Source organism: Mesorhizobium sp. ES1-3, from assembly GCF_020164795.1.
GTDB lineage: Bacteria > Pseudomonadota > Alphaproteobacteria > Rhizobiales > Rhizobiaceae > Mesorhizobium.
Genome location: NZ_JAIUGW010000024.1, coordinates 1 through 55,318, shown reverse-complemented (window position 1 = coordinate 55,318; position 55,318 = coordinate 1). Strand labels below are relative to the sequence as shown.

57 protein-coding genes and 3 pseudogenes (1 of these 60 cut by a window edge) are annotated in these 55,318 nt (G+C 63.5%); 40 read left to right on the top strand and 20 right to left on the bottom strand.

Features of this window, described 5'->3' with window-relative positions; all coding sequences use genetic code 11:
- From LB536_RS25230 to gndA, 6 genes are all read left to right on the top strand, one after another.
- Positions 1-824, top strand: the 3' portion of a protein-coding gene (locus LB536_RS25230; RefSeq protein WP_224597355.1) for a GntR family transcriptional regulator. 94 nt of this gene lie to the left of the window's left edge; 824 of the gene's 918 nt are visible here — the last part of the coding sequence; the start codon falls outside the window, past its left edge; its stop codon occupies positions 822-824.
- Between the two features lie 95 nt (positions 825-919).
- On the top strand, positions 920-1,276 hold the full coding sequence (locus LB536_RS25225) for a DUF2946 family protein (RefSeq protein WP_224597439.1): 357 nt from the start codon (positions 920-922) through the stop codon (positions 1,274-1,276).
- Positions 1,277-1,371: 95 nt separating this feature from the next.
- Positions 1,372-1,908 (top strand): copper chaperone PCu(A)C, encoded by a 537-nt coding sequence (locus LB536_RS25220; RefSeq protein WP_224597353.1) that lies wholly within the window; start codon positions 1,372-1,374, stop codon positions 1,906-1,908.
- A 39-nt stretch (positions 1,909-1,947) separates the two neighbouring features.
- Positions 1,948-2,466, top strand: a complete 519-nt coding sequence (locus LB536_RS25215) for a YcnI family protein (protein WP_140811585.1) — start codon at positions 1,948-1,950, stop codon at positions 2,464-2,466.
- A 55-nt stretch (positions 2,467-2,521) separates the two neighbouring features.
- Positions 2,522-4,156 carry a copper resistance CopC/CopD family protein gene (locus LB536_RS25210; RefSeq protein WP_224597351.1) on the top strand — a complete coding sequence of 545 codons (1,635 nt, stop codon included), beginning with the start codon at positions 2,522-2,524 and terminating at the stop codon, positions 4,154-4,156.
- Positions 4,157-4,307: 151 nt separating this feature from the next.
- A complete protein-coding gene (gndA, locus tag LB536_RS25205; protein WP_224597349.1) occupies positions 4,308-5,735 on the top strand; it encodes an NADP-dependent phosphogluconate dehydrogenase in 1,428 nt (475 codons plus the stop codon).
- On the opposite strand, the gene LB536_RS25200 is transcribed toward gndA, so the two are convergent.
- On the bottom strand, positions 5,732-6,784 hold the full coding sequence (locus LB536_RS25200) for a LacI family transcriptional regulator (protein WP_140756350.1): 1,053 nt from the start codon (positions 6,782-6,784) through the stop codon (positions 5,732-5,734). The two genes, gndA and LB536_RS25200, sit on opposite strands and share 4 nt — an antisense overlap.
- Before the next feature lie 402 nt (positions 6,785-7,186).
- Here LB536_RS25200 and LB536_RS25195 point away from each other — a divergent pair, with 402 nt between their 5' ends.
- From LB536_RS25195 to LB536_RS25160, 8 genes are all read left to right on the top strand, one after another.
- Positions 7,187-8,425, top strand: coding sequence for an ABC transporter substrate-binding protein (locus LB536_RS25195; protein WP_224597347.1), 1,239 nt, complete (start codon positions 7,187-7,189; stop codon positions 8,423-8,425).
- A gap of 98 nt (positions 8,426-8,523) precedes the next feature.
- Positions 8,524-9,417, top strand: a complete 894-nt coding sequence (locus LB536_RS25190) for a carbohydrate ABC transporter permease (protein ID WP_140756348.1) — start codon at positions 8,524-8,526, stop codon at positions 9,415-9,417.
- On the top strand, positions 9,410-10,342 hold the full coding sequence (locus LB536_RS25185) for a carbohydrate ABC transporter permease (RefSeq protein ID WP_224597344.1): 933 nt from the start codon (positions 9,410-9,412) through the stop codon (positions 10,340-10,342). Before LB536_RS25190 ends, LB536_RS25185 begins: the two co-directional genes overlap by 8 nt.
- Entirely contained in the window at positions 10,342-11,442 is a 1,101-nt protein-coding gene (locus LB536_RS25180; protein WP_224597342.1) for an ABC transporter ATP-binding protein, read from the top strand. The genes LB536_RS25185 and LB536_RS25180 overlap by 1 nt, the downstream gene beginning before the upstream one ends.
- Positions 11,443-11,519: 77 nt before the next feature.
- A complete protein-coding gene (locus LB536_RS25175) occupies positions 11,520-12,266 on the top strand; it encodes a sugar phosphate isomerase/epimerase family protein (RefSeq protein WP_224597340.1) in 747 nt (248 codons plus the stop codon).
- An 11-nt stretch (positions 12,267-12,277) separates the two neighbouring features.
- Entirely contained in the window at positions 12,278-13,435 is a 1,158-nt protein-coding gene (locus tag LB536_RS25170; protein WP_224597338.1) for a Gfo/Idh/MocA family protein, read from the top strand.
- Between the two features lie 132 nt (positions 13,436-13,567).
- Complete coding sequence (gene mgrA, locus LB536_RS25165) at positions 13,568-14,614, top strand: L-glyceraldehyde 3-phosphate reductase (RefSeq protein WP_224597336.1); 1,047 nt, start codon at positions 13,568-13,570, stop codon at positions 14,612-14,614.
- Between the two features lie 238 nt (positions 14,615-14,852).
- A complete protein-coding gene (locus LB536_RS25160) occupies positions 14,853-15,257 on the top strand; it encodes a Fur family transcriptional regulator (RefSeq protein WP_140756338.1) in 405 nt (134 codons plus the stop codon).
- 15 nt (positions 15,258-15,272) lie between these two features.
- Here LB536_RS25160 and polA read toward each other — a convergent pair whose 3' ends face one another.
- Positions 15,273-18,230 carry a DNA polymerase I gene (gene polA, locus LB536_RS25155; protein ID WP_224597436.1) on the bottom strand — a complete coding sequence of 986 codons (2,958 nt, stop codon included), beginning with the start codon at positions 18,228-18,230 and terminating at the stop codon, positions 15,273-15,275.
- Between the two features lie 449 nt (positions 18,231-18,679).
- Between polA and LB536_RS25150 the strand changes: the two genes are divergently transcribed.
- The 7 genes and pseudogenes from LB536_RS25150 (at position 18,680) to LB536_RS25120 (ending at position 22,614) form a co-directional block, all read left to right on the top strand.
- Positions 18,680-20,065 carry a M20/M25/M40 family metallo-hydrolase gene (locus LB536_RS25150; protein WP_411966584.1) on the top strand — a complete coding sequence of 462 codons (1,386 nt, stop codon included), beginning with the start codon at positions 18,680-18,682 and terminating at the stop codon, positions 20,063-20,065.
- Positions 20,066-20,213: 148 nt separating this feature from the next.
- Positions 20,214-20,834: a ribonuclease D gene (locus tag LB536_RS25145; RefSeq protein ID WP_140756332.1), complete on the top strand. Its 621-nt coding sequence runs from the start codon at positions 20,214-20,216 to the stop codon at positions 20,832-20,834.
- A gap of 41 nt (positions 20,835-20,875) precedes the next feature.
- Positions 20,876-21,076: a hypothetical protein gene (locus tag LB536_RS25140; protein WP_140756330.1), complete on the top strand. Its 201-nt coding sequence runs from the start codon at positions 20,876-20,878 to the stop codon at positions 21,074-21,076.
- Between the two features lie 76 nt (positions 21,077-21,152).
- Positions 21,153-21,266 (top strand): annotated as a pseudogene (locus tag LB536_RS25135) (GlsB/YeaQ/YmgE family stress response membrane protein); the annotation flags it as partial.
- A gap of 25 nt (positions 21,267-21,291) precedes the next feature.
- The gene (locus LB536_RS25130; RefSeq protein ID WP_224597331.1) at positions 21,292-21,438 is read left to right on the top strand and encodes a hypothetical protein; all 147 of its coding nucleotides are present in this window, start codon (positions 21,292-21,294) and stop codon (positions 21,436-21,438) included.
- A 165-nt stretch (positions 21,439-21,603) separates the two neighbouring features.
- Entirely contained in the window at positions 21,604-22,329 is a 726-nt protein-coding gene (locus LB536_RS25125; RefSeq protein WP_224597330.1) for a hypothetical protein, read from the top strand.
- Between the two features lie 6 nt (positions 22,330-22,335).
- A complete protein-coding gene (locus LB536_RS25120) occupies positions 22,336-22,614 on the top strand; it encodes a hypothetical protein (RefSeq protein WP_224597327.1) in 279 nt (92 codons plus the stop codon).
- Positions 22,615-22,656: 42 nt separating this feature from the next.
- Here the strand turns inward: LB536_RS25120 and LB536_RS25115 are convergent, their stop codons facing one another.
- On the bottom strand, positions 22,657-23,196 hold the full coding sequence (locus tag LB536_RS25115) for an inorganic diphosphatase (protein WP_224597322.1): 540 nt from the start codon (positions 23,194-23,196) through the stop codon (positions 22,657-22,659).
- A 91-nt stretch (positions 23,197-23,287) separates the two neighbouring features.
- Here LB536_RS25115 and LB536_RS25110 point away from each other — a divergent pair, with 91 nt between their 5' ends.
- From LB536_RS25110 to LB536_RS25100, 3 genes are all read left to right on the top strand, one after another.
- Positions 23,288-23,539 carry a hypothetical protein gene (locus LB536_RS25110; RefSeq protein WP_140756318.1) on the top strand — a complete coding sequence of 84 codons (252 nt, stop codon included), beginning with the start codon at positions 23,288-23,290 and terminating at the stop codon, positions 23,537-23,539.
- A 116-nt stretch (positions 23,540-23,655) separates the two neighbouring features.
- A complete protein-coding gene (locus LB536_RS25105; RefSeq protein ID WP_224597320.1) occupies positions 23,656-25,929 on the top strand; it encodes a transglycosylase domain-containing protein in 2,274 nt (757 codons plus the stop codon).
- Positions 25,930-26,007: 78 nt separating this feature from the next.
- Entirely contained in the window at positions 26,008-26,760 is a 753-nt protein-coding gene (locus LB536_RS25100; protein WP_140756313.1) for an SDR family NAD(P)-dependent oxidoreductase, read from the top strand.
- Between the two features lie 154 nt (positions 26,761-26,914).
- On the opposite strand, the gene LB536_RS25095 is transcribed toward LB536_RS25100, so the two are convergent.
- Complete coding sequence (locus LB536_RS25095) at positions 26,915-27,835, bottom strand: zinc-binding dehydrogenase (protein ID WP_224597317.1); 921 nt, start codon at positions 27,833-27,835, stop codon at positions 26,915-26,917.
- Positions 27,836-27,931: 96 nt separating this feature from the next.
- Here LB536_RS25095 and LB536_RS25090 point away from each other — a divergent pair, with 96 nt between their 5' ends.
- A complete protein-coding gene (locus LB536_RS25090) occupies positions 27,932-28,741 on the top strand; it encodes an AraC family transcriptional regulator (protein ID WP_224597314.1) in 810 nt (269 codons plus the stop codon).
- 25 nt (positions 28,742-28,766) lie between these two features.
- On the opposite strand, the pseudogene LB536_RS25085 reads toward LB536_RS25090, so the two are convergent.
- From LB536_RS25085 to LB536_RS25075, 3 genes and pseudogenes are all read right to left on the bottom strand, one after another.
- Positions 28,767-28,991: pseudogene (locus LB536_RS25085) on the bottom strand (NAD-binding protein); the annotation flags it as partial.
- A 102-nt stretch (positions 28,992-29,093) separates the two neighbouring features.
- Positions 29,094-29,543 (bottom strand): host attachment protein, encoded by a 450-nt coding sequence (locus LB536_RS25080; RefSeq protein WP_140756306.1) that lies wholly within the window; start codon positions 29,541-29,543, stop codon positions 29,094-29,096.
- A 51-nt stretch (positions 29,544-29,594) separates the two neighbouring features.
- Entirely contained in the window at positions 29,595-29,840 is a 246-nt protein-coding gene (locus LB536_RS25075; RefSeq protein ID WP_224597311.1) for a hypothetical protein, read from the bottom strand.
- 81 nt (positions 29,841-29,921) lie between these two features.
- Here LB536_RS25075 and cysG point away from each other — a divergent pair, with 81 nt between their 5' ends.
- The 6 genes from cysG (at position 29,922) to LB536_RS25045 (ending at position 35,674) form a co-directional block, all read left to right on the top strand.
- Complete coding sequence (gene cysG / locus LB536_RS25070) at positions 29,922-31,370, top strand: siroheme synthase CysG (protein WP_224597308.1); 1,449 nt, start codon at positions 29,922-29,924, stop codon at positions 31,368-31,370.
- Positions 31,367-31,660, top strand: coding sequence for a DUF2849 domain-containing protein (locus LB536_RS25065; protein WP_224597305.1), 294 nt, complete (start codon positions 31,367-31,369; stop codon positions 31,658-31,660). Before cysG ends, LB536_RS25065 begins: the two co-directional genes overlap by 4 nt.
- Before the next feature lie 35 nt (positions 31,661-31,695).
- Positions 31,696-33,366, top strand: a complete 1,671-nt coding sequence (locus tag LB536_RS25060; protein ID WP_140756300.1) for a nitrite/sulfite reductase — start codon at positions 31,696-31,698, stop codon at positions 33,364-33,366.
- On the top strand, positions 33,341-34,105 hold the full coding sequence (locus tag LB536_RS25055; protein WP_140756298.1) for a phosphoadenylyl-sulfate reductase: 765 nt from the start codon (positions 33,341-33,343) through the stop codon (positions 34,103-34,105). Before LB536_RS25060 ends, LB536_RS25055 begins: the two co-directional genes overlap by 26 nt.
- A 169-nt stretch (positions 34,106-34,274) precedes the next feature.
- The gene (locus LB536_RS25050; RefSeq protein WP_224597302.1) at positions 34,275-34,808 is read left to right on the top strand and encodes a DUF934 domain-containing protein; all 534 of its coding nucleotides are present in this window, start codon (positions 34,275-34,277) and stop codon (positions 34,806-34,808) included.
- A gap of 245 nt (positions 34,809-35,053) precedes the next feature.
- Positions 35,054-35,674 (top strand): DJ-1/PfpI family protein, encoded by a 621-nt coding sequence (locus LB536_RS25045; RefSeq protein ID WP_224597299.1) that lies wholly within the window; start codon positions 35,054-35,056, stop codon positions 35,672-35,674.
- Between the two features lie 169 nt (positions 35,675-35,843).
- Here the strand turns inward: LB536_RS25045 and LB536_RS25040 are convergent, their stop codons facing one another.
- Both LB536_RS25040 and LB536_RS25035 read right to left on the bottom strand, forming a co-directional pair.
- Positions 35,844-36,866, bottom strand: a complete 1,023-nt coding sequence (locus tag LB536_RS25040) for a fatty acid desaturase (RefSeq protein WP_140811559.1) — start codon at positions 36,864-36,866, stop codon at positions 35,844-35,846.
- A 78-nt stretch (positions 36,867-36,944) separates the two neighbouring features.
- Complete coding sequence (locus LB536_RS25035) at positions 36,945-37,154, bottom strand: hypothetical protein (protein WP_140756289.1); 210 nt, start codon at positions 37,152-37,154, stop codon at positions 36,945-36,947.
- 239 nt (positions 37,155-37,393) lie between these two features.
- Between LB536_RS25035 and grpE the strand changes: the two genes are divergently transcribed.
- Both grpE and LB536_RS25025 read left to right on the top strand, forming a co-directional pair.
- Positions 37,394-38,026 carry a nucleotide exchange factor GrpE gene (gene grpE / locus LB536_RS25030; protein ID WP_140756286.1) on the top strand — a complete coding sequence of 211 codons (633 nt, stop codon included), beginning with the start codon at positions 37,394-37,396 and terminating at the stop codon, positions 38,024-38,026.
- Positions 38,027-38,139: 113 nt separating this feature from the next.
- The gene (locus LB536_RS25025; protein ID WP_140756284.1) at positions 38,140-38,772 is read left to right on the top strand and encodes a trimeric intracellular cation channel family protein; all 633 of its coding nucleotides are present in this window, start codon (positions 38,140-38,142) and stop codon (positions 38,770-38,772) included.
- Between the two features lie 114 nt (positions 38,773-38,886).
- Here LB536_RS25025 and LB536_RS25020 read toward each other — a convergent pair whose 3' ends face one another.
- From LB536_RS25020 to LB536_RS24990, 7 genes are all read right to left on the bottom strand, one after another.
- Complete coding sequence (locus LB536_RS25020) at positions 38,887-39,762, bottom strand: GNAT family N-acetyltransferase (protein ID WP_224597434.1); 876 nt, start codon at positions 39,760-39,762, stop codon at positions 38,887-38,889.
- Between the two features lie 240 nt (positions 39,763-40,002).
- Complete coding sequence (locus LB536_RS25015) at positions 40,003-42,297, bottom strand: PAS domain-containing hybrid sensor histidine kinase/response regulator (protein WP_224597296.1); 2,295 nt, start codon at positions 42,295-42,297, stop codon at positions 40,003-40,005.
- Between the two features lie 143 nt (positions 42,298-42,440).
- The gene (locus LB536_RS25010; RefSeq protein ID WP_224597294.1) at positions 42,441-43,430 is read right to left on the bottom strand and encodes an MDR family oxidoreductase; all 990 of its coding nucleotides are present in this window, start codon (positions 43,428-43,430) and stop codon (positions 42,441-42,443) included.
- Positions 43,431-43,485: 55 nt separating this feature from the next.
- On the bottom strand, positions 43,486-43,983 hold the full coding sequence (gene lspA / locus LB536_RS25005) for a signal peptidase II (protein ID WP_224597290.1): 498 nt from the start codon (positions 43,981-43,983) through the stop codon (positions 43,486-43,488).
- 13 nt (positions 43,984-43,996) lie between these two features.
- On the bottom strand, positions 43,997-44,854 hold the full coding sequence (locus tag LB536_RS25000) for a TrmH family RNA methyltransferase (protein ID WP_224597287.1): 858 nt from the start codon (positions 44,852-44,854) through the stop codon (positions 43,997-43,999).
- A 1-nt stretch (position 44,855) separates the two neighbouring features.
- Positions 44,856-45,938, bottom strand: coding sequence for a class I SAM-dependent rRNA methyltransferase (locus tag LB536_RS24995; protein ID WP_140811553.1), 1,083 nt, complete (start codon positions 45,936-45,938; stop codon positions 44,856-44,858).
- 90 nt (positions 45,939-46,028) lie between these two features.
- Positions 46,029-46,514 (bottom strand): DUF1772 domain-containing protein, encoded by a 486-nt coding sequence (locus tag LB536_RS24990; RefSeq protein WP_224597285.1) that lies wholly within the window; start codon positions 46,512-46,514, stop codon positions 46,029-46,031.
- Positions 46,515-46,596: 82 nt separating this feature from the next.
- Here LB536_RS24990 and LB536_RS24985 point away from each other — a divergent pair.
- A pseudogene (locus LB536_RS24985) lies at positions 46,597-46,704 on the top strand (transcriptional regulator); the annotation flags it as partial.
- A gap of 60 nt (positions 46,705-46,764) precedes the next feature.
- Here LB536_RS24985 and LB536_RS24980 read toward each other — a convergent pair.
- The 4 genes from LB536_RS24980 to sppA all read right to left on the bottom strand — a co-directional run bounded on the left by LB536_RS24980 (position 46,765) and on the right by sppA (position 49,495).
- A complete protein-coding gene (locus LB536_RS24980; protein ID WP_224597281.1) occupies positions 46,765-47,730 on the bottom strand; it encodes an ornithine cyclodeaminase family protein in 966 nt (321 codons plus the stop codon).
- A 37-nt stretch (positions 47,731-47,767) separates the two neighbouring features.
- The gene (locus LB536_RS24975; RefSeq protein ID WP_224597279.1) at positions 47,768-48,133 is read right to left on the bottom strand and encodes a DUF1049 domain-containing protein; all 366 of its coding nucleotides are present in this window, start codon (positions 48,131-48,133) and stop codon (positions 47,768-47,770) included.
- Between the two features lie 41 nt (positions 48,134-48,174).
- Positions 48,175-48,459, bottom strand: a complete 285-nt coding sequence (locus LB536_RS24970) for an integration host factor subunit beta (RefSeq protein ID WP_006200394.1) — start codon at positions 48,457-48,459, stop codon at positions 48,175-48,177.
- Between the two features lie 79 nt (positions 48,460-48,538).
- On the bottom strand, positions 48,539-49,495 hold the full coding sequence (sppA, locus tag LB536_RS24965; RefSeq protein WP_224597276.1) for a signal peptide peptidase SppA: 957 nt from the start codon (positions 49,493-49,495) through the stop codon (positions 48,539-48,541).
- Positions 49,496-49,850: 355 nt separating this feature from the next.
- Here sppA and lptC point away from each other — a divergent pair, with 355 nt between their 5' ends.
- From lptC to ptsN, 6 genes are all read left to right on the top strand, one after another.
- The gene (gene lptC, locus LB536_RS24960; protein ID WP_140756261.1) at positions 49,851-50,564 is read left to right on the top strand and encodes an LPS export ABC transporter periplasmic protein LptC; all 714 of its coding nucleotides are present in this window, start codon (positions 49,851-49,853) and stop codon (positions 50,562-50,564) included.
- A complete protein-coding gene (locus LB536_RS24955; protein ID WP_140756259.1) occupies positions 50,551-51,159 on the top strand; it encodes an LptA/OstA family protein in 609 nt (202 codons plus the stop codon). Before lptC ends, LB536_RS24955 begins: the two co-directional genes overlap by 14 nt.
- Positions 51,159-51,977: an LPS export ABC transporter ATP-binding protein gene (gene lptB / locus LB536_RS24950; protein ID WP_224597274.1), complete on the top strand. Its 819-nt coding sequence runs from the start codon at positions 51,159-51,161 to the stop codon at positions 51,975-51,977. Before LB536_RS24955 ends, lptB begins: the two co-directional genes overlap by 1 nt.
- 295 nt (positions 51,978-52,272) lie before the next feature.
- Positions 52,273-53,799 carry an RNA polymerase factor sigma-54 gene (rpoN, locus tag LB536_RS24945; RefSeq protein WP_140756254.1) on the top strand — a complete coding sequence of 509 codons (1,527 nt, stop codon included), beginning with the start codon at positions 52,273-52,275 and terminating at the stop codon, positions 53,797-53,799.
- A gap of 264 nt (positions 53,800-54,063) precedes the next feature.
- Positions 54,064-54,648: a ribosome hibernation-promoting factor, HPF/YfiA family gene (gene hpf, locus LB536_RS24940; RefSeq protein ID WP_027143036.1), complete on the top strand. Its 585-nt coding sequence runs from the start codon at positions 54,064-54,066 to the stop codon at positions 54,646-54,648.
- Positions 54,649-54,705: 57 nt separating this feature from the next.
- Positions 54,706-55,170 carry a PTS IIA-like nitrogen regulatory protein PtsN gene (gene ptsN, locus LB536_RS24935; RefSeq protein WP_019861194.1) on the top strand — a complete coding sequence of 155 codons (465 nt, stop codon included), beginning with the start codon at positions 54,706-54,708 and terminating at the stop codon, positions 55,168-55,170.
- Positions 55,171-55,318: the final 148 nt, after the last annotated feature.

The following is a 55,318-nucleotide window of genomic DNA, read 5'->3' as shown; positions in this document are numbered from 1 at the left end:
GTGTGCTGCTCGGCGTCAGCCGCACGACCGTGCGCAGCATCCTGGCGCGCATGGAGGAAACCGGGCTGATCGCCTGGAACAAGCGCGCCAAGACGGTGCTGCGCGACCCGCGTCCCGATGACTTCTTTCCCGAGGAAGAGACCGACACACTGGCTGAGATCATCGAGCGGTCGTTCATGCGCAGGCTGCTGGCCGGCGGCGCCGAAGCCGGCATGCAGATCAACGAGCTCGAACTGGCGCGCGAGATCGGCGTCGGCACCACCAGCGTGCGCGAGTTTCTGATCCGCTTCTCCCGTTTCGGCCTGATCGAAAAACGCCGCAACAGCCATTGGGTGCTGAAGGGTTTTACGCGGGCCTTCGCGCTGGAACTGACCGAGATCCGCGAAATGTTCGAATTGCGTTCGGCCGCCGCCTTCACCGCGCTGCCGCTGGACAGTCCGGTCTGGGGTGATCTCGACCGGCTGGAGGAGGAACACCGCGTTCTGGCACGCGAGATCGCGACGCGCTTCAATGAGTTCTCGGAACTGGACGAGCGCCTCCACCGGCTCATCCATCGCGCCTCGCGCAACCGCTTCATCGTCGATTTCTACGACGTCATCGCCATGATCTTCCACTACCACTACCAGTGGAACAAGGCGCAGGAGCGCGAGCGCAACGAAGTCGCGATCGGCGAGCATCTCGCCTATATCGAGGCACTCAAGTCGCGCGACCTCGGCAAAGTCGATGCAGCCTGCCGCAAGCACCTGAAGTCGGCACGCCAGACATTGCTGACCTCGATCCCGGAAAGCCGGCCGTCCTTGAGTGCCGCGTTGCCGCAGCATTGAATTGCCGATTTTCGACCTGCCGCTCCCGTGATAGGTATCCTTTCAGGATTGCTTTAGAGGCAGATGGTTTGAACAGCCCGGGGAGACCGTGGAGCATACCGGTCGCGCTTGTCGCGGCCTATCTGCTGTTGCTCCAGTCCACACTTGGTGCGTTCGCTTTCAGCACCGGGCCGAGTGCCGCGCAACTCGATGCCTTCGGCAACGTCATCTGTACCCACGACGGCGCCACCCAGCTTCCCGGCGGCGACCAGCATCCATCCCATCTGCCGGCCTGCTGCACACTCGGCTGCAGCATGTTTTCTCCAACCTATGCGCCGCCGCCCGATGCCGGGCTTGCGCTTGCGTCCCTGTCCTTCGAGATCGTCGCCTTCGTCTTCCCGGCGACCACGCATCTCGACTTCGCCCGCGAACGGTCCCCGTCGAACCCGCGCGCGCCGCCACTGGCGGCTTGAGCCTGCTTGCTTGCGGAACCTTTCGCGAGCGTACTCATCCAAGATCAAACCATTCGTGACCGGCGACGGCGCGATCATCACGTCATGGAGCAATCATGTCCCATTCTTTCCGTATGTCGGCGGGCACTGTGTTCGGCCACGCCCTGTCTCGCTTCAGAGCCGATCTCGGCATTGTGGCGTTAGCCCTTGTGTTCCTTGGCGCCCAGGCAGTCCTGGCGCATGAATTCAAGGTCGGCGATCTCGAAATCGAACATCCCTGGTCGCGCGCCACGCCGGCCGGCGCCAAGGTGGCCGGCGGCTATTTCACCATCCTCAACAAGGGCAGCGCCGCGGACCGGCTGCTGTCGATTTCCTCCGACGTTTCCGAAAAGGCCGAGCTGCATCAAATGGGCGTCAAGGACGGCGTCATGACCATGCGGCCAGTTGACGGTGGCCTGGAAATCCCGGCAGGCGGCAAAGTGGCGCTGGCGCCCGGTGGCTATCACCTGATGTTCATAGGCCTGAAGCGGCAACCCAAGCAGGGTGAAAAATTCGCCGCCACGCTGACCTTCGAGAAGGCCGGTACGGTCAGCGTCGAGTTCGCCGTCGAAGGCATGGGCGAAATGGGCGGCATGGACGACCACGCGAATTGATCGCGCCGATCCACGAATTTTGAAATCAGAGGGACCATCATGAACAAGTATCTTTTGGCGGCCGGCGCGTTTCTCGTGCTGGGGACAAATGCCGCCTTGGCGCATATCACGCTCGAAACCCAGGAGGCGGCCGTCGGCTCGACCTACAAGGCTGTTCTGCGCGTGCCACATGGCTGCGACGGCAAGGCGACGACCGCCGTGCGCGTGCAGATTCCGGAAGGGGTGATCGCGGTGAAGCCGATGCCGAAGCCCGGCTGGACGCTGCAGACCAAGAAGGGCAAATACGAAAAATCCTACCAGCTTTATGGTCAGGCGGTGGCCGATGGGGTGAAGGAAGTCGACTGGAGCGGCGGCAATCTCCCGGATGAATTCTACGACGAGTTCGTCTTCCGGGCGACGCTGACGGCGGATCTGCTCGTCGGCCAGAAGCTCTACTTCCCGGTGGTGCAGGAATGCGGCGATGCCGCCGCCCGCTGGATCGAGATTCCGGCCGCCGGACAGGATGAGGACGCGCTGGAGACACCGGCGCCGGGCATCAAGCTCACGCCGAAGAAATGATTTTCTGGCGGCGCGCCCTGTCCGCAAGGTGCGCCGCCAACTCCTTGGCGGCAGCATGAACGCGACATCCCCACTTCAAGGGCCTGCAAGGACCGGCAAGCGGTTCGGCTGGGCTAGTGGGCTTTTCGCGGTGCTCATGGCGCTCATCGTCATGGCCTCGACAAGCCAGGCTTTTGCCCATGCGGCGCTGATCAAGACCGACCCGGCCGACGGCGCCGTGCTGGCGCAGGCGCCGGCTCAGTTCTCGCTGACTTTCGGCGAGCCGGTCTCGCCGCTGGTGCTGACGCTGGTGACGCCTGACGGCACGCCGGTTCCGCTGACTTCCTTCCGCCTGAGCGACCAGACCGTCGAGATCGACAATCCGCGGGCGCTCAAATCCGGCACGCATGTGCTGAGCTGGCGTGTCATTTCCGCCGATGGCCATCCGGTCGGCGGCTCGTTCCTGTTTTCCATCGGCGCGCCAACCGAGCCGCCGCCCGTCTCCGAAGCGATCGACTGGCCGTTGCGGTCGGCGATATGGATCGGCAAGGTCCTTCTCTATGCGGGCATTTTGCTAGGCATTGGCGGCGCTTTCGCCCTTGCCTGGCTGGCCGGGGATGGCCGTGCCGGTCAGCGCTTTGTTGCCGGGGCGATCCTGTGCGGGCTGGTGGCGGCACCCTTGTCGCTCGGCTTGCAAGGTCTCGATGCGCTAGGGACGCCGCTCTCCCATCTGGCGCAGCCGGTAGCCTGGCGCACCGGGCTCGGCACCAGCTTCGGCTGGACGGTGCTGATCGCCCTGATCGCGTTGGGGCTTGGCCTGCTGTCGCTGGCCGGACCGCGCGCGACCGCCAGGCCACTTTCTCTTGCGGCCCTCGCCGGCGTCGGCGTCGCGCTTGCCGCCAGTGGCCATGCCAGTGCGGCCGAACCGCAATGGCTGACACGGCCGCTGGTCTTCGTCCATGGCGTCGGCATCGCCTTCTGGGCCGGCGCTTTGGTTCCGCTCGGCCTCGCACTGAAGCGTCAATCGGCCGGCGCCGTTGAATTCCTGCGCTGCTTCTCACGGGCAATCCTGCCTGTGGTCGTCCTGCTTGCCGCGGCTGGCATCGTGTTGGCCGTGATCCAGGTGCAGACACCCTCGGCGCTGGTCGACACGGCCTATGGCCGGCTGCTGCTGCTGAAACTCGCGCTGCTGGTCTTTTTGTTCACGCTTGCCGGCGTCAATCGCTGGAAGCTCACCGCCTCGGCCGAGGCGGGAGCGACCGAGGCGCAACGCAGGCTCACCCGCTCGGTCGGCGTCGAAGTGCTGATCGTCCTGGCGATTTTCGGGGTCGCCGCCGGCTGGCGCTTCACGCCGCCACCACGGGCGCTGGCGATCGCGGCGGCGCAGCCGGTTTCGGTCCACATCCACGCGTTGCAGGCGATGGCCGATCTCAGCATCACGCCTGGCCATGCCGGGCCGGTCGCCGCCTCGATGATCATCATGACCGGCGATTTCGGGCCACTGGACGCCAAGGAAGTGACGCTGGTGCTGTCGAAACCCGATTCCGGCATCGAGCCGCTGAAGCGCGCGGCAACCAAGCCCGGCGACGGCAGCTGGCGTGTCGACAACCTCATCATCCCGGTTCCCGGCCGCTGGATGGCGCGCATAGACATCCTGGTCTCGGACTTCGACATGGTGAAGATCGAGGCGCCGATCGACATCAGGCCGTAACTCACGGATCTGATACCGTTGCAGAACGGGAAACGTCAGCGTGCGACTATAACACAATTCGGCGAGGCGGTTGACGCGGCCCGAAACGCTCGTCAATCATCGCCCACAAAACACGGCCTCAACAAAGCGATCCGGAAACAGGGAAGAAACGATGGAAAAAGCCGAAATCGGCCTGATCGGCCTTGGCACGATGGGCTCCAACCTGGCGCTGAACATCGCCGAGCACGGGCACCGCATCGCCGTCTTCAACCGTACCAAGGCTCGCACGGACGCCTTCGTGGAGAATGCCGGTGCGCTCAGGGACATGGTCGTCCCCTGCTACAGCCTGGAGGAACTCGCGGCCGCGATCCGGCCGCCGCGCCCGATCATCATCATGGTGCTGGCCGGCAAGCCGGTCGACGAGCAGATCGAAGCGTTGCGCGGCGTGCTGTCGGCCAACGACATCGTCATCGATGCCGGCAATGCCAATTTCCGCGATACGATGCGGCGCTTCTCCGAACTTTCCGGCTCGGGCTTGACCTTCATCGGCATGGGTGTCTCCGGCGGCGAGGAGGGCGCTCGCCACGGACCGTCGATCATGGTCGGTGGCACGGAGGATTCGTGGAAGCGTGTCGAGAAGGTGCTGACCGCCATCTCCGCCAAGTTCAAGGACGAGCCCTGTGCCGCCTGGCTCGGCACCGACGGTGCCGGCCATTTCGTCAAGACCATCCACAACGGCATCGAATACGCCGACATGCAGATGATCGCCGAGATCTACGGCATCCTGCGTGATGGAATGGGCATGGGGCCGAAGGACATCGGCACGGTGTTTTCCAACTGGAACAAGGGTCGGCTCAATTCCTACCTGATCGAGATCACCGCCAAGGTGCTCGCCGCCGATGATCCGAAGACCGGCAAGCCGGTGGTCGATATCATCCTCGATCGCGCCGGCCAGAAGGGCACCGGCAAATGGTCCGTCATAGAGGCGCAGCAACTCGGCATTCCGGCGACCGCGATCGAGGCGGCGGTGGCGGCGCGCGTGCTGTCGTCGATCAAGGACGAACGGCAGGCAGCCGAAAAAGCCTATGGCAATATCGGCGTGACGAAAATTTCCGGCGACAAGGACGCGCTGCTGAAAGACCTCGAACTGGCGCTGTTCGCCGGCAAGATATCAGCTTATGCGCAGGGCTTTGCCGTGATGGCGGGCGCCTCGAAGGAGTTCAACTGGAACCTGCCGATGCCGACCATCGCCAAGATCTGGCGCGCCGGCTGCATCATCCGCTCGCAGATGCTCGACACGATGGCCGAGGCCTTCAGCAGTGGCGGCGCTTCGACCAACTTGCTGATGGCGCCGGCTTTCATCAGCTTGATGAAGGAGGCGCATCCGTCGCTGCGGCGCATCGTGGCGAGGGCTTCCGAAGCCGGCGCGCCGGTGCCGGCGCTGTCTTCGGCGCTTGCCTATTTTGACAGCTACCGCCAGGGCCGCGGTACCTCGAACCTGATCCAGGCGCAGCGCGACTTCTTCGGTGCGCATGGTTTCGAGCGCATCGGCGAGCAGGGTGCGTTCCACGGGCCGTGGGGCAGCGGCGCGGCTGGCTAATCGCCGGAGGGCCGATAGGCCACGACGCCCTTCGGCTCGCTCAGGCTCTGCAGCGTGCCGGGCGAGGCACCGCCGATCCAGCCGAGCACCGAGCGGGCGAGTTCGGAGCCGGCCAGCCGGAAGTCTTCGTTGACGACCAGCAATTCATGCCTGAACAGATGCAGCAGTTCCGACGACTGCTTCGACACCACGTCGACGTCGCGGCCGAGCTTCAGGCCGGCATCCTCGATGCCGGCGACGATGGCGAGCGTCGCCGCCGCGGCGCTGCTGATGATACCGTCCGGCCTGATGTCGCGCCGCATCAGCTGCGCGGTCCTCATCCTGATCTGTTCGATCGAATGGTCGATCGAAACGGTGTTGAACGGCACCTCGCTGGCGCCGACTTCGCTCAGAGCGTCGGCAAAGCCGTCAACCGTATGGCGGTAGTAGCTCAAACCGACCGGCGGCGTCACCAAGGCGAGCCGGCGGCGGCCCATGCCGGCGAGATGCCGCACCGCCTCGGCCGCGAAGGCGTAGTTGTCGAAATCATGATAGGGATGAACCAGCCCCATCTCGGTGCGGCCATGCGTGGCGAAGGGAATGCCGCGCTCCAGCATGTAGCGGGCCCTCGGATCGTTCGGCTGGGTGCGCGAGATGATGACGCCGTCGGCCGAGCCGGTCTCCACGAGATAGCGCACCGGATCCAGTGGATCCTGCGAGCGCGAATAGGGTGTGACGATCAGGTGGTAGGGCGTGTCGGCGATGACTTCCGTCACGCCGTAGATGATGTCGGAGACAAAGCTCATGAGTTCGTGCTCGGTGTTGAGCACGAGGCTGATGACATTGGTCTTGCCGGTCCGCAAACGCACGCCGGCACGGTTCGGCCGATAGCCGATCTGCTTGGCCACGAGCTGGACACGACGCCTGGTCTCGGCGCCGATCTCGGGCGCGTCCTTCAAGGCGCGCGAGACGGTGGTGACGCCAAGCCCGGTCATGAAGGCAAGCGTCTTCAGCGTCGGCCGTTCCTGTGCCGTCGCCTCGTCATCCTTGTCCGTGCGTTGTCTGTCCATCCGTCCCGCCCATCAGGCGCATAGCAGCCGCCGGGCAGCCCGGCAATGTTTGCGGCCGCTCCCCAGGGCGCGTCACCTGCATGGAAGCAGTATACTGAAACGTTACAGCTTGTCACGATCGGTGTAGAAACGGGTGCTGGCGACGCGGAAAACACGTCGTCAACCGCGTGGCGAAAAATCGTTGGGATTCAGTGGGAAGCGTGCTGCCAGCAAGTTTTTTGCTGTTTTTGCTCGTTGTGCGGCGCGCTTTTGCGCGTTGCGCCGCACAATGACACCGCAGCGAAAGGATTTTGTTCGCGGCTCGAAAAATGTCAAAGCGAGCTTGCCGGAAGGGGTTGCACATGGTCCTCAATTGCCGTATCGAAAATCTGTAACGTTTCAGATTTCTGGGAGGAAGCCGAAATGCGATACAAATTCCTGACCGCTGCGTTTGCAGCGACGGTTGCGCTCAACTTCGCCGGCCCGGCGGCCGCGACCGATCTGGAAGTCACCCATTGGTGGACTTCCGGCGGCGAGGCGGCAGCGGTCGCCGAACTCGCCAAGGCATTCGACGCCACCGGCAACCACTGGGTCGACGGCGCCATCGCCGGGTCCGGCGGCACGGCACGGCCGATCATGATCAGCCGCATCACCGGCGGCGATCCGATGGGGGCCACCCAATTCAATCATGGAAGGCAAGCGGAAGAGCTGGTGCAGGCCGGCCTGATGCGCGACCTCACCGACGTCGCCACCAAGGGCAAGTGGACGGAGGTGGTACGGCCCAAGAGCCTGCTCGACTCATGCACGATCGACGGCAAGATCTACTGCGTGCCGGTCAACATCCATTCCTGGCAGTGGCTGTGGCTGTCGAACTCGGCCTTCGAGAAGGCCGGCGTTCCGGTGCCGAAGAACTGGAATGAGTATGTGGCCGCGGCCCCGGCACTGGAGAAGGCAGGCATCGTGCCGCTCGCGGTCGGTGGGCAGGCCTGGCAGGCATCGGGCGCCTTCGACGTGCTGCTTGCCGCGGTCGGAGGAACCGACACCTTCCTCAAGGTCTACAAGGACAAGGACGCCAAGTTCGCCGCCGGTCCCGAAGTCGCCAAGGTCTTCAAGGCGGCCGACGACGCCCGCAAGATGGCCAAGAACACCAATGTGCAGGACTGGAACCAGGCCACCAACATGGTCATCACCGGCAAGGCCGGGGGCCAGATCATGGGCGACTGGGCGCAAGGCGAGTTCCAGGTCGCCGGCAAGACCGCCGGCAAGGACTATACCTGCCTTCCCGGCCTTGGCCTGAACGAGGTCATCGCCACGGGCGGCGACGCCTTCTACTTCCCGCTGCTCAAGGATGCCGACAAGGCCAAGGCGCAGGAAGTGCTGGCCGAAACACTGCTCGATCCCAAGACCCAGGTTGCCTTCAACCTCAAGAAGGGTTCGCTGCCGGTGCGCGGCGACGTCGACCTCAACGCGGCCAACGACTGCATGAAGAAGGGCCTTGCCATCCTAGCCAAGGGCGCGGTCATCCCATGGACGGACCAGCTGCTCTCGCAGGACAGCCAGAAGCAGAAGGAGGATCTTTTCTCCGAATTCTTCGCCAAGCCCGACATGAGCCTCGAAGAGGCGCAGAAGCGCTTCGCCGACATCATCGCTTCGGCTGACTGACGACTGACGAGCCGCTTCGCTCCCGACCTTGCCAGGCAGGGCCGGGAGCCCAGGCGCGCTGACTTTCCGCCCTTATCCGATCCAGCACGGCTGTACCGATGAGCAAGAGCGAACGCCCGAGCCAACTCTTCCGCAATCTCAATGCGAAGGTCGCTTCGATCCCGATGGTCCTCACCGCAATGGTGGTCTTCGTCGGCGGCACCGCGTGGACGGTTCTCTATTCCTTCACCAATTCGAAGCTCCTGCCGCGGCTGAACTTCGTCGGGCTCGACCAGTACTACCGGCTGTGGGCGACCCCGCGCTGGCTGATCTCGATCGAGAATCTTTTGATCTACGGCGTGATCTCACTGGTATTCTCGCTGGTGATCGGTTTTCTGCTGGCGGCTCTGCTAGACCAGAAAATCCGTTTCGAGGATACGTTCCGCACCATCTTCCTCTATCCCTTCGCGCTGTCCTTCATCGTCACCGGCCTTGTCTGGCAATGGCTGCTCAATCCGGATTTCGGCGTCCAGGGCGTGGTGCGAAGCCTCGGCTGGACCAGCTTCGATTTCAATCCGCTCTACAACTCCAGCATCGTCATCTACGGCATATCGATCGCGGCGCTTTGGCAAGGCACGGGGCTGATCATGTGCCTGATGCTGGCGGGTCTGCGCGGCATCGACGAGGATATCTGGAAGGCTGCACGGGTGGACGGGATACCCATGTGGAAGACCTATCTCTTCATCATCATCCCGATGATGCGGCCGGTGTTCATCACCACGCTGGTGATCATCGCGTCCGGCATCGTCAAGGTCTACGACCTCGTCGTCGCGCAGACCAGCGGCGGGCCGGGCATCGCCTCCGAAGTGCCGGCCAAGTATGTCTACGACTACATGTTCTTCGCCCAGAACCTCGGCCAGGGCTTTGCCGCCTCGACCATGATGCTGCTGTCGGTGATGATCGTCATCGTGCCGTGGGCCTATCTCGAATTCGGAGGCCGCAAGCGTGTCTGACCATGCCGTCTCCTTGTCCGCCACGTCAAACCCGCGGGATGATGCCTCCGGACCGAGCGGGCCAAAGCCGCGGCACGTGTTTTCGCGCCGCAACATTTTCCTATACGGCACGCTTGTCGTGGTCGCGCTCTACTACCTCCTGCCGCTTTATGTGATGGTCGTCACCTCGCTCAAGGGCATGCCGGAGATCCGCCTCGGCAACATCTTCTCGCCGCCGCTCGAGATCACCTTCGAGCCCTGGGTCAAGGCATGGTCGCAGGCCTGCACCGGCCTCAATTGCGACGGACTTTCGCGTGGTTTCTGGAATTCGGTGCGCATCACCGTTCCCTCGGTAATCCTGTCGATCGCCATCGCCTCGGTGAACGGCTACGCGCTGGCCAACTGGCGCTTCAAGGGCGCCGACACGTTCTTCATCATCCTGATCGTCGGCGCCTTCATTCCCTACCAGGTGATGATCTATCCGATCGTCATCATCCTGCGCGAGATCGGCATCTATGGCAGCCTTACTGGTCTGGTGATCGTGCACTCCATTTTCGGCATGCCGATCCTGACGCTTCTGTTCCGCAATTATTTCACCTCCATGCCGGAAGAGCTGTTCCGGGCGGCACGCGTCGACGGCGCCGGCTTCTGGGGCATCTACCTGCGCATCATGTTGCCGATGTCGCTGCCGATCTTCGTCGTCGCCATCATCCTGCAGGTGACCGGCATCTGGAACGACTTCCTGTTCGGCGTCGTCTACACCCGGCCCGACACCTACCCGATGACGGTGCAGCTCAACAACATCGTCAACTCGGTGCAAGGCGTGAAGGAATACAACGTCAACATGGCCGCCACCATCCTGACCGGGCTGGTGCCGCTGGTCGTCTACTTCATTTCCGGCAAATTGTTCGTGCGCGGCATCGCCGCCGGCGCGGTGAAAGGGTGATGGCGATGGCGGCGAACGGCACCAGTGTTTCGATCCAGGACCTGTCGCTGAACTTCGGCGCGGTCTCGGTGCTGCAGACGCTCAACCTCGATGTCGCTGAAGGCGAGTTCATCGTGCTGCTCGGGCCCTCCGGCTGCGGCAAGTCGACCTTGCTCAACTGCATCGCCGGCCTGCTCGACATTTCGGAAGGCCGCATCTTCATCAAGGGCAAGAACGTCACCTGGGAAGAGCCCAAGGACCGCGGCATCGGCATGGTCTTCCAGTCCTATGCGCTCTACCCGCAGATGACCGTGGAGAAGAACCTGTCTTTCGGCCTGCGTGTCGCCGGCATCGCCAAGGACGAGATCGCCAAGCGCATCGCGCGGGCAGCCGAGATCCTGCAGATCGAGCCGCTGCTGCAGCGCAAGCCGGCCGCCCTATCCGGCGGCCAGCGCCAGCGCGTGGCGATCGGGCGGGCGCTGGTGCGCGATGTCGACGTCTTCCTGTTCGACGAACCGCTGTCCAACCTCGATGCCAAGCTGCGTTCGGAACTTCGCGTCGAGATCAAGCTTCTGCATCGTAAATTGCAGAACACCATGATCTACGTCACCCACGACCAGATCGAGGCGATGACGCTGGCCGATCGCATAGCGGTGATGAAGGGCGGTGTCATCCAGCAGCTCGACGCGCCGCAGACCATCTACAACCGTCCGGTCAACCGGTTCGTTGCCGGCTTCCTCGGCTCACCGGCGATGAATTTCATCGAGGGCCGGCTGGAGAAGGACGGCGGGGACTGGCACTTCGCCGTCGAGAATGCCCGCGTCCCGCTTTCGACCTATGCTTTCGACAAGGAGCCGGTGCCTGGGCCGGCCGTATTTGGCATCCGGCCGGAACATGTCGCCTTGAACAGTGGCACCGGCTGGCCGTTTACAGCGACGGCGAATGTCGAGGTCGTCGAGCCGATGGGCTCGGACACGCTGGTCTGGCTGAAGCTCGGCAAACAGAATTTCACCGTGCGGGTAACGGCCGAACGCACGCCGGGCAATGGCGATACCGTGAGCATCGGCTTCGATCCGATGCGGGCTTCGCTTTTCGAGTTGGCGAGCGGCAACCGCATGTAGCTTACCCAGAGCCTCCCCGAACCATTCTCCCCAAACCATCCTCCCAAGGACAATCCCAAGCAGAACGGACAGAGACGATGAACTGGTCATTCCAACTTTACAGCGCCCGCAATTTCTTGCCCTGGACCGATGTGCTCGAAATGCTCGGCAAGCTCGGCTACGCCGAGGTCGAAGGATTCGGCGGCGTCTATGACGATCCCAAGGCCTTCCGCGCCGAACTCGACAAGAACGGCCTTTCGATGCCGACCGGGCATTTTTCCATCGGCGCGCTGGAGAAGGATTTCGACGGTGTGCGCCGGATCGCAGAAACACTCGGCGTCAAGCTCTTGATCTGCCCCTATCTGATGGCCGAGGACAGGCCGTCCGACGCTGCCGGCTGGCGCGGCTTCGGAGAGCGTCTGGCCAAGGTCGGCGAGGTGGCCTCGAAGGCCGGCTATGGCTTCGCCTGGCACAACCATGATTTCGAATTCAAGACACTCGCCGACGGCTCGGTGCCGCAAGATCATATCCTGTCGTCCGCCCCCAATATTGGCTGGGAAATGGACGTTGCCTGGGTGGTGCGCGGCGGCGCCGACCCGCTGCCCTGGATCGAAAAGCATGGCCAGCGCATCGTCGCCGTCCATGTCAAGGACATGGCGAAGCCAGGCGAGGGGCTGGATGAGGATGGCTGGTCGGATGTCGGGCATGGCACGATCGACTGGGCCGGCCTGATCAAGGTGCTGCGGGCCAAGAGCGCGGCAAAATACTTTGTCATGGAACAGGACAATCCCAACGACATCGAGCGTTTCGCCCGCCGCTCGATCGCAACCGTCAAGAGCTACTAGGAACAACCACCATGGCAAAGAAGCTGAGTAATGGGAAACTGGGTATTGGCGTCATCGGCTGCGGCAACATCTCGAAGGCGTACTTCTCGCTGGCGCCGCTGTTTCGCGGCATCGAGATGCGCGCATGCGCCGACATCAACATGGATGTGGCCAAGGCGCGGGCGAAGGAATTCAAGCTCCGTGCCGAGACCGTCGAGGATCTGCTCAAGGCTGACGATATCGACATCATCGTCAACCTGACCATTCCGGCCGTGCACTACGAGGTGTCGAAGCAGGTGCTCGATGCCGGCAAGCATGTCTATTCGGAAAAGCCGTTCGTGCTGTCGCTCAAGGAGGGCCAGGACCTCAAGGCACGGGCCGAGAAGAAGGGGTTGCGCATCGGCTCGGCGCCGGACACGTTCCTGGGCGGCGCGCACCAGCTGGTGCGTGACCTGATCGACGAGGGGAAGCTCGGCAGGATCACCAGCGGCACTTGCCATGTCATGGGCCACGGCATGGAACACTGGCACCCCAATCCGGATTTCTTCTTCCAGCCGGGCGCGGGACCGGTGCTCGACATCGGACCGTACTACATCACCAATTTGATCCAGCTGATCGGGCCGGTAAAGCAGGTGGCGGCTTTCGCGACGACTCCGGCCAAGGAGCGGACGATCAGCTCAAAGCCTCGCGCGGGGGAAAAAATCCCGGTCAACACGCCGACCACCATTCACGGCCTGCTGGAATTCGAGAACGGCGCCGTGGTGACGCTGAACACCAGCTGGGACGTCTGGGCCCACGGCCACGCGCCGATGGAACTCTATGGCGAGGCCGGCACGGTGTTCGTGCCGGATCCGAACTTCTTCGGCGGCGACGTGCGCTTCACCGAAGAAGGCAAGCCGGTCAAGAAGCTGCCGAAATGGAAGCATCCGCTTGGCATCCCCAATGAGATGCACGGCCAAGGCATGATGGCCAACTACCGCACGGCGGGCCTCGCCGACATGGCGCTGGCGATCGCCGAAGGGCGGCCGCACCGCTGCTCGATGGAACTCGCGCTGCATGCCGTCGATGTGATGACCGGCCTCCTGAGCTCAGGCGAAACCGGCAAGTTCGTCGCCATGCAGACCACTTGCGAGCGCCCGGCCGCGCTTGGCGTCAAGCAAGCCAAGGATCTTCTGGCCAAGAAGAAATAGGTCGCGGGGATTATCGATAATTTTGCCCGCCCCTCTCCCCGTTCGTCCGGGGAGGGGGTAAAGGATGGGTACGGGCATGCTCATCGCCTCTGCGATGACGGTGCCCCATCCGTTCAGATTCGAGGATTTTCCATGCCCTATATCGCCGCTGAAAACCGCTACGAGAAAATGATCTACAGCCGCTGCGGTCGGTCCGGCCTCAAGCTGCCGGCGATCTCGCTCGGGCTGTGGCACAATTTCGGCGACGACACGCCGCATCGGACCAAGCAGTCGATTGTGCGCAAGGCCTTCGACCTCGGCATCACCCATTTCGACCTGGCCAACAATTATGGGCCGCCGCCCGGCTCGGCCGAGACGGCTTTCGGCGAGATCCTGCGCACCGATTTTTCCGCCTATCGCGACGAACTGATCATCTCGACCAAGGCCGGCTACGAGATGTGGGCAGGCCCCTACGGCGAATGGGGCGGGCGCAAATACGTGCTGGCCAGCCTCGACCAGAGCTTGAAGCGGATGGGTCTCGACTATGTCGACATCTTCTATTCGCACCGCTTCGATCCCGACACGCCGCTCGAAGAAACCATGGGCGCGCTCGACCATGCGGTGCGTTCGGGCAAGGCGCTCTATGCCGGCATCTCGTCCTACAATTCGCAGCGCACCCGCGAGGCCGCCGACATATTGAGGCAACTCGGCACGCCCTGCGTCATCCACCAGCCGAGCTATTCGATGCTGAACCGCTGGGTCGAGGAAGACGGGCTGCTCGACACGCTCGAAGGGCTCGGCGTCGGCTCCATCGTGTTCTCGCCATTGGCGCAAGGCATGCTGACCGATAAATATCTTGGCGGCATCCCCGACGGCAGCCGGGCGTCCCAGGGCAAGTCGCTGAAGACTGCTTTCATCAATGACCGCACCATCGCCAACATCAAGGCGCTCAACGAGATCGCCGGCAAACGCGGACAGACATTGGCGCAGATGGCGCTGGCCTGGGTGCTGCGCAGGGGCAAGGTGACGTCGGCGCTGATCGGCGCCAGCCGGCCGGAGCAGGTCGAGGACTGTGTCGGCGCGCTCAAGGCGCTCGACTTCAGCGATGCCGAGCTGGCCGAAATCGACACTTACGCGCGCGAGTCCGACATCAATCTGTGGGCTGCCTCAGCCGAGCGCAAAGGCCCGCCGAGGAAATAGTCCGCCTCGCAAGGCGGCAAAAGCAAAACGGCGGGACCTGTCCCGCCGTTTTGCATGGAAGCGGAACGTCGCTCCGCTATCAATCCTGTCGCCACCATTGTGCCGGCATGTCATCGACCGGCTCGGGATAGCAACAGAAGAGTAGCAAAGAAGGCGGTTCGTCGCTATCTGAATGGGATCAGGCCGTTTGCGTGAGCAAACAGCCCATGGATGGCGCAGGACAGGTTGGAACAGAGCCATGGCGGCAAGGGATGTGCTGACGAAAAACCAGCTGTGCGTGCTCGAGAAACTCGAGACCGCCAGCGGGCCGCTCAGCGCCTACACCTTGCTCGACCAGCTGCGCGAGCGCGGTTTTCGCGCGCCATTGCAGGTCTATCGCGCGCTCGACACGCTGGTGAAGTCAGGCTTCGTGCATCGGCTGGAAAGCATCAACTCCTTCGTCGCCTGCGCCGAGCCGCACGACCACAGTCACTCGATGACTGCCTTCGCCATTTGCGACAGCTGCGGGCAAGTAACCGAAATGTCCGATCACGACGTCGACCACCGGTTGAACGAATGGGTTAACTCGACCGGCTTCGCCGCCAGGAAGGCGGTGATCGAATTTCGCGGGACGTGCGCGAAGTGTTCGGCGCAAGCAGCCTGAAGGCCTTCGCTACCGTCAGTGCGCCTCGTCCCAGTTGTTGGCGGCCCGTGCGTCGACATGCAGCGGCACCGACATCGACACCGCCGGCATCGCCGCGTTTTCCATGACGTGGCGCACGACGGGGATCGTCGCCTCGACTTCCGCCTCGACCGTCTCGAAGATCAGTTCGTCATGCACCTGCAAGAGCATGCGGGCGGACAGCTTGGCCTTGTCCAAGGCTTCCTCCATGCGGATCATGGCGCGGCGGATGATGTCGGCGGCGGTGCCTTGCAGGCGGGCGTTGATCGAGGCGCGTTCGTTGAACGCGCGGATCGAGGGGTTGGAGGACCTTATATCGGGATAATGGATGCGGCGGCCGAAGATCGTCTCGACAAAGCCGTGCTCGCGAGCATAGGCCTTGGTCTCCTCGATATAGTCGCGGATGCCGGGGAAGCGCTCGAAATACTTCTTGATGTAGGCGCTCGCCTCCTCGCGCGGGATCGACAGCTGGTTGGCAAGGCCGAAAGCCGAAATGCCATAGATGATGCCGAAATTGATCGCCTTGGCGCGGCGGCGCACTTCCGACGGCATGCCCTGCACCGGCACGTTGAACATTTCGGACGCTGTGATGGCGTGGATGTCGGCGCCATCCGCAAAGGCCTGCCGCAATTGCGGGATTTCGGCGACATGGGCGAGCACGCGCAGTTCGATCTGGCTGTAGTCGGCCGACACCAGCCGGTGGCTCTTGTCGGTGATGAAGGCGGTCCTGATCTTGCGGCCTTCAGCCGTACGCACCGGGATGTTCTGGAGGTTCGGGTCGGAAGACGACAGACGGCCGGTCGTCGTCGCGGCCAACGCGTAGGAGGTGTGGACGCGCTTGGTGTCGGGATTGACGAAGCCGGGCAGTGCGTCGGTGTAGGTCGATTTCAACTTGGTCAGCTGGCGCCAGTCGACGATCTTGCGCGGCAGTTCGTGGCCTTCGGCGGCAAGGTCTTCGAGCAGTTGCGCCGAGGTCGACCACTGGCCGGTCTTGGTCTTGGAGCCGCCGGGCAGACCCATGCGGCCGAACAGGATATCACCGAGCTGCTTGGGTGAGCCGATATTGATGCGCTCGCCGATGAGCAGGTAGATTTCCTCTTCGAGCCGGGCCGCACCTTGCGCCAGCTCGCCCGAAAGCCGCGACAGGATTTGGCGGTCGACCGAAATGCCGCGCTGTTCCATGCGCGCCAGCACCGGCACTAGCGGCCGCTCGAGGCGTTCATAGACCGAGACCAGGCCCTTGGCGGCAAGTCGCGGCTTCAGCACCAGCCACAGCCGCAGCGTCACGTCGGCATCCTCGGCGGCGTGAGCGGTCGCCTTGTCGATGTCGACCTGGTCGAAACCGACGGAGCTCTTGCCGGAACCGGTCACGTCCTTGAGCTGAAGAGGCGTATGGCCAAGCCATTTGTCGGCCAGGGCATCCATGCCGTGGCCGTGCGGAGTGCCGGCGTCGAGCACGTAGGAGATCAGCATGGTGTCGTCGAAGGGCGCGACATCGATGCCGTAGCGGCTCATGATGACCAGATCATATTTCAGGTTCTGCGCGATCTTGAGGACCGACCTGTCCTCAAGCAGCGGTTTCAGCACCGCCAGCGCCTCGCGAAGCGGTATCTGGTTTTCGAGCGTGCCGCCGCCAAGCAGGTCACCGTTGCCGCTCCTGTGGGTGAAGGGAATGTAGCCGGCGCGGCCGGGTGCCGTGGCCATTGCCATGCCGATCAGTTCGGCCTGCATCGGATCGGTGGAGGTGGCTCGGACGTCGAAGGCAGCGATACCCGCCTCGCGCGCCTCGGCGACCCAGGCTTTCAGCGTCGCGATATCGCGGATGCACTGATAGGCCGAGATATCGATCTTGCGTGTCGCCGCGCTCTCCAGCCGCAATGCAGCGAGCAGCGAAGGGGTGTCACCCTGTTTTGGCTTTTCCGCCGTCTCGGCTTCAGCAGTCTGGCCAGGCTCGGAGCCCGCCCCGTTTCGGACAACGGGCGGCGTTCCGGCGCCGACATCGGGGCCATGCGCGTTATCGGCGCGTTCGACGGCCACGGCGACGGCCTGGACGTCGCCGGCCTCGGTGCCGGTCGCTTCCGCGACGCGGCGGGTCAGCGAGGTGAATTCCATGGTCTTGAGGAAACCGATCAGCTTCGGCCCGTCGGGCGCATGCAGCACGAAATCGTCCAGCCCCTCGGCCACAGGCACATCGTTCTTCAGCGTCACCAGCTGGCGCGAGATACGCGCCTTGTCGGCGTTGGCGATGATCGATTCCCGCCTTTTCTCCTGTTTGATCTCGCCGGCGCGGGCGAGCAATCCGTCGAGATCGCCGAACTGCTCGAGCAGTTGCGCCGCGGTCTTTGGCCCGATGCCGGGCACTCCAGGCACATTGTCGACGGAGTCGCCGGTCAGCGCCTGCAGGTCGATCATCTTTTCCGGCGGCACGCCCCATTTCTCGACGACTTCGGGGATGCCGATCTGGCGATCCTTCATCGGGTCGTACATGCCGACCGTGTCGCCAACCAGCTGCATCAGGTCCTTGTCGGAGGAGATGATGGTGGTGTCGCCACCGGCCTCGCAGGCCAGCCGGCAGTAAGTGGCGATGAGATCGTCGGCCTCGAAGCCTTCCATCTCGAGACAAGGCAGGTTGAAGGCCCTGGTTGCCTGGCGGATCAGGCCGAATTGCGGGATCAGGTCCTCGGGCGGCGCCGAACGGTTCGCCTTGTATTCGGGATAGAGGTCGTTGCGGAAGGTTTTCGAGGAATAATCGAAAATGACGGCGAAATGCGTCGGCACAATGCCCACATCGGTGTTGCGGGCATCCTGCATCAGCTTCCACAGCATGTTGCAGAAGCCGGAAACGGCGCCGACCGGCAGGCCGTCGGACTTGCGGGTCAGCGGCGGCAGTGCGTGATAGGCCCGGAAGATGTAGCCAGAGCCGTCAATGAGGAAGAGATGATCGCCTTTTTTCATGCCGGCAGGGATAGCGCGGCGCGATGGCTTGGTCCATGCCAAAGACATCGCCAGATACAGGTTCCGTCAACACCCTGACAGATCGGGACCCTGACAGATCGGGACCCTGACAGATCGGCCTATACAAGCCCGCTCACGGGCACGTTACAAAAGTGTAACGTTCGTGCCCTTGAATCGCCATGTTCAGAGGCCCAAATACGGCTCATCGGCAATTTTCGCCGAAGTCCGGAGCAAGGCCCGTCCCCCGCCTATACCGGACACCTGCGGCAGCCTATCCCCCCTCTCCGGGCTGCCGCATCGTTTCGAGTAAAAGGCCGCCGTGGTTCCCCCTCCACCACGGCGGCTTTTTTGTCTGCGGCGACCGTCCTGGGCCGTGGTCCAATCGTCCCGGCTTTTCGTTTCGCCGCTCTGCCTTTACGGTTCCGGCACTGAATCGAAAGGCTATGCAAATGTCCGCAGTTTCCCCCGTCCTCGACCGTCTCGACCAGAACCTCGACCAGAGCCTCGAACGGCTCTTCGGCCTGCTCGGGATCAAGTCGATCTCCACCGATCCAGCCTATGTCGCCGATTGCCGCAAAGCGGCGGAATGGCTGATGGCGGAACTCAAGCTGATCGGCTTCGACGCCAGCGTGCGCGACACGCCTGGACACCCGATGGTGGTTGCGCATCACGACGGGCCGGCCAGCGCGCCGCATGTGCTGTTCTACGGCCACTATGACGTTCAGCCGGTCGATCCGATCGAACTGTGGGAAAACGACCCCTTCGCCCCCGCGATCAAGGAGGTCGAAGCTGGTCGCAGGATCATCACCGGGCGCGGCTCGGCCGACGACAAGGGTCAGCTGATGACCTTCGTCGAGGCATGCCGTGCCTGGAAACAGGTGCATGGCGGTCTGCCATGCCGGGTCACCATCCTGTTCGAAGGCGAGGAGGAATCCGGCTCGCCCTCGCTGAAGCCGTTCCTCGAGGCCAATTCCGAGGAGCTCAAGGCCGACTTCGCGCTGGTCTGCGATACCAGCATGTGGGACCGCGACACGCCGTCGATCTGCGTCGGGCTGCGCGGCCTGGTCGGCGAGGAGATCACGGTGAAGGCGGCCGATCGCGACCTGCATTCGGGCCTCTATGGCGGCGCTGCCGCCAACCCGATCCGCATCCTGGCCAAGGTGCTTGCCGACATTCACGACAAGGACGGTCATATCACCATCCCGGGCTTCTATGACGGTGTCGAGGAAACGCCATCGCAGGTGCTGAAATCATGGGAGACGCTGGGCGAGACGGCCGAAACCTTCCTCGGACCTGTCGGCCTGTCGATCCCATCGGGCGAAAAAGGCCGCTCGGTGCTGGAATTGACCTGGGCGCGGCCGACCGCCGAATTCAACGGCATCATCGGCGGCTACACCGGCAAGGGTTTCAAGACGGTGATCGCGGCGGAAGCCTCGGCAAAGGTGTCTTTCCGCCTCGTCCACAAGCAGGATCCGAAGAAGATCCGCGCAGCTTTCCAGAAATTCGTCAAGGAGCGCATCCCGGCCGATTGCTCGGTCGAATTCCATGCTCATGGCGGTTCACCGGCAATCCAGCTTTCCTACGACTCGACGTTCCTGGCCAAGGCCAAGACCGCGCTTTCGGACGAATGGCCAAAGCCCGCGGTGACGACCGGCAGCGGCGGCTCCATTCCGGTGGTGGGCGACTTCCAGACCTATCTCGGCATGGAATCGCTGCTGGTCGGCTTCGGCCTCGACGACGACCGCATCCACTCGCCCAACGAGAAATACGAGCTCAGCTCCTTCCACAAGGGCCAGCGCTCCTGGGCGCGCATTCTGGACGCGCTGACACGGTAAGGCGGACAACCCTGGACGGCGGAAAACAACTTTCTGTTGATTTTTCCGCCGATCACGGCGAGGACGGGTCGACAGCGCAATGTGTCGGAGCGCGTGTGCGCTTCTTCGATGGATGCGCGACGCCGAAGGCCGCGACCCGGAGAAGACGATGAGCGATATCCGCTTCCATAAAAACGATCTGCCTGACCTCTCCCGCTACGATGTCGCGGCGGTGGCCATCGATACGGAAACGCTCGGCCTCAACCCACACCGTGACCGGCTCTGCGTGGTGCAGATTTCGCCTGGCGACGGCAGCGCCGATGTCATCCAGATCGCGCCGGGCCAGAAGAAGGCGCCGAACCTTGTCAGCCTGTTGAGGAACCGCACCATCACCAAGCTGTTCCACTACGGTCGCTTCGATCTCGCCGTGCTCTACAACGCGTTTGGCGTAATGTCCGAGCCGGTGTTCTGCACCAAGATCGCCTCACGGCTGACGCGCACCTACACCGACCGGCATGGGCTGAAGGACATCTGCTTCGAGCTTCTCGGCGTCGGCCTGTCCAAGGCGCAGCAATCGTCGGATTGGGCGGCCGAAACGCTGTCGCCCGAGCAGCTCGAATATGCGGCCTCGGACGTGCTCTATCTGCATCGGTTGCGCGACGTGCTGGCCGGGCGGCTGGCGCGCGAGGGGCGCACCAAGGAGGCGGACGCCTGTTTCCGCTTCCTGCCGACACGGGCCAAGCTTGACCTGATGGGCTGGGACGAAGAGGATATCTTCGCTCACAGCTGATGGCCCTCGTGGCGATCAACCGGCTGGAAAAAGGGGATGAGATGGCGGACAGAAAGCCGATATCGACCGCGCCGACCGACGGCTCCAAGGTCACCGTCACCTGGAAGGACAGTGATGGCGTCCTCAATGAATCCATAGCGCAATACCGCGACGGCGGCTGGTGGGTCTACACCGACAGCCACACGCAAAAGAAGGTCGAGCCGACCAGCTGGCGGCCCACCGCCGGCGACGACGACCAGTGAGCGCGCCCGCTGGCGAGGCCGGGGGCTTTCGCATAGGCTGAAGCCGTTGATATCGGGGCCGATTCGGACCCTTCCGCTCCGCACGCGGATCGGCTTCTCCATTGGCGGCGGCATCATCGCCTCCATCATCCACGCAACGATCGGCGCCATCATCCTTTTGGTGCTGGTCAAGGTCCTGAAACGAGCCTGAGGCTCGGCACGGCAAAAGGCGCGCCATGAAGCAGAACACGCTCTATCTCATCATTGGCGCGCTCATCGTCGTGGTCGTCGCGCTGGGCGCCTACGTCTACCGCGAGCAGACCAGGCCGAAAGGCGTCGAACTCAAGTTCGACGACAAGGGCATTTCGATCCAGCAGAACTGAGCCTACGCTCGACTGGCATGTCGTTTGATTCTCCGGATGGCGGGCAGCCTTTGATCGACAAGCGCGAGGGCAAGGTCGGCCCGAAATCCAGGGGCTGTGCGGGGGCTCGTCCGTGGTCGGGGTCTGCAAGACGGATCTTCCAATGCCCGAGCTCGGTGGGGTTGCATGACGATACCTCCCGTCGCATTCAGGGCCAGCCAAGCCGTTCGGGCAGCGCTTTCGGCCATAAGACGCACGGAGGATCTGCGCTTTTCGCCCGACAACCGGCTGCTGGCGATCGCGGCCTTCGCGCGCAAACGCTGCCTGCTCCTGCGTATCGATGTCGAGATGCGGCCTGATGGTCCTGACGTCACCATCCATGATTTCATGGAACTGAGGTCGGACGGCATAGGCGAGGTCCATGGCCTCGATTTCATCGATGACAAGACCCTGGTGGTTGCCAACCGTGATGGGCAGCTTGCGATATTTGCCCTGCCCATGGAAAGCATGGCGGGCCAGCACCGGGAGATCACCGCGCTTCGGCGGATCGACGGCAAGCCTTTCTGCAAACTCAGGACACCGGGCTCGGTCGTCGTCCGGCGCGAGTCCGGCGGCCGCGTCAGCCTGCTGGTCTGCAACAACTACACGCATCTGGTCACCCGGCACGTGGCCATCCGCTGGCTTGGCCATCGGACAGTCAGGAACCAGCCATTGCTCAGCAACGGCCTCGACATACCCGACGGGATCGCAATCAGCCATGACGGCAAATGGATTGCCGTCAGCAGCCATGGCACGAGGGACGTGAAGCTTTACCGGATGTCCTCATCTCTTGGGCCGAAGAGCGAGCCTGTCGGCATCCTGCAAGATGCCGGCTTTCCACATGGCCTGCGCTTCACCAGGGATGACCGGTAAATCCTCGTGGCCGATGCCGGCAGCCCGGCGGTGCATGTCTATGAACGCGGCGACGGCTGGACCGGGCGACGCGGCCCTGTGCGTTCGGTCGGCGTGCTCGACGAGGAGATATTTCTGCGGGGCAGGGCCAGTGTCGAGGAAGGCGATCCAAAGGGCCTCGACATCGACCGTTCGAACAGTGTCGTTGCGGTCACCTGCGAGGAGCAGGCGCTGGCCTTCTATCCGCTGGCGTCGATTGTCGGAAGGACAAGGTCGGGGATCGAACCAGGCTTGGCGCGCCTTTAAGCGCCTGATCGAGCGGAACAAGGCACCAGAAAGTGGCCATGCCTACTTCCGCGACCTGGCAGCAAAGGCCTTCATCCCCTTCTTGATTGCCCTGTGCGCCTCATCGGCATCCTGCCAGCCTTTGAACTTGATGGTTTTGCCGGTCCCAAGCACCGACGACAGAAAGAACTGTTCGATCTCGCGCCTGAGACGCTCGGGCACATGGTCCGCAGCCACCGGCTCGTCCGCAGCGTCTTCCCGGTGAGGACAGAAGACGTAACGGTCGTTGCGCAGGGCCTCGCCGCCCTGATCCTTCTGCTTGACCCGCAGCGCACCCAAAAGGTCGCATTTGATGACGGTGCCGGGACCCGTGGCGGCCTGATGGATGACAAGTCCATCCAGGGGATCGCCATCGTCCCCCAATGTGGAGGGAATAAACCCCCAATCGTAGGGGTACGTCATTCCGACCGGCAAAGGGCGGACATAGCCGAATACCTGGGTAGCCGGCTCATAGGCTACCTTGGCCGCTGCACCGCGCGGGGTTTCGATGACGACTCTGACAAGGCCCTTCGTCGTCGTCGGCAGCTTGAGATAGTCGGGCATGAGGTGCCTCTGTCGCGTTCCGGCTGGTCCGGGATTGGAACTCCAAGGCGCAATGAATGTTCCGAGGAACAGGCCGAGGAGGTTCCAGGAGATGACAAAGGCTTCTTTGCACTTGCTCAAGGGCGTGGGTTATTTGATTTCAACTCTGAGCGTTGTGCTGCTGGCCATCGTCAGTTGGTCAAGCGCTTCCAAAAGCCCGCTGCTGACCACCTGTCTGCTTGTCGGCGCGGCGACGTCGATTGCCGGCATGTTCTGCCGATGGCTGACCTATGAGATCGAAAAACGCAGGGAAGACAATAAGGGCGCTCGTTGGGATCACCAGGTGACGGGAGAAGAGGATTAACAAATTCCTAACGGATTTCAACGGTTTGGCCGGAGGCCTGCTTAACCCGCCCTTAAATCGCCGCATCTACTCTTCAACCCGAGCGCCATTGGCACCGGGGACATCAAGCGCAGCGCATGGCGAACCGCAGAGACAGTCGCATCGAGCCCAGCTTCGAAGGGCCGCCACGAGCGAGATCCCAGACGGGTCTTTCGGTGAGCGAGGAGGACCGCGTCGTGCCGAGCAATCGCAAAGCCTCCGCCAAACGCAAATCATCGAAGGGGAAATCGTCGCGGGGGAGGCGCGGCGGAAGCGGGCGCGGCCTGTTCGGCGTGCTCGGCCGGCTGGTCTACTGGTGCTTCGTGCTCGCCATATGGGGCGGCATCGCGGTGGCGGGCGTCGTCATCTACTACGGCGCCAAGATGCCCGCGGCCACGACCTGGTCGATCCCCGACCGTGCACCCAACATCAAGATCGTCTCGGCCGACGGGCAGTTGCTGGCCAATCGCGGCATGAGCGGCGGTGAAGCCGTCGGCCTGCACGAAATGTCGCCTTATATTCCCGAGGCGGTGATCGCCATCGAGGACCGCCGTTTCTATTCGCATTTCGGGGTCGATCCGATCGGCCTGTCGCGTGCCATGGTGACCAACCTCATCGGTGGGCACTTCTCGCAAGGTGGTTCGACGTTGACGCAGCAGCTGGCGAAAAACCTGTTCCTGAAGCCTGACCGCACGCTGGAGCGCAAGGTGCAGGAGGTGCTGCTGGCGCTGTGGCTGGAGCACAAGCACACCAAGGACCAGATCCTCGAAATGTACCTCAACCGGGTCTATTTCGGCTCCGGCGCCTATGGTGTCGAGGCGGCCTCGCGGCGATATTTCGGCAAGAGCGCGCGCGACGTCACTCTGTCGGAAGCCGCACTCCTGGCTGGCCTGCTGAAGGCGCCCTCGCGGCTGTCGCCGGCGCGCGATCCCAAGGCCGCCGAAGAGCGCTCGCAACTGGTGCTCGCCGCCATGCGCGAGGAGGGCAAGATCAGCGAGAAGGAACTGAAGACGGCGCTCAGCGCGCCGGCGACACGCTCGCCTTCCTACTGGACCGGCTCGGAAAACTATGTCGCCGACACCATCATGGAAGAACTGCCCGACCTGATCGGCGACGTGCGCGGCGATATCGTCATCGACTCCACCGTCGACCTGAACCTGCAGAAACTCGCCGAACAGTCGATCCGCCGGCTGATCGACGACAGCGGTAAGAAGCTCAACGTCACCCAGGGCGCGCTGGTGTCGATCGACGATTCCGGCGCGGTGCGCGCCATGGTCGGCGGCTACGACTATTCGACCAGTCAGTTCGACCGCGCCTCGGAGGCGCGCCGGCAGCCTGGCTCGGCGTTCAAGCCGTTCGTCTACATGGCGGCGCTCGAGGCCGGCCGTACGCCCGATAGTATCCGCAACGATGCGCCGATCAAGATCGGCAACTGGACGCCGGACAATTACGGCGGCAAGTACTTTGGCAAGGTCACCCTGGCGACGGCGCTGGCCAAATCGCTGAACTCGGTTGCGGCGCAATTGACCATGGAGGTCGGGCCGAACGCGGTGGTCGAAGCCGCGCACCGCATGGGCATCCAGTCCGATTTGCAGGCCAATACCTCGATCGCGCTCGGCACGTCGGAAGTGACGCCGCTGGAACTGACCTCGGCCTATGTGCCTTTCGCCAATGGCGGTTACAAGCCCGATATCCATTTCATCCGCCGCATCACGACCGCCGAGGGTAAGGTGCTTTACGACGCCGCCGGCGGCGCCGCGCCACGTGTCGTAAAACCCGAGATCGTCGGCATGATGAACTCGATGATGACCGGCACGGTCGAGATCGGCACCGCCAAGAAGGCGGCCTTCGCCTGGCCGTCGGCCGGCAAGACCGGCACCAGCCAGAATTCGCGCGACGCCTGGTTCGTCGGCTACACCGCCAATCTCACCACCGGTGTGTGGTTCGGCAATGACGACGGCACGGCGATGAAGAAGGTCACCGGCGGCGCGTTGCCGGCACAGGCCTGGCATGAATTCATGGTCGCCGCGCATGAGGGCGTGCCGGTGCGGCCGCTGCCCGGCACCTGGAAGTCGACGCCGGCGGACACCATCGTGCCCGACGACATTCCCTCGGCAGACAACAACCAACCGGCACCGGTTCCGTCGGCTTCGGTTGGACAGCAAGCACCGGCCGCGCAGGCGGCAGCACCGGCGACGCCAGCGCCGGTCCGTACGGCGCGGCCTGCCCAGACCGTCGATGCCGATGGCTTCAACATGCCGGCGGATGGCGGCACCACGGCTTCGGTCGGACATCCGGTGCCGCCAGGCAGCGTCGGCGGTCCGCTCAAGAAGCGGCAGACCTCGATCCTGGATATTCTTGGCGGCGGCTGAGCAACCGGCTAGCGGCGTCAATCCGCCTCTCGCCACCCCGGCTGCGTTCGGCTACATGTCCAGCCCGGAGACCGCGACATGACCGAAACCGACACCAGAAAGACCATCGTGCTGACGGGCGCCAGCCGCGGTATCGGCCATGCCACGGTCAAGCGCTTTTCGCGCGAGGGCTGGCGCGTCATCACCTGTTCGCGCCAGGCCTTCGCCGAGGATTGCCCGTGGCCTGCCGGTCCGGAGGACCACATCAAGGTCGATCTCGCCGACCAGGAAGATGTCGGTATTGCGGTCTCCGAGATCCGTCATCGGCTCGAAGCGCATGGCGGGCAGTTGCACGCGCTGGTCAACAATGCCGGCATTTCGCCCAAGCTCGGGGATGGCAACAGCCGCATGGACTCGATCGACACGCCGATGCATGTCTGGCGCGACGTGTTCCAGGTCAATTTCTTCGCGCCGATCATGCTGGCGCGCGGCCTGTTCAAGGAATTGGCGGCGGCCAAGGGCTCGATCGTCAACGTGACGTCGATCGCCGGCACCCGCGTGCATCCCTTCGCCGGCACTGCCTATGCGACGTCGAAGGCGGCGCTCGGCTCGCTGACACGCGAGATGGCGCATGACTTCGGCCCGCACGGCATCCGCGTCAACGCCATCGCGCCGGGCGAGATCGACACCGCGATCCTGTCGCCGGGCACGGAAAAGATCGTCGAGACCATCCCACTGCGGCGCCTGGGCACCACGGCGGAGGTCGCCGACATCATCTTTTTCCTCTGCTCAGGTCAGGCGTCCTACGTCACGGGCTCGGAAATCCACATCAATGGTGGCCAGCACGTATGAACTGGTCGACTTCAGGCTAGAGCGGTTCAGCGTTTGATAGAATCGCCGACCCGCTCTAACTCTTTGTTTTCACGCGATTCCCTAGGGAAAGCGCTACGCGCTTTTCCCGGGAAAACCGTTACACACTTTTCCTGAAAATTGCTCTAGGGCCGGCTCAACTGCCGATGGTGAGAACGGCCTTGCCGCTGATGCGGCGCTGGCGCAGCGAGTCCAGGGCTTGGCCGATGTCCGTCCATGGCACGGCCAAGGCAATGCGGCTGTCCAGCCGGCCAGCCGCGACCAGGGCCAGCAGCGCGGCGATATCGGCGCCGATGGCCGAACCGGACGCGTAGTAGGCGAACGTCTGAAGCCTCGCCCCTTCGTGACCCGGAACGAACTGACGGAACCCAACCGGCGTGAGTTCGCCACTGCTCGAACCAAACATGACGATCGTCCCGCCGGGGGCGACGCGTTCGATGGCGTGTGCGAGGCTCTTGCCGCCGACCGACTCGGTGATCAGCGAAAACGGTCCCTCGGCCTGCTCGATCGACTCGACGATCTGCTCGGCTCCGAGTTTACGCAGATCCTCGTGGTGCCGGGCGGCGGCGATGGCCGTCACCGACGCGCCTTGCTCGCGGGCGATCTGGATCTGGAAGCGACCGACGGCACCGCTTGCACCGGTGATCAGGATCTTTAGGCCGGCTAGGTCACCGCCATGGCGCAAAGTCCTGAGCGCCGTCGTGCCCGCCACCGGAAGCGTAGCTGCCGAGACGAAGCTGACCTCATCCGGCAGGATCGCGAGACGGTCTGTTGAAACGGCGACCCGTTCGGCCCAGCCTGCCTGGTCGACCAAAGCCGCAACCCGGGCGCCAGCGGCCGGCCCGGACCCATCGGCGGCCGCGCGTTCGACAATCCCAACGATATCCTGGCCGGGTATCCAGCCGTTCGAGCGGATGGTGAGCAGGCGCAGTTCCCCCCGGTTCAACGAGCTTGCGTGCACCGAGACGAGCGCCTCGTCCTCAAGGGGCCGAGGTTCTTCCACCTCGGCGAGCCTCAATCCCGTGGCGCTGTCGGAAGATATGACTAAGGCGAGCATGGTTACGGACCTTCTTGCTGGAGGCCGGAACTTTATCGGGCTCCCCGCTTGAAGAATTTAGATATCCTGGCATTTAATCGCTAAAAGCAGTCAATCATGAGACAGCCTCTTCGCTACCCATGGCTTAATTTCGATGTCGATGACGTGCTGGCGCCGGCCATCGCCGTGCGTGTCGACGTCACCGAGACCAGAGCGGAGGTACCCGCCCATTGGCACCGCAAGGGCCAGCTCGTCTTTGCGCTCGGAGGCGGCGTCACATGCCGCGTTCCGAGCGGCTTGTGGATGGTGCCGCCGCATTGCGGGGTATGGATCCCCGGCGCCATGGAGCACAGCAACATCGCGACGGCCAATGCCCGGATATTCTTCGTCTACATCGAGCCGGGAGCCGCCGAATTGCCGGACCGGTGCTGCACGCTTTCGATCTCGCCGCTGCTGCGCGAACTGATCGTCGAGCTGTCCGACAGCGTGCAGGACGACCAGGCAAGGGATGATCTCTTGACCAGGACTTTGCTTGCAGAACTGCCGCGCATGCCTGTCCAGCAGCTGCATCTGCCGATTTCATCCGAGCCGCGCTTGAGGCGGATCGCCGAGGCGCTGGCGCAAGACCCTGCCGATCGCAGTTCGTTGGCGCAATGGGCCAACCGCGTCGCGCTCAGCGAAAGCAGTCTGGCGCGTCTCGTCGTCAAGGAGACTGGCTTGAGCTTCGGGCGCTGGCGCCAGCAATTGCACCTGATCGTCGCCATTCGGGAGCTGGCGTCCGGTGCCAGCGTGCAGCAAGTCTCGGGCGATCTCGGCTATGGCTCGGTTACCGCCTTCATCACCATGTTCAAGAAGGCGCTTGGCAAGCCCCCGGCAAAATACCTCGGCGATGTCGCGCAAAATGGCGGTTCGGCATTCGTGGCATGATTGAACGGCCTGTGGGCACGTCGGCTCAGGCAGCGGACGGTTCTGCGACCCGCGGCTTGTGGCCAAGCACCTCTTCGACAATGCCGCGCGCGATCTCGCGTTCGCCCATGATCACGGTATCGGCGCCGAGCCCCTTCAGATGCTCGACCTCGGCGTCGGAATGGGCGCGGGCGATGACACTGATGTTGGGATTGGCAGTGCGTGGCCGCAGCACGATCTGGCCGGCCTCGAAGGCGTTGGGGATGGCAAGGCGATGGCGCGGCGACAAAATGCTGGACCGGCGACCGGGACGCCGCCGATCTGCTTGAGCCGGCTATGATATTCGCCTTGACGACCAATCCGTTGCTGGCGATCAGGCTGCCTGCAACAGCGCCTCGATCTCGGGGATGCCGTGGTTGGTCATGGTCTTCGGGATTTCGGCCGTCACCTTGTCAGCTACCTCCTTATGCAGCTTCTTGCGCATGGCGCCGAGCACCACTGGTGGGGCGACAAGCACAAGGCTGTCGAACTCGCCGTCATGGGCGAGTTTGTAGAGCCGGGCGGCAATCTCCTCGGCGAAGCGTTCCTTGCCTATGCGATGCCAGTCGGTATCCTCGACCGCGCTGCGGTGCATGGATGGGCCATCATTGTATCGGCCGGGGCTGTCGCTTCCCTGTTCGCGTGTGGGCGGGTTTTCCTGTTCAATCACCTGCACGACTTCAAGATTGGGAAACTTGGTGTCGCCGGCGTTCTTGAGCAGGAGCGCCTTTTCACCATCGGCCACCAGAACCCAAATGCCATGCTTCAGTTTGATCGTGTTCATGAGGACGCTCCTTGTTGCGTGGTGGCTATACCGGGAACGCGTTTCCGCCCGTCAACGTTCCAACCCCCGCCACGGACCGAATAGCGGTGCAGACCGGGCGCCGAACATGAAATCGTCATCAGACGACTTTAATCTACTAAATTGGTAGAAATTGGAAAAAACTGTTTTGCGGGACAGGTCGCAGGCAGCTAAAAGCGCCTTCAAGGTCGATTTCGGCGACCCGGCCTGGCCAAAGGCATGGGCGTGGAATATTTTTCTCTTGCCCTTCGCGGTTGCGAAAAAGCGATTGCCTGCCATCACCGGATGCGCGAGTGCTTTGCTTCTGCTTTTTTACGCCTGGGCGTAAAACTGCGAAACTGTTCCCGGATTGCTATTATCATGCCGCAAGCCACCACCAAGCTCAACGCCTTTCCCGTCTTCATGCGGGTCGAGGGCGAAGCCGTGGCCATTGTCGGCGGCGGCGAGGAGGCTCTGGCCAAGGCGCGGCTGATCGCCCAGTCGAGTGCCGTTCTGCACATCATCGCCAGCGATGCCGAGCCGGAGCTGTTGACCTTCATCGCCGAAACCGGCGCGAACCATGTGGCCCGCGCGTATGATGCCTCGCAACTCGAAGGCGCCGTGATGGTGTTCGCCGCCAGCGGCGACGAGGCGCTCGATCGGCGCGTAGCCGCCGACGCGCGCCGGCTGGGCATTCCGGTCAATGCCGTCGACCGGCCGGACCTCTGCGATTTCTTCACCCCGGCGCTGGTCAACCGCGCACCGGTCGCCATTGCCATCGGCACCGAAGGTGCGGGTCCGGTGCTGGCGCAGATGCTGCGCGGCCGCATCGACCGCATGCTGTCGCCGTCGCTTGGGGCGCTGGCCGCGCTTGCCGCGTCGTTCCGCAATGCCGCCGCGAGATTGCCCAGGGGCAATGTGCGCCGCCGTTTCTGGAGTGACTTCTTCGGCGGAGCGCCAGCGCGCGCCATCGAGGCCGGCGATTTTTCGCAGGCGCACGAAGCCGCCGCCGATCTCCTGTTGTCCGACGCGCCGGTTCGCGGCCACATCGCCCTGGTGGGCGCCGGTCCCGGCGCCGAGGACCTTCTCACGCTGCGGGCGCATCGTCTGCTGATGGAGGCCGACGTCATCGTCCATGACGCGCTGGTGCCGGAGGCGGTCGTCGCCATGGGGCGCCGCGATGCCGAGCGCTTGCCGGTGGGAAAGCGCAAGGGCTGCCATACCAAGAGCCAGGCCGAAATCAACGCGCTGCTGGTGGAGCTTGGCCGTGAGGGCAAGCGCGTCGTGCGGCTGAAGTCGGGCGATCCGCTGGTGTTCGGCCGCGCCGGCGAGGAGATGGCGGCGCTTCGCGATGCCGGCATCGCCTATGAGGTGGTTCCGGGCGTCACCGCAGCCTTCGCCGCTGCCGCAGATTTCGAACTGCCGCTGACGCTGCGCGGTGTGTCCTCCTCGATGGTGTTCACCACCGGCCACGATCTCAAGGGCAATTCGTTGCCAGACTGGGCCAAGCTCGCCATTTCCGGCGCTACCGTCGCCGTCTACATGGGCCGCTCGGTCGCGGCCGAAGTCGCCGGCCGGCTGATCGAGGCCGGCCTGTCGCCGGACACGGCGGTCGCCGTGGTCGAGAATGCCAGCCTGACCAATCGCCGACGCTTCCACGGAACGCTTGCCGACCTGCCGTCGCTGGAAGCGCGCGCCGATCTGTCGGGCCCGGTCATGACCATCATCGGCGACGCCGTCGCCGGTGCCAATTTCGAGCGGTCCGAGCCGCTCGCGGCACACAGGCATGAGAGTGCGCCCGTAGCGGCCGCCGAGGGAGTTCACCCATGAAGATACTGACCGCCAATCGCCTCGGCGACGGGATTGCCGTCTGGTACGCCGACGGCGGCTGGGCCGAGACGGTGGACCACGCGGACCTTGCCCACGACAAGGCGGCCGAGGATCGGCTGGAGGCCATCGGCGCCAAGGCCCACGCCGACAATGAAGTGGTCGACGTCAATCTGATCGATGCGGAAGTCGTCGACGGCGTCGTCGAGCCGGTGCGGCTGCGCGAGAAGATCCGCGCCGCCGGTCCCACCATCCGCAACGATCTCGGCAAGCAGGCTGCGCGGGCAGCCTAACCAGACACGGGCGGACGCGCCCTGAAAGACTAAGCATGTACCGTTACGATGAGTTCGACCACGATTTTGTCCAGGCCCGCGTCGCCGAGTTCAGCGACCAGGTCGAGCGCCGGCTGTCCGGCGAGATCACCGAGGACCAGTTCCGGCCGCTCAGGCTGATGAATGGCGTCTATCTGCAGCTGCACGCCTATATGCTGCGCATCGCCGTGCCCTATGGCACGCTGAACGGCAAGCAGCTGCGCATGCTTGGCCACATCGCCCGCAAATACGACAAGGGCTACGGCCATTTCACCACGCGCCAGAACATCCAGTTCAACTGGCCGGCGCTGTCGGATATTCCAGCGATCCTGGCGGACCTGGCCAGCGTGGAGATGCATGCCATCCAGACCAGCGGCAATTGCATCCGCAATGTCACCGCCGACCATTTTGCCGGGGCGGCCGCCGACGAGGTCGCCGATCCGCGTCCCTATGCGGAAATCCTGCGGCAATGGTCCTCGGTGCATCCGGAATTCTCTTTCCTGCCGCGCAAATTCAAGATCGCGGTGACGGGAGCCGAGCGCGACCGCGCCGCCATCCAGACGCATGACATCGGCCTGCACTTGAAGAAGAACGCCGCCGGCGAGCTCGGCTTCGCCGTCTATGTCGGTGGCGGCCAGGGCCGCACGCCGATGGTGGCGCGCAAGATCCGCGACTTCCTGCCGGAGGCCGACCTTCTGTCCTACTGCACGGCGATCCTGCGCGTTTACAATCTCTATGGCCGCCGCGACAACAAGTACAAGGCGCGCATCAAGATCCTGGTCCACGAGACCGGCGCCGAGGAAATCACCCGCCAGGTCGAGGCCGAGTGGCAGGAGTTGAAGGACGCGGAGCTGAAGTTGCCGGAGGCGGACATCCGCGCCATCGAGGCCTATTTCGCCCCGCCGGCGCTGGCCGGGCGGCCGGACGGCGATGCGGCCGTCAAGCTGGCGCGGCTGGATTCCAAGGGCTTCTCGGACTGGCTCGACCAGAACGTGGTGACGCACCGCCACCCCGACTACGCGGCGGTGACGATCTCACTCAAGGGTATCGGCGAGGTGCCGGGCGATGCGACCGACAGCCAGATGGAAGCGGTCGCCGACATTGCCGAGAAGTATGCCTTCGACGAGCTTCGCGTCAGCCACGAGCAGAACCTGATCCTGCCGCATGTGGCGCGCGCCGACCTCAAGGCGGTCTATGACGCGCTGGTCGACATCGGGCTGGCGACGGCCAATTCCAACCTGATCTCGGACATCATCTCGTGCCCGGGCCTCGATTATTGCGCGCTGGCGACCGCGCGCTCGATCCCGATCGCACAGGAAATCTCGCGCCGCTTCGCCTCGCTGGAGCGGCAGCGCGAGATCGGCGAGCTGAAGTTGAAAATCTCGGGCTGCATCAATGCCTGCGGCCACCACCATGTCGGCCATATCGGCATCCTCGGTGTCGAGAAGAAGGGCTCCGAACTCTATCAGGTGACACTGGGCGGTTCGGCCGACGAGAACACTTCGGTCGGCGAGATCATCGGCCGCGGCTTCTCTTCGGAAGAAATCACCGACGCCATCGAGCAGATCGTCGACACCTATCTCGGCCTTCGGCTCAATCCGCAGGAAAAATTCATCGACGCCTACCGCCGTGTCGGTCCCGCGCCGTTCAAGGAGGCGCTCTATGCTGGCGAAGCCAAGGCCGCTTGACCATATCGTCGACGTCGATGACGGCATCGCCGCCAAGGCGGCGGGGTTAGACGCACTCTACGGTCATCTCAGCCCGATCGAGATCATTGAACGATCGGCCAAGGAACTGTTTCACGACGAGATCGCCGCCGTGTCTTCGTTTGGCGCGGATTCGGCGGTGCTGCTGCACATGATCGCCAAGATCGACCGCACGCTGCCGGTCATCTTCCTCGATACCGGCAAGCATTTCGAGGAGACGCTCGGCTATCGCGACGCATTGGTCGCCGATTTCGGGCTGACCAACATCCGGGTGATCAAGCCCGACGAAGCGGCGCTCGAACGGATCGACCCGACCGGCAATCTGCACCAGAACAACACCGACGCCTGCTGCGACGTGCGCAAGGTCGAGCCGCTGGCACGTGGCATCGCACCCTTCCGCGCCTGGTTCACAGGCCGCAAGCGCTTCCAGGCCTCGACACGGGCCGCACTCCCTGTGTTCGAGGCCGTCGGCCCGCGCATCCGCATCAATCCGCTAGCGCACTGGACGACATCGGACCAGGCCGACTACATGCGCGCGCATGCGCTGCGCGAAAATCCACTGGTCGCCTACGGCTATCTGTCGATCGGCTGCTTTCCCTGCACGCAGCCGGTGCAGCCGGGCGAGGACGCGCGCAGCGGCCGCTGGGCCGGGCACGCCAAGACCGAGTGCGGCATTCACCTGTCGGGACTGGAAGTGTCGCTGACCGACGCATCACTATAGGGTATGTTGCAATTCAGGTGAGGCCGGCCTGCAAACGGCAGTTTCCTGCGCTTCCGCTGCTCGCGTACTTCAAGTACGCTCCGCTCCGGTTCTCGGAAGCAGCCGTTTTCGGCGCGGCCTGACCTGAATTTCAACATACCCTCGAGCTCTTCGAATTTTAGGAATTTTGATGACTGAACCGACGACACCGGAGACCCGGCTCTGGACCCCGGAGGGTTTTCGCGAGGACGAGTGGACCCATGCCGAGAGCGCCGATGCGCTTTCCGGCAATGGCCGCTTCATCCTGCCGCTGCAGGCGTTCCTCGATCTCGACCCGGAGGTGCGCCACTCGGCGAAGGAGCGGCTCGGCGTCCTGCTGCAGCCCGGCGATCAGCTGGAGAAGATCGCCGACCTGCTCGACCAGTTGTCGCTAGTGGCGCTGGCCTTTCCGGCCTTCGGCGACGGCCGCTCTTTCTCCAAGGGCGAATTGCTGCGCGGCCGCTATCATTTCACGGGCGCGCTGCGTGCCACCGGGCAGGTTCTGGTCGACCCGTTGCCGCATATGCTGCGGCTTGGCTTCGACGAGTTCGAGATCTCGAATCCAGTGCTCTTGAAGCGCCTGGAAGAGGGCCGTACCGGCGGGTTGGGGCTTTACTACCAGCCGGCCGCCATAGCGGAGCCCAACGGCCCGAAATATTCCTGGCGCCGGGTTCGCGGCAACTGACGCCAGTTCTGCACGCCTATACCGTAAGCGATATGATCAGGGCTGACGCCTGATTGCGCTGCTGGTCGAACCAGTGGGACTATTTTCGTTTTTCGATGAGCGGCCCCAAGGCCCTTTCAATCGGGGACGGCGTAAACTGGTCGTACCAATTGTGCGTTTTGCGCTTTTCCCCACGTGATCCCGCCCTTAGGATAACGCTGTTATTTCGCGGCCGGAAATAAATTGCCAAAAGGGAGGAACCGGAAATGGCTGGCAAGAAGATACTGATGCTCGTTGGCGAGTTCAGCGAGGAATATGAGATTTTCGTCTTCGAACAGGCCATGCATGCCGTCGGCCACACCGTGCATGTCGTCTGCCCCGACAAGAAGGCTGGCGATGTGCTGAAGACATCGCCGCACGATTTCGAAGGCCACCAGACCTACACCGAAAAGCCCGGCCACGATTACATCCTCAACAAGACGTTTTCCGAGGTGGATCCGGCCCAGTACGATGCCGTCTACGCGGCGGGCGGGCGCGGCCCCGAATACATCCGCATCGACAAGCGCGTGCAGGCGCTCGTGCGGCACTTCCATGAAGCAGGCAAGCCGATCTTCACCATCTGCCATGGCGTGCAGATCCTGATCGCGGTCGACGGCGTGGTGCGGGGCAGGGAGGTGGCGGCGCTTCACTATTGCGAGCCGGAAGTCACGCTGGCCGGCGGCATCTATATCGACGTCGCGCCGAACGGAGCCCATGTCGACGGCAATCTCGTTTCGGCCAAGGGCTGGCCGGGCCTGTCCATTTTCATCCGCGAATGCCTGAAGGTGCTGGGCACCGAGATCCGCCATGGCGAGATCCTGATGCGTGACGAGCGGCAAGCGGCCTGAGGCTCTGAGAACCGGCTGCTCGTCCACGCTTCTCAAATCAGGTTGGAAAGCTTGGTGCTGCTTCCACGCCGGCCCTTCGGGCGTTGTTCGAAAAGCCAAGCAATTGGCTTTTCGTCCGCTGTGCGGACCACGCCTCACCTCGTCCCCGCGAACCGGGAAAAGGCAGGCGCTACAGCGCCGCGTGCGCCTCGCGGAACGATATCAGCTTGCTGCGGCTTTCGTCCCACAAGGCCAGTTTGACGCAGCGCAGGCTCTCAAGCAGCGTGATGCGGCCGATGCCGCGCAGCTCGGGATAGTCCCGCAGCACTTCCTGCAGCCGGTAGCCGGGCACCCTGGCGGAGAGGTGGTGGACGTGGTGAACGCCGATATTGCCGGTGAGCCAGTTCAGCACCGGCGGCAGGTCGTAGTAGGAAGAGCCGTGCAGAGCGGCGTGCTGGAACTCCCATTCCTCATCCTTCGCCCACTCGGTCTCCTCGAACTGGTGCTGGACATAGAACAGCCAGATGCCGGCCGAGCCGGCGAGAATGACGATCGGCAGATGGACGATCAGGAACGCGCCGGGACCGATGACCCAGATGAGGATGGCGGCGGCAAGCGCGATGCCTAGATTGGTGGTCATCGACGACACCCAGGGCGTCAAGCCGCCGCGCATCATGCCGATGGGCAGCCTTTGCGAAAAGATGAACAGCCAGATCGGCCCCAGGCCGAACATCACCAGCGGATGGCGGTAGAGACGATAGGCCAGGCGACCCCGCCAGGACATCTGCCGGTACTCGGCGACGGTCAGCGTCCTGATGTCGCCCATGCCGCGCTCGTCGAGATTGCCGGCGCTGGCATGATGCGTGGCGTGGGCACGCCGCCAGCAGTCGTAGGGCGTCAGCGTCAGGATGCCCAGCGCGCGGCCGATCCAGTCGTCGGCATGGCGATTGGCAAAGAAGGAGCCATGGCCGCAATCGTGCTGGATCATGAAAATCCGCACCAGGAATCCGGCCGCGGGCAGGATGAGGATCAGTCCCCACCAATGACCATAGGCATAGGCCGCGGAAGACAGAGCCCACAGCGTGGCGAAAGGAATGAGGGTGATGGCGAGTTCGAGTGCGCTGCGCCGCCTGTCAGGCTTCTTGTAGCGCGCCAGGACCTTGAGCCAGGCGCGCTTGCTATTGGCCGCCGCTTCGGGGGAAATCATGTTCATCAGAAAGCATAGGCAGGGTGTGCCGCCACCGCAAGACGATGATCACGTAAAGTTACTGTGCGTAATTGTCGCGTAAGGCTAGTCGACCCTCACTGCCCGTCGCCAGCCGACGTCGCCATCCTCGACCCGGTCGAGGTGATCGAGCAATTGCCCGAAGCGGTCCGGGATGTCGGCTTCGGTGCGGAAGGCTGGCAAGGTGCGCAGAAAGCGCTTCATCGCCTCGGCGCCGATCTGGCGCCGAACCTCCGCAGCGAGCCTTTCGGTTTTTTCGAGCTTGTTGCGGGTCATGGGTTCAAATCCTGCGTCGGTTCCGAAACTCCTCCAGCGACGGAATGGTTCCCGCATCACGGCGTTGTGGCAAGCAAAGCCGGCAAGCACGGTAAAATTTGAATTAAAATCGAACTGCGGCGTTGGTGCCTTCCAGGTCCTGTCAAAAGGTCCTTGCGGTCGCTTTCCCCTTGATTTTTGGCCTGCGAACCTCGATATCGGGCACAAATCCACACCATTCGAGATGACGGGAAACGGCGATGAGCGACCAGGCAAAAGACGAACGCGCGCCCAGTGAAGCCGAGGCGGCCGAGGCCAATACCGAGCGTACGGAAGGCGGCATCGACGGCGACTATGAAGCGCTTGTGCGGCTGCTGAAGGAAAATGAAGAGCTGAAGGACCGCGCGCTGCGCGTCGCGGCCGAGATGGAAAACCTGCGCCGCCGCACCGCGCGCGACGTGCATGACGCGCGCACTTATGCGGTGGCGAATTTCGCCCGCGACATGCTGTCGGTGTCGGACAATCTGCGCCGCGCGCTGGATGCCATTCCCGCCGAGGCCAAGGCGTCGGGGGATGCTGGCTTCAAGGCTCTGATCGAAGGCGTCGATCTGACCGAGCGTGCCATGCTGTCGGCGCTGGAACGGCATGGGGTCAAGAAACTCGCTCCGGAAGGCGAGAAGTTCGATCCCAATTTCCACCAGGCGATGTTCGAAGTGCCCAATCCCGACGTCCCGGCCAACACTGTGGTCCAGGTCGTGCAGCCGGGCTATTCGATCGGCGAGCGGGTGCTGCGCCCGGCCATGGTCGGCGTCGCCAAGGGCGGCCCGAAAATTGCCGCCGACGCGCCGGTCGAGCCAGGGCCGGTCAATGAGCAGGCCGAGAAGGATGCGTGAGGATAGTGAGTAGTGAATAGGGAGTAGGGGCCTGACACTAAGCTGCGGCTTCGTGCTATTCCGCTACTCACTACTCACTACTCACTACTCACTACTCACTACTCACTCAGCCCATGAACCCCATCGCCCTTCTCGATTATGCCGGAGTTGCCGTCTTCGCGGCGACGGGGGCGTTGGCGGCTTCGCGCAAACAGCTCGACATTATCGGCTTCCTGTTCCTGGCCAGTGTCACCGGCATCGGCGGCGGCACGCTTCGCGACGTCATCCTCAATCTACCGGTTTTCTGGGTCGCCAACTCCAGCTACGTGCTGATCTGCGCGGCGGTCGCGGTGCTGGTGTTCTTTGCTGCGCACCGTGTCGAGTCCCGCTGGAAATGGCTGCTCTGGCTCGACGCCATCGGACTGGCCGCTTTTTCGGTGATGGGTGCTGCCAAGGGGCTGGCCATTACCGGTTCGCCGGTCGTGTCCGTCATTACCGGCGTGCTCACCGCCACGTCAGGCGGCATCCTGCGCGATCTGCTGGCCGGCGAACCCTCGGTGCTGCTGAGACCGGAAATCTATGTTACGGCCGCTCTCGCGGGCGCTGCAATCTTCACGGCTGGCGACGTCACAGGATTGCCGCCGATCGTTTCAGAGCTGGCCGGCTTCGCCGCGGCGTTCGCGGTGCGCGGCGGTGCGCTCCGTTTCGGCTGGACGTTTCCATCCTACAAGAGCCGGCCCGGCCGGCGGCCGGAAGACATTCCTTGAAGAGAGGGAATAGGGAGTAGGGAAATAGTCAGTAGTCGTCGATGCGTGAATCGTGGCGTCTTCACTACTGCCTACTGCCTACTGCCTACTGCCTACTGCCTACTGCCTACTCGCTCACGCGGCGAAGCGCTGCGCTTCCCCGCCATAATAGTTGACGTAACGGGCGCCGATCTCCTTGACCGGCATCACGACGAAAATGTCGACCGTGGAGAATTCGCGGTCGATGACGCAACCATCGCCGATGCGAGCGCCTACCCGCAGATATCCCTTGACCAGAGGCGGCATCGCCGCGATCGCCGCCTTGGTGTTGACCGCCTCGATCGGCATCAGGTCCATGGAGCAATAGCGCCCGGACACCGCGCGCACGTCCCAGGCCGAGTTGGTGCGGCAATGATGGGCGAGATAGGTGAGCGCCTCGGCATGCGCGGCCGGCACGGTGCCGTGGAATGAGGCACAGCCGGTCATCACGCCGATTTCGTAGTGATTGATATAGGCCCAGATGCCTTGCCATAGCGCCTCGATGGTGCGCTTCGAACGGTATTCGGGCAAAACACATGAACGGCCGAGTTCGAGGAAACGCTGTCCGGGATGGCGGGCGATGAGCTTGGTCAGCTCGAATTCGCCTTCGGAATAGAAGCCGCCGGCGGTTGCCGCGATTTCTTGCCGCAGCAAGCGATAGGTGCCGACGATGCGGCGGTGCTCAGGGCCGGAAAGCGTGGTATCGAGGACGAGCAGATGGTCGCAGAGCGGGTCGAAGCGGTCGGCGTCGCGACGGTCATGCGCCTGGAACAGATCCTTCCTGGCGCCAAGCTCGTCATAGAATACACGGTAACGCACTTCCTGCGCAGCCGCGATCTCGGCCTCGTTGCGGGCGAGCCGCACTTCGAGGTTGCCGATACGGCCGAGCGCTGCGCCTTTTATGACGGAATCGACATCACGTCCTGCGAGCAAGGCGCTGCTGGCGTTCGGCCGAGTGTCACATTCCGGCATAACTGTATGCACGAGTGATTCTCCTTCGAGCCATCCCTCTTGGCACGGGGATACGGTGTAGGTGCAACAGGATTGTGACAGTACCGTGATACGGCGTCGCGGGCAATACTTCGTCGGCTGGCGAAAACGGTCAACCGGCTACGTTGCGTCACAAGTCCCTGGGCGCGTCGCCTTCGCGGGCGCCGAAACCGGGCTGCTTTTTTGGTGGTCTTCGTCAGCCACGCACCGGGAAAAGGCGGCTCAGGCGGCGACCTGGCCTTCGACGGCGCTGACCAGCGCATCGGGGTCGAGCGGCTTGGTGACGAAGCCGCTGGCGCCGTGGGCAAGCACCGCATGGCGGGTCTTTTCCTGGCTGTCGGCCGACAGCACCATGATCGGCACGGGCGGGACGGATGTCTCCTCTTCATGGCGGCGGATCGCGGCAATGGCGTCCAGCCCGTCCATGACCGGCATATGCAGATCCATCAGCACCACGTCGAAGCGGCGGTTGTGGCCGGCGCCGGTGACCGCCTCGACGGCGGCCTTGCCGTTGCCCACCACCTTGACGCGATGTCCGGCCTTCAACAGCGTTGCGCGGGCCAGCATGGCATTGATGTCGTTGTCCTCGGCGATCAGCACGGACAGGCCCTGCTGGCGTTCGCCTGACGTACGAAGCGTCGGTGCGCGGCGTTTTTCCGGCTGTGGCGCGGCAAGGACCGGTGCGTGGCTGCTCAAAAGGACACGCAAAAGTGTTCCTCCGCGCACTGGCCGGGCAAGGAATGTCGCGTAGCCGCTGGCGCGAAACTCGCCAAGCATGCCGCGTTCGGTGGGGGCAATCAGCGTGACGGCTTCGCAATTGGAGAATCCATGCTGGCGAAGCCGCTTGAGCAGCCTTCCGTCACTCTCTTCCATGGCCGCGTCGACCAGAAGCACGTCGCAGCCGTCGGCAAAGGAAGCGGCCTGAGCCACGGTGGTGGCGATGCCGGCCGCGCCGCCATTGGCGCGGATGGTGCGGGCGATGGCGTCGGCCTCGACAGTGTTCTTGGACAGGATCACCGCTCGCCGGCCGGCAAGCGCGTTCTGCCGGCCCTGCGGCGGCTCGGTGGCCGACATGGCCGGGATTTCGAAGACGAATTCCGATCCCTGGCCAAGCCGGCTGGAAACCGAAATCGTGCCGCCCATGGCGGTCACCAGGCGCTTGGAGATGGCAAGTCCCAATCCGGCCCCGCCATGCGTGCGCGTCGAGGTGCCGTCGGCCTGCTCGAACTCCTCGAAGATGCGCTCCATGTCCTCGTCGCGCAGGCCAGGACCGGTATCGGCGATGGTGAAGCAGATGCGGTCGCTGATCTCGGTGCGGGCGCGCGCGACGCTGACCAGCACGCCGCCGCCGTCGGTGAACTTGATGGCGTTGCCGATGAGGTTGAGCAGCACCTGCCTGACCCGGCCCGGATCGGCGGTGATCAATTGCGGCACGTCCGGTTCGACATGGCAGCCGAGGCCAATATTCTTGGCGAAGGCGCGCGCGGCCATCAGTTCGATGATGTTGTCGGCGATCTCGCGCACGGACATGGGCTGCGGTTCGGGATCGAAGCGTCCGGCCTCGATCTTGGAATAGTCGAGCAGGTCCTCGATCAGGGCAAGCAAGGCGCTGGCCGAGGTCGAGATGGCGCCGACATAGGTCTGCTGCTCTGGCGACAGGCTGGTGTCGGCGAGCAGCCTGGCCATGCCCATGATGCCGTTCATCGGCGTGCGGATCTCATGGCTGACGGTGGCGAGGAAGCGCGACTTTGCCTGGCTTGCGAACTCTGCCCGCTCGCGCGCGGTGATCATGGACGATTCGGCGCGCTTGCGTGCGGTGATGTCGCGGGCGATGGCGCGATGCGAGACGGCATTGCTGTCCTTGTCGCGCACCGATAGCTCGATCCACGAGAACCAGCGCGGGCCGGTCGGCGTGCGGATGGCAACGTCGGTGGAACTCAGGCATTCATGGTCGGAGAAAGCAGCATCGGGAACGAGGCCGACCTCGATGCCGAGCTCGGCAAGCGTCTTGCCGGCAAGGTCGCGTTGGTCGGTTTCGACGAGGTCGGCGAACACCTTGTTGGCATAGACGATGTAACCGTCGCGGTCGCGATGGATGACGAGATCGCCGAGCGCGTCGATGAGACCGCGAAAGCGCTCCTCGCTTTCCTGCATCTCCCACATGCGGTCGGCCAGCGTCTCGATCTCGGCGCGGTTGCGGGCGGTGGTTTCGTCGAGCAGCACCGTACTGCGGCGTACGCTGCGTCTGGCGTGCAGGTGCATGGCCAGGCCGGCAAGGCCGGTTACCAGCAACGCCAGGCTGATGAAGGCCGGCGCCCCGGTCAGGTAGGAGAGGCCGGCCAGCACCAGAACGGCAACGAAGGTCAGTATCGGCAGGCCTTCGCGCTTGGCCGGTTGCTGATCGGGCACCAGCGGCGGCGCGGCGATAAACCGCCGCGCGGATGCCGGCGCTTGCGCCGGTGCCGCATCGGTGTCGTCGCCAGCGTCGGCCCGTTGGCTGTCGGATTCCGCGATCATGCGAAATCCTTTGCCAGACAGAGATTATGGAAAATTGCGGGGGATCGTTCGAATTTTAGCGGATCGGGCATTTTTGACCCGGCTGCGACGGATTTGCCAGCCGATGTGGCAATTCCGTCCGGCGCCTGCGATCCCTGTGTCGATCACATGTCGACGACGACGCGACCGCGGATCTTGCCATCGACGATGTCGTGTGCCGCACCGATGATGCCGTCGAAGCCGATGGTCGTGGACAGGCTGGCAAGCTTGTCGACATCGAGATCGGCGCCGATGCGCTGCCAGGCCTCGAGGCGTACGGCTTTCGGCGCCATCACCGAATCGATGCCGAGCAGCGAGACACCGCGCAGGATGAAGGGAGCGACGCTCGACGGCAGATCCATGCCGCCGGCCAGGCCGCAGGCGGCGACCGCCCCGCCATAGGAGGTCATCGACAGAACGTTGGCCAGCGTGTGACTGCCGACCGAATCGATGCCGCCGGCCCAGCGCTCCTTGGAGAGCGGCTTGGCAGGCTGGTTGAGCTCGTCGCGCGATATCACCTCGGCGGCGCCAAGGTTGATCAGATAAGGGCTTTCGGCATTGCGGCCGGTCGAGGCGATGACATGGTAGCCGAGGCTGGACAGGATCGAGACCGCGACCGAACCGACGCCGCCGGCGGCGCCCGTCACCACGACAGGGCCGCGATCGGGCAGGATGCCGTGCCGCTCCAGCGCCATGACACAGAGCATGGCCGTGTAGCCGGCGGTGCCGACCGCCATGGCATCATGCGCGCTCATGCCTTCCGGCAGAGGCACCAGCCAGTCGCCTTTGACGCGGGCGCGCCCGGCATAGGCGCCGAAATGGGTTTCGCCAACGCCCCAGCCGTTCAGGATGACCTTGTCGCCCTTGCGCCACTCGGGATTGGAAGAGGAGATGACGGTGCCGGCAAGGTCGATGCCCGGCACCAGCGGCCATCGGCGGATCACCGGCGCCTTGCCCGATATGGCCAGTCCATCCTTGTAGTTCACCGTCGTCGCCTCGACCGCGACGGTGACGTCGCCCTCCATCAGATCGGCGTCGGTGAGATCGGTCACGGCGACCGACTGTTTTTTTTCGGCATCGCGCGAAACGAGGATGGCTTTGAAGGTTTCGGTCATCTTTCTCTCCGCGAACTTGCTTGGCGTCTGACTGTGCGGCGATGGCCGCTTGGGGTCAATCTTTGGAAGGCTTGGCGTTCGAAGGTTTCGGTTCACGCCGCCAGCCGATGAGTTCGTCGAAGACGACCAGTGCCGCGCCCACGGAAATGAAGGCATCCGCAAGGTTGAAGACGGCGAAGGACCAGACCGGCGTGTGGAACAGCATGTAATCGATGACATGGCCGTAGACGGCACGGTCGATCAGATTGCCCACCGCGCCGCCGATGATCAGCGCAAAGCCGATGCGGGTGATGACGTGGCCCGATGGCGTCCGCGTGGCGAGGTAAAGCACGAAAGCCACGACCAGCACGGCGATGACCACGAGGCCGGTGTCGCCGAAGGAGGAGAACATCGAGAAGGCGATGCCCGTATTATAGGTGCGAAACAGTGCCAGGAAGGGCAGGAGGTCGAGCTTTTCCTGGAAGGGCAGGCCGGCCTCGACCAGTGCCTTTATCCATTGGTCGAGCGCGATGGCGACGATGACGAGCAGTGCGTAGGGAGACCATGATTTCACGATTGGGCAGCCCTCATTGCTGGTCCGGGATTGGTTCGAGCTTCAGCGCGCCGCGCCGGATCTCGAACAGCATGATGCCGGTGGCGACCGCGAGATTGAGCGAATCGGCACGGCCCGCCTGCGGAATCCTGAGCAGCCTGTCGCAGCTTGCCGTCAGGCTTTCGGGCAGGCCCTGTTGCTCATTGCCCATCATCAAAAGTACTGGCCCGCGGGAAAAATCGACCGAGCGGTAATCGACCGCGCCCTTCAGATGCGTGCCGGCGACGAGACCTGAAAAGCCGCCGCGCCAGGCAAGGAATGCTTCGGTCGTTGCCTTCGCCACTGGCACGGCGAAGATCGATCCCATGGTGGCGCGTACCGTCTCGACGGAAAACGGATCGGTGGTGTCGCCGACCAGAATGACGCCCTTGGCGCCGACGGCATCGACCGTGCGAATGACGGTGCCGAGATTGCCGGGATCGCGCACCCGGTCGAGCGCCACCCAGACGTCGCCATTGTCGGCACGGATGTCCTTCAGGGCCAGGAATTTTTGCGAGAAGACGCCGACCACCATTTGCGGATTGTCACGGCGGGTGATGGCGACAAGCACCTTTTCCGACACTTCGAGCACGGTACCCCCGGCTGCAACCGTGCGCGCCGCGACTTTTTCCACGGCCGCGTTGCCACGTCCGGCCTTGGCGAAAACAAGTGTCCTGATCTGCCAGCCCAAGTCGAGCGCGTCGATGACCAGCTTCAGCCCCTCGGCCATGAAGGCGTTCTGCTGGTCGCGGAATTTCTTCAAGGCGAGCGCCTTGATGTCCTTGACCAGCGGGTTGGCGAGGCTGGTGATTTCCTTCACCTGGCCAGGCGCGCCGGCGTGCCGTTCGTTCATGTCAAGCCACCCAGCGCGAAAACAGTGAAGTCGAAAGCGCCCGGCCGGCGGACTTTTCACGGATGATCAACTCACCCGATTCGACCTTGCCGCCGATACCGGCGAAGGTGTCGCGCATCAGAGCGTGGATGGCGAAGAAGGAAGCACGGATCGAATAGGCGGTCAGCACCACGGCAAGCGGCTTTGGGGTCAGGATCGAGCGACAGAGGTCCGTCAGATCAGGCAGGTCCTCGAACAACTGCCAGACCTCGCCCTTGGGGCCGCGGCCATAGGCCGGCGGATCGAACAGGATGATGTCGTAGCGGCTGCCGCGACGCTCCTCGCGCTCGGCGAACTTCACCGCGTCGTCGACGATCCAGCGGATCGGCTTGGCGCCAAGGCCGGCCATCTCCTGGTTCTCGCGCGCCCAGCCGATCGCCTTCTTCGAGGCGTCGACATGGGTGACCTCCGCGCCCGCGCGCGCGGCCACCAGAGAGGCAAGGCCGGTATAGCCGAACAGGTTGAGCACCTTGACCGGCCGCCCGGCCGCCACGATCAAGCCCGCCATATGGTCCCAGTGCGAAGCCTGCTCGGGAAAGACGCCGACATGGCGAAACGAGGTGAAACGGCCGAGATAGTCGATACCGTCATGCTTCATCGGCCAGGTTTCGCCGAGCGGTGTCTTGGGAAAACGCCAGCGGCCGATGCCTTCCTCGTCGGTGTCGCCGGTGAAGATCGCGTCGGCGCGCTCCCAGTCCCTTGCCGGCAGGGCCTTCTGCCAGATCGCCTGGCCCTCCGGGCGCACGATGCGGTAGGGGCCGTATTGTTCGAGCTTTTGGCCGGCGCCGCTGTCGAGCAGCGCGTAATCCGCGTTGGGAGCTACTTCGAGAATTACCGGAAGTTGCTCAGCGGGCAGCGCGCCTTCGCGGCGGGCGAGGATGCGCGGCGCGGATTTCGGCTGGTTTTCCGGTTTCACATTGTGCTGTTCGCGCGGCCTGGGATCTGGCTTGACCGCGGAACGATTCTCGGTGGGGCGCGGCTCTACGGTCCCGCTCTTCGCTGGGTGCGGTCGGCCGTCGCGGCGTTTGTCGCGAAAAGACTTCAAGAGGCAGCTTCTCCGGCGGTTCGGCCCGCTTCTGCCACAGCTATGCCCATCGGCGCAACAAACCCGCGCGACATTGCGATTGCGAACGGCTCAGCCACGCCCGATCGAAAGCAGGGCGACAAGCAGCGAAACGAAACCGGCAGCCTTGGCTGCCGTGACCGCCATGTGGCCGGTCTCCCAGCGCAGCCGTATGGCTTCGAAATTGTCGGGAATCGGGCCTGGCACCCAGGTGGCGAGAACGTTGTTGGCCGGTTTGACGAGAACGAACCAAAGCACGAGGGACAGCGCATAGAGCAAGGTGGCGGCGAGTGCGAACGAGAACGCCGGCCGATCCTCGCGCAGCAGCCATGCCAGCAGTCCCGGGCAGGCGACCGCCGCGACATCCAGCGGCGCGCCAACGATTGCGAAGAGCAGGAACTGGCCATTGAAAACGGTCGCCTCGCGCCAAAGCGCCGGGGACCACCGGGTGAGCCGGGGCGCCGATTCCAGGACATGGGCGAAGGACGGTCCGAGGCTGAGCGCAGCGATGGTGGCGGTCAAGACAGACCAGAACAGCAGGAAGCCATGTATTCGCATGACGCAACAACGGTTCCGGGCCGAAGCCGTTCCTAGCCGTCGCCACTTGCCGTTGCCTCAGCCCTGGCCCTTATCGTCGTCCATGTCCCGTTCCGAACGCCTGCTCGATCTGATCAAGTCGCTGCGCCGGCACCGCTGGCCGGTGAGCGGGCGGGTGCTGGCCGATGATCTCGGGATTTCGGTCCGCACCTTTGTGGCGCGGCCGATTTCGCACTGATCGCAGGGGCGATGGGCGCCAAACTCGCTTGAGCTAGCCTCTGAGCGCCTTGTAGACGGCAATGCCGGCGGCCAAGTCCTCGAGTGCTGCGCCAACCGACTTGAACAGCGTAATCTCGTCAGGGCTACCGCGGCCTTGCTTCTGGCCGCGCGTCAGTTCGTGCAGGTCGGCGACGATGGCTTCCGGTTTCAGCACGCCGGAGGCCAGTGGCTGGACGATGTCGCCGGCCTCCTTGGTGGCGCCGGCGCGGGTGTCGACATAGACGCGGGCACGCAAGATCGCCTCGTCATCGCTTTCGCGCATCGTCGGGGTAAAGCCGCCAACCAGATCGACATGGGTCCCTGGCCGCAGCAGTGCGCCCTTGATCAGCGGCGTGGTGGTGATTGTCGCCGAGGAGACGATGTCGGCCTGGCCAAGCTCGGCATCGAGATCGGTCGCGGCGCTGGCCGCGAAGCCCTCGGCGCACAGATAGGCCGCGACTTTCTCGGCGTTGGCCGGGGTACGGTTCCAGATGCGGATGGTCTTGATTGGCCGCACGGCGCTGTGCGCCTTGGCCAGGAAGGGTGACAGCGCGCCGGCGCCGACCACTAGCAGCCGCGAGGCATCGTCGCGGGCGAGATAGGATGCCGCGAGCGCCGAGGCGCAGGCCGTGCGCCACTGCGTCAGCCGCTGGCCGTCGATCAGCGCTTCCGGTTCGCCGGTGCCGCCATCGAGCAGGAGGTAGAGCCCCATCACCGCGGGCTTGCCGATCGCGTTGTTGTCGGGCGAGACGGTGACGATCTTGACGCCGATATGGCCGCCGGCGGAACCGCCCGCGGCGTGAAAATCGGTCCAGGCCGGCATCAGCAGCAGGGTCGACGCCGCACCGTCGGGCCTTTCGACCGCATGATGATGCCTGACTGGCTGCACCGCGCCCTCGCGAAAAGCCGCGCGCAGCGTCTCGACCAGTCCAGGAAAGGTCAGTGCACGATCGACCTCCGCCGCCGAAATGGTCAGCATGAAAAGCTCCGTGAAAAGAAATGGGCCGGCCGGCGCTTCAATTGGTGGGCTTCGGCAATGCTGACCCCTGGGCCGACCCCTGGGCTGATCCTTGGACCGGGGCTTGCGGCACTGAAGGCGCGCGGACCGCCTGGCGCAGGTTTTCGGCCTCGACGCCGCGCTGGCGCGCCAGCTTGCGGTAGCGGCCCTGCTTGACCCAGGTCGCCAGGCTGCCGACGATCATGCCGATGGCGAGCGCCAGGAACAGGAAGATGAACAGCGGCAAGGTCAGCGTCAGCTTGGGATTGCCGGGGTTGAACGGGTCCAGCGTGAAGGCGACGAGTTCGCGGTTGGCGACGGCCAAGGCGATCAGGATGATCGCCAGGGGCACGAAGACCACGATGAGCATGAAACGATTGAGCATGATAATTTCCGTCGCAAGCGGGCCAGGACAAGGTCGTCCGGCTACTTGCCGCCGTTCAGCCTTTCACGCAGTTCCTTGCCGGTCTTGAAGAACGGCACCCATTTCTCCTCGACCTCGACGGATTCGCCGGTGCGCGGGTTGCGGCCGGTGCGGGCGGGTCGGTTCTTCACCGAAAAAGCGCCGAAGCCGCGCAATTCGACCCGGTTGCCCTCGGCAAGCGCGTCGGTGATTTCATCGAAGATCGCGCCGACGATGTTTTCGACGTCGCGCAGGAAAAGATGCGGATTGCGCGTGGCAATAATCTGCACAAGCTCGGACTTGATCATCAGACGGGTCCCCGTGAAAGCAGTTCGGCCAAAATTATCAGGATGATTTTATTTGCTTTTTTAGCTGTCCCAACGCGTCTCAAGGGTGCCAGACGGAAACGAGACCGTCAAGAAACAAGCGGTCGGCGCCAAGTTCATGGATGACGTCGCCGCCGGAGTCCGGCAGGCCGAGCGCGCCGGCGATGGTGTGTACCATCGCCTTCGAGAACAGGAAACCGCCGCGCCGTTCCGTATCCTTCCACTCGACCACCTTGAGCTTGGCATCGACACCCTTGGTCGCCAGCCAGTCGATCGCCACGGATTCGCCGCCGACGGCGTCGATCAGCCCGTTGGCAACACCCTGGCGGCCGGTGAAGATCGAACCGTCGGCGAGCGCCAGCGCCTGTTCGTGGGTCATCTTGCGGCGTTCAGCCACGATGCCGACGAACCAGTCGTAGCTGTCGAGGATGAGCTTGCGGACCATGGCGCGCTCGTCGTCATTGGTCGGCTTGAAGGGCGAGGGTGAGGCTTTGAGCGGCGAGGATTTAACCTCCTCCAGCTTGACGCCGAGCTTGTCCATCAGGCCGCTGACGTCAGGATACTGGATCAGCACGCCGATCGAGCCGACGATCGAGGTCTTGCGGGCGACAATATGGTCGGCGGCGCTGGCGATCATGTAGCCCGCCGACGCGGCGAGCGTGCCGACCTCGGCCACGACAGGCTTGTCGGCGGCGAGCTTGCGCACCTCCTCGTAGATCGATTCCCCGCCGACGGTCGTGCCGCCAGGAGAATCGACCACCAGGATCACGCCCTTTACTTTCGGCGACTGGCGGATGGTCTCCAGCCGCTTGATCAGTTCGTCGTCCTCGGTGATGGTGCCTTCGATCCTGACCTTGGCGATGTGGTCGACGGCGGAGCCGCCGAAATCGTCGCCATAGAACCAGGCCGACAGCATAATCACCCCGAGCGCCACGATGCCAAAGGCCGCAACGCGCCAGAAAGTCAGCTTGCGCCGCAAGCGGCGGCGGTCGATCAGGTCGTCGGCTCTCAATGCCATCGTCAGCCTCACAGTCAGCGGGAAGAGACGCTTTTAGACCATGATGTCTTCATCGGGAAGCAGTTCCGTCCGCACATGGCGCGGCAATCCGCGCACGACGGTCCACATGTTGTCTGTTTTGTGACTGGCCTGTACGAGCGACGCAAGGTAAGTGGGAAGAACTTCGGTGATGAAAAAAGACGCAAGCACGTCTATTTCTGCTATGAAGCACTGGCTGTTGCGCCGACCCGGGTTTCGTTTGTGCAATGGCAGCTGTCACATTTTTGCGGTTTTCGTCGGCTTGTGCTTGCGTGAGGGCGCTGGCGTCCCACCTATAGGCGGTGCTCCCGGGGCAGGGTTTTAGAAGAAAGCAGTCATGTTAGCGCGACCGAATGAACCGACCAGCCCGGAGACGGAGTTGGCTCTCCCGGCGGATGGCTGGACGCGGGGCGAGGCTTTCAATCGCGCCCAGCGCCATTCGCGCCGCGTGCGCGTGCTCAAATTCGCCGTGCCCTTGGCCGCGGCGTTGATCGCCGTCGCCTTCCCGGTCTATTCCTATTTCGCCGCCCCTGTTTCCGTCGCGGTACAGGCCGAAGGTACCGCCTTCTCCAACGGCAAGCTGGTGATGGCCAATCCCAAACTCAATGGTTTCACCAAGCTGAAGCAGCCCTATTCGATGACGGCGTTGCGGGCGATACAGGATGTGAGCACGCAAGGCATCATCGAACTCGAAGGCATCGATGCCAAGGTGCCGATCGCTCCCGACAATGTCGCGGCGGTAAAAGCTTCGCGCGGTACCTACGATCGCGACGGCAATACGATGAAACTGAACAGCGACGTCACCATCACCACGACCGACGGCATGCAGGCCAAGTTCAAATCGGTCTTCCTCGACATGGGCAAAGGCACTATGAAGACGGATGATCCCGTCGATGTCAGCCGTGGCGGGTCGCAGATCACGGCGGATTCGATGTCGGTCCAGGACAATGGCAAGATCCTGGTGTTCGAGAACAAAGTTCGTGTCAATATCGATCCCGCCGTTCTGAAGGCGGCTGAGGCAAAGGGCGAAGAAGCGAATGTGGCTCACTAGTTCGACACGGCTTGCGGCCGCGACTTCGGCGCTGTTCCTGCTCAGCCTGGCGCCGTCGCTGGCGCAGTCGGGGGCGGCCAGCCAGGTGTCGGGTCTCAAACTGGCCGGCGACAAGCCGATCCAGATCGAAAGCGACAAGCTGGAAGTCCACCAGGCCGACAGTGTCGCCATCTTCACGGGCAATGTCACCGTCGTTCAGGGGCCGACGCTGATGAAGGCCGGCAAGATGATGGTCTACTACGTCAAGGATCCCAACGCGGGTACGAAGGGTACCGAAGCCGCCGGGGCGGCAGCCATGACCGGTTCGGCCAACATCGATCACCTGGAGATTTCCGACAAGGTCTACATCAAATCGGATCAGCAGGTTGCGACCGGCGATCAGGGCAGCTTCGACATGAAGAGCCAGGTGCTGGTGCTTTCGGGCAAAAAGGTCGTCCTGTCGCAAAACGACAATGTCCTGGTCGGCTGCAAGCTCACCGTGCAGATGAAAAGCGGGCTCGCCCAGGTCGATCCATGCGCTGGGCAGCGTGTCCAGATGTCGATCACACCTCCGCCGAAATCGGATGCGTCGAAATCGGGAGCGACGAACCCCTGATGGTCGCCCTGTCGTCGCTGACGGCGCGTCTCCCGGGACGGGCCGCAGGCAAGCTTTCGGCCCCGGCCACCGTCACTGTCGACAAGGCGAAGTTCAAGGGAACCTTGATCGCCAAGGGTCTGACCAAGAGTTACAAGGGCCGCAAGGTCGTCAGCGGCGTCACGCTGGGCGTGCGCGCCGGCGAGGCCGTCGGGCTGCTCGGCCCCAACGGCGCCGGCAAGACGACCTGTTTCTACATGGTCACCGGCCTGGTGCCGGTGGATGAGGGCACGATCGAGATCGACGGCTTCGACGTCACCTCGATGCCGATGTATCGACGCGCGCGCCTCGGCATCGGCTATCTGCCCCAGGAGGCATCGATCTTCCGCGGCCTCAATGTCGAGCAGAACATCCGCGCCGTGCTCGAAGTGGTCGAAAAGGATCGAAAGGTCCGCGAGCGCAACCTCGACGAACTGCTTGAGGAATTTCACATCAGCCATCTGCGCAAGGCGCCGTCCATGTCGCTCTCGGGCGGCGAAAGGCGGCGCCTGGAAATCGCGCGCGCTCTGGCGACGCGCCCGGCCTACATGCTGCTCGACGAACCCTTCGCGGGCATCGATCCGATCGCCGTCGCCGACATCCAGCAATTGGTGCGTCACCTGACGGCACGCGGCATCGGTGTCCTCATCACCGACCACAATGTGCGTGAGACGCTCGGCCTGATCGACCGTGCCTATATCATCCATGCCGGCCAGGTGCTGACCCATGGCCGCGCCGACGAAGTGGTGGCAAATGCCGACGTGCGGCGGCTTTATCTCGGCGAGGGTTTCACGCTCTGAGACGTTCACTGTCTGAGACGGCGAACCGCCCCCGTCTCTTTTTTCACGGAATTCCGATCGGAAAGCCATTCTTTCCCGGTTCCTGAAATCGCTCTCAGCGTGAAATTTGTTTCCTGATACGATTTTTTACGCGCCGACGACCTGTTTTCCGCGATTTTGATCCGGAATAACGCTCCGGTAAGCGAGTTTTGCTAGGCTTTGCCTTGACAAGCAAAAGCCGGGCCAGTTTCTATGGCCGGCTGGGGAATTCATTCCGGAAGTCCGGACGCGTAGAGGAGGCGTTTGAAACCGAATCATGGCATTAGCGGCGAAACTACAGCTCCGACAGTCGCAGTCGCTGGTGATGACGCCGCAGCTGATGCAGTCGATTCGGCTGCTGCAGTTCACCCATGCCGAGCTCGAGCATTTCATTGACGAGGAGATCGAGCGCAACCCGCTTCTGGAGCGCGCCGAGCCGCAGGACGATGCCGCGAGCGATCAGGCGCAGAAGCCCGAGGCAGAGCCGCAAGCGGCCCCCGATGGCGACTGGTTCGAGAACGAGACGGCATGGAGCGCAGAGGCGATCTCGGAAAAGCTCGATGCGTCCCTGGAAAACCTGTTTCCCGATGATCCCGGCACCAGCGAACGGCTCGGACCCGACCTGACGGCGCAATGGAAATCGGCTTCGGGCAGTGGCGGCGGCTCCTCGTCCGAGGGGCTCGATGCCGGCGACATGGCGGCGAGCGCGATCACGCTGCGCGACCATGTCGGCGAGCAGATCGCACTCGCCTTCACCGATCCCGTAGGGCGGCTGATCGCCGGAGAGCTGACCGACGGGCTCGACGAGACCGGCTATGTCCGGGCCGATCTGGCGGAGATCGCCGCGCGGCTTGGCATCGACGGCGTGGCGGTGGGCAAGGTGCTGGCCGTATGCCAGACCTTCGAACCGGCAGGCCTGTTTGCCCGCGATCTCGCGGAATGCCTTTCCCTGCAGCTTGCCGTGCGTGACCGGCTCGATCCGGCGATGAAGGCGCTGGTCGCCAATCTGGAACTGCTGGCGCGGCGCGATTTCCAGACGCTGAAACGGCTCTGCGGCGTCGACGAGGAGGATTTGCTCGACATGCTGGCCGAAATCCGGGCGCTCGACCCGCGGCCGGGCATGGCGTTTTCGGGCGGCGCCAGCGACTCGATCGTCGCCGATGTCGAGGTCCGGGCTGCCAATGACGGCAGCTGGACCGTCGAGCTCAATGCCGAAACGCTGCCGCGCGTGCTGGTCGACCATATCTATTTCGCCCATGTGTCGCCGCACGCGAAAAACCAGGCGGAGAAGGACTTCTTGGCCGAGTGCCTGCAGAACGCCAACTGGCTGACACGCAGCCTCGACCAGCGAGCAAAGACGATCCTCAAAGTGGCCTCGGAAATCGTGCGTCAACAGGACGCTTTCCTCGTCCATGGCGTACGCCATCTGAAGCCGCTCAACCTGCGCACGGTGGCAGACGCCATCGGCATGCACGAATCGACGGTCAGCCGAGTCACCGCGAACAAATACATGCTCACCCCGCGCGGCGTGTTCGAGCTGCGCTATTTCTTCACCGCCTCGATCGCGGCCTCGGGCGGCGGCGACGCGCATTCCTCCGAAGCGGTGCGTGATCGCATCAGGCAAATGATCGACGAGGAGAAGCCCGTCGATGTGCTGTCGGACGACGCTATCGTCGACATGCTGAGGGAAAGCGGCGTCGATATCGCCCGGCGCACGGTCGCCAAGTACCGGGAAGGCATGAATATTCCCTCGTCGGTGCAACGCCGGCGCGAGAAGCGGGCGCTCGCCAGCGCCGGCCGCTAGGCGTTCGCGATTTCCACAGTTTTCGAGTTTCATTGACAAGCCACGGTGAAGTGGCTAGAAGCCCGCCCGCAAGAGACGGGCTTGATGCCCGCTAGCGGATGGTCCGTCACGACAATGACCCGGGACGGTCAAGAAGGCGGCTTGTGATCAACCGGAAAGTTCGGATTTAAATCGGCGCGAGTGACGCCGCAAAGCTTGTGCGCACGGATCACGAGTATAAACTCGGGCCAGTTTGAAGCCTGAGCAAGGAAGGTCAGTTTTCAGATGAATCTGCGCATATCGGGAAAGCACATGGATATCGGCGATGCGTTCCGCACACGCATCAACGATCGTGTCGGCGAAGCGATCGGCAAATATTTCGATCGCGGCTTCGCGGGACACGTCACCGTCATCAAGTCGGGCTCGCGCTATTCGGCGGATTGCATGATTCGGCTGGATTCCGGCGCCTCGCTGCAGGCCACCGGCGATGCCCAGGATCCGACGCTCGCCTTCGAGGCCGCCGCCGATCGGCTGGAGACCCGGCTTCGGCGCTACAAGCGCCGTCTGAAATCGCACAATTCGGGCAATGCCAATGGCGAGTTGACCGACATTGCCTATACCGTGATGGCACCGCTTGCCGATGACGATGAGGAGATCCCGGAGGATTTCGCACCGGCCATCGTCGCCGAATCGACCATGACGCTGAAGACCATGTCGGTGGCGTCGGCCGTCATCGAGCTCGATACCAAGGACAGTCCGGTGGTTGTTTTCCGCAATGCCGGAACCGACCATCTCAACATCGTCTATCGCCGGCCCGACGGAAACATCGGCTGGATCGATCCGTCCACGACCAAAGTCGCACAGGGATAAAAGCCGGCCGCACGAGGGGTGGGGACTGGCGCGGCAGGCGAACAAGGATTTTCAAGCATGGATCTGAGCGATCTTATCAGCGTTCCGGCGATTTTGCCGGCGTTGAAGGCGAACTCCAAGAAGCAGCTTCTGCAATTGCTGTCGGAGCGGGCAGCGGCGATTTCGGGCATTCCGGAACGGGAGGTGTTCGACACCATCCTGCAGCGCGAACGCCTGGGTTCGACGGGCGTCGGCAACGGCATCGCCATCCCGCATGGCAAGCTCGCCGGCGTGAAGCGCATCGCCGGCGTTTTCGCCCGGCTGGAGACGCCGGTCGATTTCGAATCGCTGGATGACCAACCGGTCGATCTGGTGTTTCTGCTGCTGGCGCCCGAAGGGGCGGGTGCCGATCACCTCAAGGCGCTGTCGCGCATCGCGCGCGTGCTGCGCGACGCCGACACGGTGGCCAAGATCAGAGGGACGCGTGATGCCGCGGCGATCCACGCGCTTTTGTCGGATACGCAGGCCTCGCACGCGGCCTGAAGCCATCTTTTTTAAGAAATCGCCCCAAGGGCCGCCGTGAGCGGCCCTTTCGTTTCCGTCAACCGCCCGCCTTAGGACGTAGTGACGATTTAACGGGTTGGGATTCCCAAGGAAGCGCAAATCAGATTCAACGCTGATTTTTGGAGGT

Bases quoted from the DNA above. Each gene is read 5' to 3' on its own strand.
- LB536_RS25220 (WP_224597353.1), top strand. From the start codon at position 1,372: ATGTCCCATTCTTTCCGTATGTCGGCGGGCACTGTGTTCGGCCACGCC.
- LB536_RS25215 (WP_140811585.1), top strand. From the start codon at position 1,948: ATGAACAAGTATCTTTTGGCGGCCGGCGCGTTTCTCGTGCTGGGGACA.
- LB536_RS25210 (WP_224597351.1), top strand. From the start codon at position 2,522: ATGAACGCGACATCCCCACTTCAAGGGCCTGCAAGGACCGGCAAGCGG.
- gndA (WP_224597349.1), top strand. From the start codon at position 4,308: ATGGAAAAAGCCGAAATCGGCCTGATCGGCCTTGGCACGATGGGCTCC.
- LB536_RS25200 (WP_140756350.1), bottom strand. From the start codon at position 6,784: ATGGACAGACAACGCACGGACAAGGATGACGAGGCGACGGCACAGGAA.
- LB536_RS25195 (WP_224597347.1), top strand. From the start codon at position 7,187: ATGCGATACAAATTCCTGACCGCTGCGTTTGCAGCGACGGTTGCGCTC.
- LB536_RS25190 (WP_140756348.1), top strand. From the start codon at position 8,524: ATGAGCAAGAGCGAACGCCCGAGCCAACTCTTCCGCAATCTCAATGCG.
- LB536_RS25180 (WP_224597342.1), top strand. From the start codon at position 10,342: ATGGCGATGGCGGCGAACGGCACCAGTGTTTCGATCCAGGACCTGTCG.
- LB536_RS25175 (WP_224597340.1), top strand. From the start codon at position 11,520: ATGAACTGGTCATTCCAACTTTACAGCGCCCGCAATTTCTTGCCCTGG.
- LB536_RS25170 (WP_224597338.1), top strand. From the start codon at position 12,278: ATGGCAAAGAAGCTGAGTAATGGGAAACTGGGTATTGGCGTCATCGGC.
- mgrA (WP_224597336.1), top strand. From the start codon at position 13,568: ATGCCCTATATCGCCGCTGAAAACCGCTACGAGAAAATGATCTACAGC.
- LB536_RS25160 (WP_140756338.1), top strand. From the start codon at position 14,853: ATGGCGGCAAGGGATGTGCTGACGAAAAACCAGCTGTGCGTGCTCGAG.
- polA (WP_224597436.1), bottom strand. From the start codon at position 18,230: ATGAAAAAAGGCGATCATCTCTTCCTCATTGACGGCTCTGGCTACATC.
- LB536_RS25150 (WP_411966584.1), top strand. From the start codon at position 18,680: ATGTCCGCAGTTTCCCCCGTCCTCGACCGTCTCGACCAGAACCTCGAC.
- LB536_RS25145 (WP_140756332.1), top strand. From the start codon at position 20,214: ATGAGCGATATCCGCTTCCATAAAAACGATCTGCCTGACCTCTCCCGC.
- LB536_RS25140 (WP_140756330.1), top strand. From the start codon at position 20,876: ATGGCGGACAGAAAGCCGATATCGACCGCGCCGACCGACGGCTCCAAG.
- LB536_RS25130 (WP_224597331.1), top strand. From the start codon at position 21,292: ATGAAGCAGAACACGCTCTATCTCATCATTGGCGCGCTCATCGTCGTG.
- LB536_RS25125 (WP_224597330.1), top strand. From the start codon at position 21,604: ATGACGATACCTCCCGTCGCATTCAGGGCCAGCCAAGCCGTTCGGGCA.
- LB536_RS25115 (WP_224597322.1), bottom strand. From the start codon at position 23,196: ATGCCCGACTATCTCAAGCTGCCGACGACGACGAAGGGCCTTGTCAGA.
- LB536_RS25110 (WP_140756318.1), top strand. From the start codon at position 23,288: ATGACAAAGGCTTCTTTGCACTTGCTCAAGGGCGTGGGTTATTTGATT.
- LB536_RS25105 (WP_224597320.1), top strand. From the start codon at position 23,656: ATGGCGAACCGCAGAGACAGTCGCATCGAGCCCAGCTTCGAAGGGCCG.
- LB536_RS25100 (WP_140756313.1), top strand. From the start codon at position 26,008: ATGACCGAAACCGACACCAGAAAGACCATCGTGCTGACGGGCGCCAGC.
- LB536_RS25095 (WP_224597317.1), bottom strand. From the start codon at position 27,835: ATGCTCGCCTTAGTCATATCTTCCGACAGCGCCACGGGATTGAGGCTC.
- LB536_RS25090 (WP_224597314.1), top strand. From the start codon at position 27,932: ATGAGACAGCCTCTTCGCTACCCATGGCTTAATTTCGATGTCGATGAC.
- LB536_RS25080 (WP_140756306.1), bottom strand. From the start codon at position 29,543: ATGAACACGATCAAACTGAAGCATGGCATTTGGGTTCTGGTGGCCGAT.
- LB536_RS25075 (WP_224597311.1), bottom strand. From the start codon at position 29,840: ATGGCAGGCAATCGCTTTTTCGCAACCGCGAAGGGCAAGAGAAAAATA.
- cysG (WP_224597308.1), top strand. From the start codon at position 29,922: ATGCCGCAAGCCACCACCAAGCTCAACGCCTTTCCCGTCTTCATGCGG.
- LB536_RS25065 (WP_224597305.1), top strand. From the start codon at position 31,367: ATGAAGATACTGACCGCCAATCGCCTCGGCGACGGGATTGCCGTCTGG.
- LB536_RS25060 (WP_140756300.1), top strand. From the start codon at position 31,696: ATGTACCGTTACGATGAGTTCGACCACGATTTTGTCCAGGCCCGCGTC.
- LB536_RS25055 (WP_140756298.1), top strand. From the start codon at position 33,341: ATGCTGGCGAAGCCAAGGCCGCTTGACCATATCGTCGACGTCGATGAC.
- LB536_RS25050 (WP_224597302.1), top strand. From the start codon at position 34,275: ATGACTGAACCGACGACACCGGAGACCCGGCTCTGGACCCCGGAGGGT.
- LB536_RS25045 (WP_224597299.1), top strand. From the start codon at position 35,054: ATGGCTGGCAAGAAGATACTGATGCTCGTTGGCGAGTTCAGCGAGGAA.
- LB536_RS25040 (WP_140811559.1), bottom strand. From the start codon at position 36,866: ATGAACATGATTTCCCCCGAAGCGGCGGCCAATAGCAAGCGCGCCTGG.
- LB536_RS25035 (WP_140756289.1), bottom strand. From the start codon at position 37,154: ATGACCCGCAACAAGCTCGAAAAAACCGAAAGGCTCGCTGCGGAGGTT.
- grpE (WP_140756286.1), top strand. From the start codon at position 37,394: ATGAGCGACCAGGCAAAAGACGAACGCGCGCCCAGTGAAGCCGAGGCG.
- LB536_RS25025 (WP_140756284.1), top strand. From the start codon at position 38,140: ATGAACCCCATCGCCCTTCTCGATTATGCCGGAGTTGCCGTCTTCGCG.
- LB536_RS25020 (WP_224597434.1), bottom strand. From the start codon at position 39,762: ATGCCGGAATGTGACACTCGGCCGAACGCCAGCAGCGCCTTGCTCGCA.
- LB536_RS25015 (WP_224597296.1), bottom strand. From the start codon at position 42,297: ATGATCGCGGAATCCGACAGCCAACGGGCCGACGCTGGCGACGACACC.
- LB536_RS25010 (WP_224597294.1), bottom strand. From the start codon at position 43,430: ATGACCGAAACCTTCAAAGCCATCCTCGTTTCGCGCGATGCCGAAAAA.
- LB536_RS25000 (WP_224597287.1), bottom strand. From the start codon at position 44,854: ATGAACGAACGGCACGCCGGCGCGCCTGGCCAGGTGAAGGAAATCACC.
- LB536_RS24990 (WP_224597285.1), bottom strand. From the start codon at position 46,514: ATGCGAATACATGGCTTCCTGCTGTTCTGGTCTGTCTTGACCGCCACC.
- LB536_RS24980 (WP_224597281.1), bottom strand. From the start codon at position 47,730: ATGCTGACCATTTCGGCGGCGGAGGTCGATCGTGCACTGACCTTTCCT.
- LB536_RS24975 (WP_224597279.1), bottom strand. From the start codon at position 48,133: ATGCTCAATCGTTTCATGCTCATCGTGGTCTTCGTGCCCCTGGCGATC.
- LB536_RS24970 (WP_006200394.1), bottom strand. From the start codon at position 48,459: ATGATCAAGTCCGAGCTTGTGCAGATTATTGCCACGCGCAATCCGCAT.
- sppA (WP_224597276.1), bottom strand. From the start codon at position 49,495: ATGGCATTGAGAGCCGACGACCTGATCGACCGCCGCCGCTTGCGGCGC.
- lptC (WP_140756261.1), top strand. From the start codon at position 49,851: ATGTTAGCGCGACCGAATGAACCGACCAGCCCGGAGACGGAGTTGGCT.
- LB536_RS24955 (WP_140756259.1), top strand. From the start codon at position 50,551: ATGTGGCTCACTAGTTCGACACGGCTTGCGGCCGCGACTTCGGCGCTG.
- lptB (WP_224597274.1), top strand. From the start codon at position 51,159: ATGGTCGCCCTGTCGTCGCTGACGGCGCGTCTCCCGGGACGGGCCGCA.
- rpoN (WP_140756254.1), top strand. From the start codon at position 52,273: ATGGCATTAGCGGCGAAACTACAGCTCCGACAGTCGCAGTCGCTGGTG.
- hpf (WP_027143036.1), top strand. From the start codon at position 54,064: ATGAATCTGCGCATATCGGGAAAGCACATGGATATCGGCGATGCGTTC.
- ptsN (WP_019861194.1), top strand. From the start codon at position 54,706: ATGGATCTGAGCGATCTTATCAGCGTTCCGGCGATTTTGCCGGCGTTG.